Here is a 57,325-nt window from a genome sequence, read left to right as displayed (position 1 = left end):
CGCCTACCGCCGCGCCGACATCGACCTCCCCGAGGGCAGCGGCTTCCTGGTGCCGCCCGTCGACGGCCGCACCATCAAGGCGTCCACCTTCGCCTCCCAGAAGTGGGGCTGGATCGCCGACGAGAACCCGGACGTGGTGGTGCTGCGCACCTCGGTGGGCCGGTACGGCGAGACGGCGGTCCTGGAGCGCGAGGACACCGGCCTGGTCGACGTCTCACGGCACGACCTGCGCGAGGCCACCGGCCTCGACGCCACGCCCCTCGACACCCGCGTCACCCGCTGGACCGACGGTCTGCCCCAGTACCCGGTCGGCCACCACGCGCGCGTGGCCCGTGTCCGCGACCACGTCGGCAAGCTGCCCGGCCTCGCCGTCTGCGGCGCGGTCTACGACGGCGTCGGCATCCCGGCCACCATCGCGAGCGCGTACGCGGCGGTCGAGCGGCTGACCGGCGACCCGGTGCCGAGCGCGCCGGGCGGAGCGGGAGAATAGCCCCATGAGTGACGACGCCCCCACCACCGAGCCCGGCCGCATCCCGAACAAGGGCAAGCTGGCCAAGGACCTCAACGAGGCCATCCGCTACACGCTGTGGTCCGTCTTCAAGCTGAAGGACGTGCTCCCCGACGGCACCGCGCGCGCCGGATACGCCGACGAGGTCCAGGAGCTGTTCGACCAGCTCGCCGCGAAGGACGTCACGGTCCGCGGCACCTACGACGTGTCGGGCCTGCGCGCCGATGCCGACCTCATGATCTGGTGGCACGCCGAGACCGCCGACCAGCTCCAGGAAGCGTACAACCTCTTCCGCCGCACGAAGCTCGGCCGCGCCCTGGAGCCGGTCTGGTCGAACATGGCGCTGCACCGCCCCGCCGAGTTCAACCGCGCGCACATCCCGGCCTTCCTGGCCGACGAGTCGCCGCGCGACTACATCAGCGTGTACCCGTTCGTGCGCTCCTACGACTGGTACCTGCTCCCCGACGAGGACCGCCGCCGTATGCTCGCCGACCACGGCAAGATGGCCCGCGGCTACCCGGACGTGCGTGCCAACACGGTCGCCTCGTTCTCGCTCGGCGACTACGAGTGGATCCTCGCCTTCGAGGCCGACGAGCTGCACCGCATCGTCGACCTCATGCGCCACCTCCGCGCCTCCGAGGCCCGTATGCACGTCCGCGAGGAGGTCCCGTTCTACACGGGCCGCCGCAAGGACGTCGCCGAACTGGTGGCGGGCCTGGCCTAGTCGGGGCCCGTCAGCCCTGGGCGGCCTTTCCCTTGGCGGACTCCTTCACCGGGGTCCGGTGGGATCGGTCGCCCGGCGACACCGCCTTCGGCTCCGCATGCGGCGCGCACGCGGCGTGCCGCTCCGGCAGCCGTCCCTCCAGTAGATACGCGTCCAGATATCCGTTGACGCACTTGTTGGCGCCGCCCGCGATGCCGTGCGTCCCGGCGTCCCGCTCGGTCACCAACACCGAGTCGGACAGCCGCCGTTGGAGTTCGAGCGCCCCGTCGTACGGAGTCGCCGCGTCCCGCTCGGCGGCCAGGATCAGCACCGGCGGCAGCTCACCCGGCCCGGTCCGCACATCGAGGGGCCGCTGCCGGGGCGCGGTCCAGTACGCGCAGGGCAGGTTCATCCACACGTTGTCCCAGGTCTCGAAGGGCGCCACGCGCGCGAGCCGGGTGTTGTCCCGGTCCCAGACGCTCCACTCCGTCGGCCAGGGCGCGTCGTTGCACTCGACGGCCGTGTAGACCGCGTTGCCGTTCTCCGCCTCCACGGCCGCCCCCGGCGTCGGCCCGGCCTGCTGGATCAGGGGCTTGGGGTCGCCCTTCAGATAGGCCGACAGCGCCGCCGCGCTGTGCGGCCAGTAGTCGTCGTAGTACCCGGCCGACAGGAACGCGCCCTGCAACTGCGCCGGCCCCACCTTGCCGCCCGCGGGCTTCTCGGCGAGCCGCGCCTGCGCCTTCTCGTAGCTGCGCAGCACCTTCTCGGCGGTGTCGCCGAGGCCGTACACGTCGTCGTGCCTGGCGGTCCACTCCCGGAAGTCCGCCCAGCGGCTCTCGAACGCGGCCGACTGGTCGAGGTTGTCGCGGTACCAGATCTGCTCGGGGTCCGGGTTCACCGCCGAGTCGAACACCATCCGCCGTACGTGCGAGGGGAACAGCGTCGCGTACAGCGCCCCGAAGTACGTCCCGTAGGACGCGCCCATGAACGTCAGCCTGTCCTCGCCGAGGGCCGCGCGCAGGACGTCCAGGTCGCGGGCGTTGTTGAGGGAGTTGTAGAAACGCAGCTTGCCGCCGGAGCGCTTGGCGCAGCCGCGCGCGTAGGCCTTGGCCTCCGCGACGCGCTCCTTCTTGTACGACTCCGAGGGGTACGTCGGCGACTGCGAGGGCGCCTTGAAGAAGTGCTTGGGGTCCTCGCAGGACAGCGGTGACGACTTGTCGACCCCGCGCGGGGCGTAGCCGACGAGGTCGTAGGCCGAGGCGATGCGCTTCCACTCGGGGAGCATGCCGATCAGCGGGAAGTAGAGGCCGGAGGCGCCGGGGCCGCCCGGGTTGTAGACCAGGGAGCCCTGACGGGGCACTCGGCGCTTGCTGTTGTGCGGGTCCTTGTGGGTGGCCCGGGCGCGGCTGACGGTCAGTTCGATCTGCTTGCCGTCGGGGTGCGCGTAGTCGAGCGGGACCGAGACCGTGCCGCACTCCATGGTGCCGGGCATGTCCTGCGCGTCCGGGCACTTCCCGAAGTCGATGCCCTTGGCCCGGGCGTGCGCGGCGGCGAGCGTGGTGCCGGTCGACTCGGCGGCGCCCGGGGCACCGGTGGCCGGGGCGGCGGTGAGGGTGGTCAGGAGCAAGGACCCGGCGGCCGAGTACAGGGCGGCGGCTCGCATGGTGGCGTATCCCTTCGGAGCACGGCAGCAACAGAAGGGATGTTTCGTTCGGTCGTTGGCGAAGGCAAGCACCATCGGGCCGGTGTCGGCCCCAATGACCCCTGTGCGCCCCCTGGCGCGCTCTCACGCCGCGGTCAGCGGCGCCACTCCTCGAACTGCCCGCGGTACTGCTCGCGGTGCGCGAAGGCCGCCCGCAGATCCGGCTCGCCGACCGCGCGGATACCCCGTACGGCGACGGAGGTGAGATACGTACGGTCGTCGGCGCCGCCGCCCGCGTGCCGGGCCAGGGCGCCGAGCAACTGCTGTCCGGCCGGGGAGGCCCAGCGCGAGTACGGGTGCACCTCGACCCGGGCGATCGCCAGACAGCTCAGCGTGACGGCGAGCGGCAGCGCGAACCAGAGCGCGACCAGCCCGCGCGGCATCTCGGCCCCCGGCGTCAACAGCGCGGTCGCGCCCAGCGCGAGCACCACGAGCGCGGCGGCCCGCACCTGCCGGACCCCCGCGGCGACCGTCGTACTGCTTCCGTCCGGTACGGCGAGACCCGCGTCGACGAGGCGGTCGGCGACGTCGCGCACCGCGTCCGTGGCCGCCGCGGTGGCTCGCACCGGGGCGATCCGGGACTGCCCCTCGGGCCCGATGGCGCCGATCACCGACCGCTCGATGTCGTCCCGGCCGCGCGGGTCGACGACGGTCGCCCAGCCGGTGTGGGCGAGCAGCAGCCGGTGCTGCCGTGCCATGGAGACGAGCGTCAGATCGGCGACCCGCGCGGGACCACCGGACAGGAACGCCGCCTCGTAGAGCGTCAGATCATGCCCTTTGCCCATGTCGTCCGCGTCGACGGCCGCCGCTCTGACGGCGGCCAGGCACAGCCGCGTGCACGCCGTGCCGGCGACGGCCCAGGCCAGGAGCAGGAGAAGGACCCAGAACATGCCAAATTTCTATGCCAAAGGCCCAGTAGAACGCCATGCCTTGTTCACAATCCGGACGGAGCGTTGCCTGCATGTGACGTTCCGGTTGTCCGGAAACCCACCACGGCCGAAACCGTTCTACGGCTGGGCCGACGGCGGCGGGCTGGAGGCGGCCGGCGGGAGCGTGTAGGTCGGGGAGACCGACGGAGTCAGTGGGACCACCGAGCCGACGCCGGCGGAGCCGGTCACCGGGGGCGCGCTCGAAGCGGCCATCTCCCGGGCCAGGGCGGAGAAGTCGACGTACCCGGTGGCCTCCAGGACCTTGATGTGGTCCAGGACGGTCGTGTTCGCGTCGTCGGCGAGGGCGCGGACCAGGGAGTTCTGGGTGGTCGCGCGGACCTGCGCGACCACCGTGAACACCTTGCCGTGCGCGACGCGCAGGAGGTTGGCGAACTTGCTGTCGAAGTCCACGCCCTGCGCCGCGTTCAGGGTGGCCAGCCACTGCTGTTGCTGCGCGTTGGGCTGGTCGGGCAGCGGCAGCCCGAGCTTGGCCGCCACGTCCCGCACCCGCTCGTCCAGGAACGTGTGCCCGTCGATGAGGTGCTGCCCCGCCGTCCGTACGGCCGCGGTGGTGCCCTTCTCCTCGGCCTGCTGCCCGGCCGGCAGCTCCCAGAGCCCGGCCAGCCGGACCCTGGTGACGAAGTCCCGGTCCAGCGCGGACAACGGCCCGTACTGCGTGGCCACCGTCTGGTCGTTGAGCACGCTCGCGCCGGCGGTCCCGGACCGGTCGGCGTACGACCAGACCGGGAAGATCAGCGCGGCCAGCGTCGCGGTCAGACCCATGATGATGACGCCGGTGCCACTGAAGATGCCTCGGCCCTTTACGGGGGGTCGCGGTCGCATGGGTGCCTCCTGTTACGGCACCGCACGGGAGTGTGCTTCTCGTGAACCTCTCGTGCGGGAACGCAATATTACTGTGGAGTCACTGCCGGCCTCCAAGGCCCCTCCCGGCCTATCGCGCCCCTCAGCGGCGCAGCAGCACCCGCCGGGTGGCCCGGGCGAGCCGGACCGTGGGCCGGGCCGACCGCGGGACCGGTCCCGAGCGCTCCAGCCACCACTCCCGCAGTTCCCGCCTGACCTCGGCGTCCTCGGGTCCGCCCGCGAGCAGCACCTGCCCGGCGAAGTCCAGCGCGTCACGCCGGTAGCCGCCGGTCATTGGGTGCGTGTGCGCGTACGCGAGGAAGGCCGGGCGGTACCCGTCCCCGAGGATCTCCGGCAGTTCGGGAGCCACCTTCGCCACCACGTCGGCCCGCTTCACGCCGAGCGCCCGCGCCTGCACCCCGAGCCGTACGCGGTCGAACCCGTCGGGGATCGGAGTGCCGGCCACCAGGGCGGAGAGCAGGGCGGTCTGGGCGAGCGCGAGGCGCTGACGGGCGGAACCGGGAGCGGGAGCGGCGGCCGGGGGCATGGCGGGTGTCCGTGTCCCGCCGCTCACGGCGCGCGCCCGCCCCTTCTCCAGCGCCCCGCGAATCGCGGTCAACTCCCGCTCCAGCTCGGCCGGTTCGGGGAAGTTGTCGTCGCGCTCCAGCAGCACCCCCGGCGGGGAGACGCGGGAGGTCAGGTCCGTCAGGATGTCGAGGACCGGGGCGGGGACCGGGTGGGCGTGGGTGTCGTGCCAGACGCCGTCGCGTTCGACACCGCCCGCGACATGGACGTAGGCGATGGCCTCGACGGGCATTTCGGCAAGGGCCCTGGCCGGGTCCTCGCCGCGGTTGACGTGGTTGGTGTGCAGGTTCGCCACGTCGATCAGGAGCCGTACGCCGGTGCGGTCGGCCAGTTCGTACAGGAACTGCCCCTCGGTCAGCTCCTCGCCCGGCCAGGAGAGCAGCGCGGCGATGTTCTCGACGGCGAGTGGTACGGGCAGCGCGTCCTGGGCGATGCGGATGTTCTCGCACAGCACGTCCAGGGCGTCCCGGGTGCGCGGCACGGGCAGCAGATGGCCGGCTTCGAGGAGCGGGGAGGCGGTCAGGGGGCCGCCGGCGCGGACGAACGCGATGTGCTCGGTGACCAGGGGCGAGCCGAGCGCCTCGGCCCGTTCGGCGAGCGCCGTCAGCCTGCCCTCGTCGGGCCGGTCCGCGCCGCCGAGGCCGAGCGAGACACCGTGCGGGATCACGGTCACCCCGCGCTCGCGCAGCCGTAGCAGCGATGCGGGGAGGTGGCCGGGGCAGACGTTCTCGGCCACGGCCTCGACCCAGTCGATGCCCGGAATGCGCTCCACGGCGTCCGCGATCTCCGGCCGCCATCCGATGCCCGTCCCCAGTCGCTCCATCGTCCGTCCCCGTCCTCCACGCGATCAATGAACTCCACAAGGCCGCTGTTCGGCGTGACGGAGGTATCGCCAGCGGGCGGTGCCCCGAACCTCCGCCGCGTCACCTTCAGAGCAACATTTGAGGTTCGGGGCCACGGCCGGGGCGGCTAACCGAGCACGCCGTTCGAGTCGACCGGATCCGGGCGGCCGGTGTTCACCGTGCCCGGCGCTCCGGCGGACGGCCGTGAGGTGGCCCCGATGTCCGGGCTGCCCTCGGCGGGCGGCGCCGAGGGCACGAACTGGCCGGGCAGGGGCGCCGCGGGACCGGTCGGGCTGGCCGTCGAGGCGTTCGCGATCTCGTTGGCGATGGCGTCGAAGTCGACCCGCCCGGTCTTCTCCAGCATCGTGATGTGGTCGAGCACGGTCTGGTTGGTGTCCGAGGCGAGCTGTCTTACCAGGCTGTTGCGCGTGGTGTTCCGTACGGCGCCGATGGCCGGGAAGATCTTGCCGTGCGCGGCCCGCAGCAGGTTGGCGAACTTGTACTCGTACTCCGCGCCGGTCGCCGCGCTCATCTCCCGCAGCCAGCCCTGCTGTTGCTCGTTCGGCACGTTGGGCAGGGCCACACCGAGCTGGGCCGCGACGATTCGCACCCGCTTGTCCAGGTCGGCGTGACCGACGACGAGATGGTCACCGGCCTCCTTGATCGCCTGGCTGGGCGCCCGCTCGATCGCCTGCTGCCCGGCCGGCAGCTCCCACAGCCCGGCCAGCCGCACCCGCACGATCAGATCCCGGTCGGCCGCCGTCAGCGGCCCCCACTGGGTGTTGACGGTGCCCGCCGCCACGTTCGCCTGACCGGTGCCCGAGCGGTCGCCGTACGACCACACGGGAAAGGCCAGTGCCCCGGTGGTGGCGACGATGGCCGCGATGAGCACAGCCGTACCGTTGATACGACGCAAGGGAGCCTCCCGGGGAAACCAACTGGTCGTTGGAGAAGTCGACGCGTGGCCGGCGCCAGGAGGTACGCGCGGGACGGCCGCCTTGTTCAAGAGGAGGGCAGCTTTACCCAAAGGGCAGGCAAAGGAGGCGAGTTCGTCAGGTCCTCGTCGGCCACTGCTCCGGCGCCCGGCCGAGCAGCCGCAGCGTCTCGTCGAGCGGGTCGGCCTCCGGGGGTACGTCGAGCGGCGGGGCGAACGCGAACCCCGGTCCGCGGCCGGCCGGGTCGGTCGGTACCAGCCGGGCCACCACCAGGGCGACGTTCAGGACGTCGTCCGGCAGATCCAGCCGCACGCCGAGGGTGGCGGCGACGTCCCAGGCGTGGACGACGTAGTCGATGAAGTGGAAGCCGATCGCCGTCCGGCCGGGGAAGCTCGCGCCCAGCTCCGGCAGAGCGAACTCCCGCTCGGTGGCGCCGGGTTCGGCGAACGCGGCGAGGGCGGCCGTGGCCGCCGCGCGATGCGTCCGGGCCGGCTCGCTCAGCTCCTCCGGCTCCCGCCAGTACGCCCTGTCCTGACCCGCGCCCCGCGCGGCGGCCGCGAATCCGTGGTGCTGCGCGGTCATGTGCGCCACGAGCCGGCGCAACGTCCACCCCGCGCAGGGGGTGTCCCGCTCCCAGTCCTCGTCGCGCGCCCACTCCAGCACACGCGACGCCTCGTACACGGCGATCCGGTCGAGCTCGACGATGTCCGTTCCGGTGACAGTCATGGGCGTGAGCCTAGAAACTGTGCGAACGGTCGTGCTACTTGTTTTCGGCCGAAGTGAGGGAGGGAGTTGGGGTGGTGAAGTGCCTTGTGTGTCAGGTGACTTGAGGGACTCGCGAAGGGTCCGTGGCCGCGCCTCGCAGCCGTGCCGCTATGCCGATCCGGGCCCGGCGGTAGGCGGTCTCCTCGTCGTGCAGTACGGAGACCGCGTTGGCCGTCTCCATCAACGCGACCAGTTCGAAGGCGAGTTGAGGTATGTCGGTGTCGGTGCGCAGCTCGCCCGCGTCCCGGGCCTCGGCGATCGTCCGTTCCACGAGGGCCGTCCAGTCCCGCTGCGCGCCGACCACCGCGTCGTGCACCGGCCCGGACCGGGCGTCGAACTCGGCGATGACCTCGTAGAAGAAACAACCGCCCGGGAAGACCCGCCCCCGCGAGTACTCCAGCCACAGATCGCACAGCCCCCACAACCGGCCTACTCCGGCAGGGAGTTCGGCGGCGGGCCTGATCACCCGCTCGGTGTAGATACGGGCCGCCTCGCGCACGGTGGCCAGTTGCAGCTCCTGCTTGGACCCGAAGAGCGCGAACACCCCGCTCTTGCTGAGCCGCAACTCGGTGGCCAGCCGGCCGACGGACAGTGCCTCCAGGCCCTCGACGGAGGCGATGTCGACGGTACGGCGCAGGATCACCCGCCGGGTGCGGTTGCCCCGCTCGACCCGGCCGTCGAGTCGTGTCATGACGGCATCCTAAGCAACGTGAGGGGGACGGGCCTTCGGCCGGCTATCCCGTACGCCGTGAACTCCGCTCGCCCGGCGAGGACTTCGACCTGCGGCGGTTCTGCCGTAAGCGTTCGGGGAGTGGTCTGCGGTAGTCGGGGAGGAGGCGTTGGGCGAGGAACGCGGACTTCAGGAAGAGGCGGACGGCGTGCTCCCGTCGTCGGGTGAGGCTGCCGATCCGGTGGAGTCGGCAGACCTGTTCGCCGGCGAGATATCGGGTCAGGTCTCTGCCGAACTCCCGTAAGGGGAAGGGGAACCAGCGCTCGGCGAAGTGCTCCATCATCGCGGTCGCCACCCGATGGCCCGACTCCGTCGCCTCGTACGGCCGCGAGTCGAATTTCAGCGCGAACTCGGTCATCGCGTCCCAGTCCTCGGGGAACGCCTCACCGGCCAGCGGACCGGACTCGCGTTCCAGAAGGCGGAAGAGGGTCTGCGCCCAGCGATGCCAGGCGACCTTCATGTTCGCGCTCGTACCGGGCAGGCCCAGCGAGGTCTGGAGGCGGTCGGCGGACGTGGCCAGCAGGACCAGGGGATAGACGAAGTCGTCGACGTCGTCGAAGTTGCCGGGCAGGTGCGGGGTCGTGCGGGCGATCGCCAGGTGCATGCGGTTGAGTCGCTCGGCGGCGCCACGGCCCGCCGGGCTGGACAGCCCGTCCACCATCCACGCCATCAGGAACGCGTTGCCGTCCTCGAAACGCCGCCGCGGCCTCGTCTCCAGCTTCCCGGTGTGGGCGAGGGTGGCGGATCCGTGGCCCGGCCGCATCATGCGCATGGTGCCGGGATAGACCATCATCGCCAGCGCGAACTCGGGGACGCGGTGGCCGACGTAGAGCGAGATCATGCGCTCCCAGTCGGTGTCCGGGTCCATCCGGGCCAGTTCGCGGTCGACCCACTTGTAGCCACGGCCACGGCGCACGGTCGGTCCCCCCATTCGGACTTTCAGTGGAGGGACGCTCGGGCGCGGGCCGGTCGATGCCTCGATCTCTCGTGATCTGCGTCACCTCGACCGAGAGTCACCGATGTCCACCCGAGGGTGGAGCCGCCGAATCAACCCGTGGGTGGTGGTGATCCACTCCGGTCCGGGAGCAGTCTTGTGCCATGGGCTCACTACATTCCGCACTCGTCGCTCTCACTGGCGCCTGTGTCCTGGTCTTCGTCGTGGCCTGGATCGCGGGCGCCGTCTACTTCGGCGTGAAGAGCGAGACCGGGACGCGCGGCTGGGCGCACGGCCTGCGCCGCACCCTGCCGCAGCGGGCTCTGCTGATCGCGGGCTGCTGCGCGGTCTCCATCCTCATCAACCACGGTCCGGACGGCTTCTGGCGTCATCTCCGGTACTGGCAGCCCGAGTTGGCGCTCCTGGGCGCCCTGATCGCCGTCGCCTCCACCGCTCTGCTGCTGTGGTCCCGCTGGGTCCTGGGAGTGATGTGGGCCAGCGTCCCGATGGTCCACGACCACCACGAGCTGCGCACCGAGGGCCCCTACCGAATAGTGCGGCACCCCATCTACACCGGACTCCTCGGCCTGATCCTCGGCGGGATGCTGGCCTGCGGCTTCGGCGTCTGGATCGTGATCCTGGCCGTCGCCGTCCCCTGGCTGCTGCGCCGGGTGCGCATAGAGGACGGCATGATGGCCGACCGGTTCAGTGCGTCCTACGAGGCCTACCGCGCCCGCGTTCCGGCGCTGATCCCGTGGACGCGGCCCGCTCGGGCCGGGGTGCCGCGCTCTCATGCCGGGTGACGCGCGACCTCAGCCGACCGGTCGCTCGCCCTCGCCCGTCAGATCGCCGACCCGGTCGTGCCCCTCGACCGCGACGGTCAGCCCGGGTGCGATCTCCGTGAAGCCCGCGTCCCGGACCAACGGCCTTTCGGTGCTGGTGAGTTCGGCCCACTGCGCGGGGGCGGCGGTGCGGACGGAGAGCGGGAAGCCCGCCTGACGCCAGGCGGTCCGGTCGGTGTCCGACAGCTCCCACCAGGCCAGTTGGGCGCCGTGGCCGGTCTGGGCCATCGTCTTGCCGGCGGACATGTCGAGGTCGGGGTTCAACCAGAGCACCGGCGCCGTCGGGTCCGCGTCGGCCGGCGGTTCGGGGTCGTCGAGGTCGGTGCCGGAGACCTGCAGCCGGGCCAGGTCCTTGGGCCAGCCGTCGAGCGGGACGGGCGGGAAGACGCGCACCTGTGCCGACTTCCCGGTGACCGTGATGCCCGGCAGTGCCTCGGCCCGACGCCACTCGGCCCCGCGCGCCCGCCGGACCACCTTCCGGATCCGCGCGTCCTGCCAGTCCCGCATGACCTGCGCCCACTCCCCGTCACCGACGGCCCGGTCGTCGCTCAGAATGGTCAGCACGGCACGGGCGGCCGTCTCCAGCGCGTCCGTCCGCGCCGGGGGAGCGTCGCGTTCGATCCGGACGACCAGGGGCAGCACGAACTGCGGAGCCTCGTCGCGCGCGGTGCGCTCGTTGCGGAAGGGGTCGGGATCGTCGCCGGGAACGGTGGGGTCACTGGTCACGTCCTCCAGTCTGCCAGGCGGAAGATCGGCTCTCCCCGGGGCGGGAGGACAGGGCGAGCCTTGTACGGAAAGGGATGGGGACCGGAAGGATGGGACGCATGCGACGTGAGCTGAGACTGGAGGGCGCGGGCCGCCGCTACGGCCTGCGCGGCCCCTGGGTCCTGCGCGGTGTGGACCTGGCGCCGGCGGCCGGCACCCTCACCCGGATCGAGGGCGCCAACGGCACCGGAAAATCCACCCTCCTCCGTCTCCTCGCCCGCATCGACGCGCCCACCGAAGGCCGCGTCACCGGCCGCCCCCGCACCGCCTACGTCCCCGAACGCTTCCCGCAGGCGCTCCCCTTCACCGCAGAGGGCTACCTCACCCACCTCGGCACGGTGCACGGCCTCTCCCGTACGGCGGCGGCCCGTGCGGCCGGCGAGTGGCTCGACCGCTTCGGCGCCGCGGCCTACGCCGGCACCCCGATGACCCGCCTCTCGAAGGGCAGCAGCCAGAAGGTCGCCGTGGCCCAGGCCCTGCTCGCCGAGCCGGAACTGCTCGTCCTCGACGAGGCGTGGACCGGCCTGGACACGGACGCCCGGGCCGAGTTGGAGCGGGCCGTGGCCGAACGGACGGCGGCCGGCGGAGCCGTCGTCTTCGTCGACCACGACCCACGCCGCCTCGCCGGGGCGCCCGACGCGACCTACACCGTCATGGACGGAACCCTCAACCGCCGTACGGACACGACCGCCGCACCGTCAGGACCGCAGGTCTCGGTGGAGGTCCAGGGCCCACCCGGAAGCCAACTCCCCCCTGTGGCACACCAGTTCCTCACCTCGTCTATGCAACTCGCCCCCGGCACCCATCGGTTGACCGTCCCCGCCACCCACTCGGACGTTCTGCTCCGCGCCCTGCTGACGGCCCGCCCGCCCTGGCACGTGGTGAGCCTGAACCCGCGGACGGACCTCCCCCTCGACGACGAAGGCCCCCGGTGACCGTGATGACGGCCCTCCTGCGCTACCAGGCCGCCCTCCTGCTGCGCTCGCAGCGCTGGCTCCCGCCGCTCATCCTGTACGTCGCATTCCTGGGCATCGGTGTCCAGGGCGGGCAGCCGGTGCTCGACTCCCTCGGCTACACGGCCGCGGCGCTGCTCCCCGTCGCCGCCTGGCTGGTGCGGATCTGTACGACCAACGAGCCGCCCGCGGCCCGCAGTTGTGTCGCGGCGGCGGTCGGTCCCGGGCGGGCGCACCTCGCCTGTCTGCTGGTCGCGCTGAGCACCGCGGCGGTCCTCGGCGCGGTGGCTACCGCAGTCGCCACGCTGATCAGCGACCCGGCGAGCGCCGACCACCGCACCCGGGTGCCGCTCCTCGCCGCCGCTGCGGCCGGACTGCTCGCGACCCTGGTCTGCGCCCTGCTCGGCACGGCGGTCGGCGCGCTCACCAACTGGCCGCTGCTGCGCTCGCCGGGCCGCGCCGTACCCGCGATGCTGCTGGCGGCGCTGCTGTCCGTGGTGCTGAGCGGCTCCCCGGCACAGGCGGCGGTCAGCGGCCTGGTCACCGGTTCGCGGTCGGGCACGGTCCAGATCCCGTTGCTGCCCCTCGCCGCCGCGGCCCTGGTCACGGCGGCCACGACCGCCGTGGCCTGCGCCCTCACCTCCCGCCGCTCACCCTGAACAGGCGGTCCGCTGTGCTTCCTGCCACTCGCAGACGGGGCACAGCGTGATCCCCTTGTGGGTCTCCGGGTACTCGGTGGGTTCCCGGCACAGCACACACTCCGCGTACGCCGGCGCCGGTTCTTCGTCACTCATGCGGCCAGCGTACGAGGAGGGCGTGAACCTCAGTGGTGCCGGTCCGTGGCGCCGATCAGCTCGGAGACCTTCACGAACCGGTACCCCTTCTTGCGCAGCTCGGGCACGATCATGCGGACGGCCCGTTCGGTCGCCGGGGCGGCGCTGCGCGTGCAGTGCATGACGACGACCGAGCCGGGCTTCACACCGGCCAGCACCTGCTGGGCCACGGCGTCCGAGTCGGTCGCGAACGCGTCGCCGCTCACCACGTCCCACTGCACCGCCGTGACACCGACCGCGCTCAGCGTCTTCAGCGCCTGCCGGTCGTAACACCCGCCGGGGAAACGGAAATACGGCATCGCGTTCGGCACGCCCGCCTTCTTGAACGCGGTGTACGCCCGCTCCACATCCGCCTTCATCCGGTCCGGGGAGACGGTCGGCAGGCCGTAGCAGTCGCCGGTGAAGGCGTAGTGGCTGTAGGAGTGGTTGGCGATCTCGAACTGCGGGTCCCGGCCGATGGCACGGGCCTCGGCCGGATACTCGTCGGCCCACCGCCCCGTCATGAACACGGTCGCCGGCACCTTCAGCGTGCGCAAGGTGGCGATCAGCTGCGGATTGTCGAAGTGCTCACCTGCCGCCGCACGCGGCCCCTGATCGGCCGTCATGTCGGCGTCGAAGGTCAGCGCGACGGTCTTGCCGTCCACCCGCGGACCGTTCTTGAAGACGGGCGTCAGACCGGCGGGGCCGGGTGCGAGGGTCGGGGGCCGCGAGGGGGCGGCGGTGGGCGCGCTGGGCGCCGGACGGGTGGCGTGGGGCGCCGTGGGGGCCCCGCAGGCGGAGAGCGCGGCGCCGAGCGCACAGGCGGCGGCGACTCGTCGTACACGAATGATCACCGTAAGAACATAGGTGAATAAAAGTGATTAATCGGGCATCGACACGGAGGTCGGCACCGGGTCAGCGCGCAGTGGGTCGTCAGCCCGCGCTCAGTAGCCGTTCCCGGAAGGCATCCACGTCGAAGTCCGCCTTCGGGTACTGCGGGTCCAGGGCCGTCAGATGGTCCAGGAGCAGGCGGGTGATGGCCCAGTTGCGGTACCACTTGCGGTCGGCCGGGATCAGGTACCAGGGGGCCTCCGGGGTGGTGCAGCGGGCGAGGGCGGTCTCGTAGGCCTGTTGGTAGGCGGGCCACAGGGCGCGTTCCTCGATGTCGCCGGGGTTGAACTTCCAGTGTTTGTCCGGGTTGTCGAGGCGTTCGAGCAGGCGGCGGCGCTGCTGGTCGTAGGAGATGTGGAGGAAGCATTTGACGACGGTGACGCCGTCGTCGGTCAGGGACTGCTCGAAGCGGTTGATGCGGCCGTAGCGGTCGTTGATCTCGCGGTGCGGGGCGAGTTCGCGGACGCGGGCGATGAGGACGTCCTCGTAGTGGGAGCGGTCGAAGATGCCGATCTCGCCGGGTGTGGGGAGGGCTCGCTTGATGCGCCAGAGGAAGTCGTGTCTGCGTTCCTCGGGCGTGGGGGCCTTGAAGGCTCGGATGCGGCAGCCGGAGGGGTTGAACAGGCCGATGACGTGCTTGACCGTGCCGCCCTTGCCGCTGGTGTCCATGCCCTGGAGGACCAGCAGCAGGCGGCGCCGGTCGCCGGCGGTGCTCGCCGCCCACAGGCGTTCTTGCAGGTCGGCGAGGTGCTCACCCATGCGGGCGGTGTCCTTGAGGCCGGCGGCCTTGTCCGCGGGGCCACCGGGGGTGGCCGCCGCGTCGTAGGAGGAGAGATCGACCGGCTGGTCGGCGGGGACGCGCAGCAGTTCGCCGAGGGCGGGCGCCTTCTTCTTGCCGTTCTTGTGTTTCGCGCCCTTCTTGGCCATGGGGCACCCCTTCCGGTCGGCTCCCTCGATCCTGCGGCGCGGGGGCGGGGCCCGCCAGTCAGCGTTGGCGAGGCGAGGGTGCGGACGCCGCCGGCGGTGTCACCTGCTCGCCGTCGCGCGGGAGCGTGCCGCTCTCGGCGAGGGCCCTACTCGCGGCCGCGATCCGCTGCGAGGTGTCGGGCGCGGGCGCGGACGAGCCGCCTCCGTCCTCCCCGCATCCGGCGACGGTTCCCAGGAGGGCTGCCACGGCGACGATCGCCAACTTCGGGCGCATGGCGGCATGTTACTGCTCGACTGCGGGCGGGGGAGGGGGCTGCGGTGGTTGCGCCTGCGCCCGTTCAAGGAAGCGCAGCAGTTCCACCGGGAAGGGGAGGACGAGGGTGGAGTTCTTCTCGGCCGCGACCGCCACCACCGTTTGCAGCAGGCGGAGTTGGAGTGCGGCGGGCTGTTCGGACATCTGCTCGGCGGCCTCGGCGAGTTTCTTGGAGGCCTGCAACTCGGCGTCCGCGTTGATGATCCGGGCCCGCCGCTCGCGGTCGGCCTCGGCCTGGCGGGCCATCGAGCGTTTCATCGTCTCGGGCAGGGACACGTCCTTGATCTCGACGCGGTCGATCTGCACGCCCCATCCGATGGACGGGCTGTCGATCATCAACTCCAGTCCCTGGTTGAGCTTTTCGCGGTTGGAGAGCAGGTCGTCGAGATCGCTCTTGCCGATGATCGACCGCAGCGAGGTCTGCGCCATCTGCGAGACGGCGAAGCGGTAGTCCTCGACCGTGACGATCGCGTCGGCCGCGTCGACGACCTTGAAGTAGACGACCGCGTCGACGCGCACGGTCACGTTGTCGCGGGTGATGCCCTCCTGCGCGGGCACGGGCATCGTCACGATCTGCATGTTGACCTTGCGCAGCCGGTCCACGAACGGGACCACCATGGTGAAGCCGGGCGCCCGCACATCACCGACCACCCGCCCGAGGCGGAAGACCACCCCGCGCTCGTACTGCTTGACGACCCTGGCCGCCGCCGCGACGTACACCACGCACGCGGAACCGACCGCCACGCCCGCCACCAGCAGTTCCTGGAGCATTCCGACCTCCTAGCGGAGAGGCCTTCTGTCTGCTCCTGCAAGGGTATGCCCGGTGCCTGCTCCGGGGCCACGATCACCCCGGAGCAGGCACCGGCGCCGCTACTTCACCGCCGTGACCTTCACCGGCTCGGTACCGGCCGCGCTGTGCCGCTCGGCCCAGTTCTCCAGGGCCGTACGGCAGGCGTGGTCCAGGTGGTGCAGGCCGGAGAGGTGCAGTTCGACCGGCCGGTCCTGGGGGAGTGCCTCCAGGCTGTCGAGGATCTTCGGCAGCCGCAGGAAGGTCGCGTTGCCCGACAGATACGCCTGGACGGGACCGGCGCCCTTGTCGACGACCTCCAGCTTGATGTGCGAGGCCTCCCAGGCCGTTTTACCGATGGCCAGAGCGAGGCCGATGAGCACGCCCTCGAACATGCTGACCGCGACTATGGACAGCGCCGTGACGACCAGGATCAGCGCCTCGCCCCGGTGCTCGCGCCACAGCGAAACGATCTCCCGCACCGGGATCAGCTTGGCGCCGGCGTGCACCAGGATGCCCGCCAGGGCCGGGATCGGGATGTACGCGAGGACGTCCGGCAGCAGCGCCGCGAACAGCAGCAGCCATACGCCGTGCAGCACCCGGGACGCCTTCGTCCGCGCGCCCGCCTGCACGTTCGCCGCGCTGCGCACGATCACCGCGGTCATCGGCAGCGCGCCGAGCAGCCCGCAGACCGTGTTGCCCAGGCCCTGGGCGACCAGTTCCCTGTTGTACTCGGTGCGCGGCCCGGAATGCAGCCGGTCCACCGCAGCCGCGCTGAACAGCGACTCCGCGGACGCGATCAGCGTGAACGCGACCACCGTGCCCAGCAGACCGACCTGCGCCAGCTCACCGAACTCGCTCAGCGGCGGCGGCTGGAGCGAGCCGAGCAGCCCCTGCACCTCGACGGTCGCCACCGGCAGCCCGAAGGCGAGCGCGGCGAGCGTCGCGAGTCCTACGGCGGCCAGCGGACCCGGCACCGTGCGCACCTTGGCCGGCAGCCGCTTCCACAGCACCAGGACGGCGATGGTGGCGGCGCCGAGCGCCAGCGAGGCCAGCGCTTCCGTGTTCCCGGCGGCGTCGAAGAGCGCGCCGGGCAGCTCGGCTATCTTCTCCAGCCCCGAGGCGGGGGCCTTCGCCCCCGCCACCGAGTACAACTGTCCGGCGATCAGCACCAGTCCGATGCCGGCGAGCATGCCCTCGACGACCGAGACCGAGATGGCCCGGAAGTAGCGCCCCAACTTCAGGACACCCATGAGGACTTGGAGCACACCGGTCGCGAGCACGATGACCCCGAGGGCGGGCAGTCCGTACTCCCGCACCGCCTCGAAGACCAGCACGGTCAGACCGGCGGCGGGCCCGGACACCTGGAGGCTGCTGCCCCGCATGAATCCGGTGACGAGCCCGCCCACGATGCCGGTGACCAGGCCGAGTTCGGCCGGCACACCGGAGGCGACGGCCACGCCCACGCAGAGCGGGAGCGCGACCAGGAACACGACGAGGGAGGCGGCGAAGTCCTCCCGGAGATGAGGGAACTTGGTCGACATCGCCGCGCTCACAGGGCCTTGAAGGCGTCGACGGCCGGGTCGTGCACCTGGACGGCACCGGTGTGGACCTCGTAGAACCAGGCGTGCAGCGTGAGTTGACGGCTCCTCAGCTTCTCCTCGATGTAGGGGTACGACCGCAGCCTCAGCAACTGCGTCAGGACGTGGCTCTGTACGCCCTCGGACACGGCCGGGTCCTCGACCGCGCCCTGCGGCTTCGGGGTCGCGTGGGTGAGCCAGTCGCGCACGGCCGGTACGGCGGTCAGGTCGTCACCGCGCACCAGGGCGCCGACCGCGCCGCAGTGCGAGTGACCGCAGACCACGATGTCGGAGACGCCGAGGACCTCCACGGCGTACTCGATGGTGCATGCCTCGCTCGTGGGGTGCTCGGAGGCGTACGGCGGGACGATGTTGCCCGCGGTGCGCAGCTCGAAGAGCTGGCCGGGGCGGGCGCCCGTGATCAGGGCCGGGACGACCCTGGAGTCGGAGCAGGTGATGAACAGCACCTGCGGGGACTGGCCTTCGGCCAGTCCGGCGAACTCCTCAGGGCGTTGTCCGAACGTACGGGCGTTGTCGATGAGGGGCTGCATGGCGTGTGGACTCCTCCTGGCGCGCCCTCGGGGCGCGTCGGGCTTGCATGACAGTTGTGCGTGGGGGAACTGACTGCCTGCTCCGCTCTCAGCAGCGGAAGACCTGAAGTGCCGCCGGAGAGTGAGCTGTCGAGGATCTCGATGTGCGATGGTGCGCCGCGCCGGGCGCCACCGGTGTGCGGACGGCCGCCGGGTCCTGCGCCAGCAACGGGCGCTCGGGCGCCTCGGGCCCGCAGTCGGCCGTGCGGTATCGGTCGCGGAGCAGCAGCGGAGTGGTGGGGTTCCCGGTCGCGCCGCAGTCGCGGAAGGTGACGGTCTCGGCGCGCAGGGCCTTGCCGGCGAGCTTGGGGCCGGGCTGTGCTTTGGCCTCCGCATGACGGGCTGTGTGCGCGGATGCGAAGGAAGCGCTGGGAGTGAAGAACTGCAGGGCGAGCAGGACGGCGGTGAGGAGGGTGATCACGGTCCGAACCGTCTTACCTCGGAACACTCCGCCCCCTCCCCGTAGTTCACGTCTCTTGTCCAGACCAAGGGTTGGTCAATGGCTGGTCAAGTAGAACGGTAACCCAGCGAAGTTGTTTGCAGGGTTAACGGAGCGTTTCCGATCCAAGAGAGCGTGAAAAGCGCGCCTGGGCTGGCGTGAACTAGGCGTTTACGACGAGGCCCTTGGCGTCCCGGGCGAGTGCGGTGAGGCGGGAGATCGCGCGGAAGTACTTCTTGCGGTAGCCGCCGTTCAGCATCTCCTCGCTGAACAGCCGGTCGAAGGGCAACCCCGAGGCCAGGACGGGCACTTCACGGTCGTAGAGCCGGTCCGCGAGGACCACCAGCCGCAGGGCGGTCGACTGGTCCGGTATCGGCTGGACGTCGGTGAGGCAGACGGCCTTCAGGTCGTCGGTCAGGGCGCCGTAGCGGCTGGGGTGGACCTTGGCGAGGTGGGCGAGGAGGTGCGGGAAGTCGTCGAGGGAGGCGCCCGCCGTGGCGTAGGCCGCCTTCGTGACCTGCTCGTCGGTGAACGGCTTCGGGGCTTCGGGCAGTCCTCGGTGGCGGTAGTCGTCGCCGTCGATGCGCAGCGAGCGGAAGTGCGCGGACAGGCCCTGGATCTCGCGCAGGAAGTCGACGGACGCGAAGCGGCCCTCGCCGAGCTTGCCCGGCAGGGTGTTGGAGGTGGCGGCGAGCGCCACGCCCGCGTCGACCAGCCGGCCGAGCAGGGTCGACACCAGGACGGTGTCGCCCGGGTCGTCCAGCTCGAACTCGTCTATGCACAGCAGGCGGTGGCCCGACAGCGTCCGCACCGTCTGCTGGAAACCGAGCGCGCCGACCAGGTTCGTCAGCTCGACGAAGGTGCCGAAGGCCTTGAGCGCGGGCTCGGCCGGGGTCGCGTGCCAGAGGGAGGCGAGGAGGTGGGTCTTGCCGACGCCGTAGCCGCCGTCGAGGTAGACGCCACGGGGGCCCGCCGGGGTCTTGGGTGCCTTGCCCCTGCCGAAGCCGAGGAAGCCGCGCTTTGCGGTGCCGGCGGCGTGTGCCCCGCCGAGTCCGGCGGCGAAGGTCTCCAGGACGCGGACCGCCTCGGTCTGGCTTGGCTGGTTCGGGTCCGGGATGTACGTGGCGAAGCGCACCGAGTCGAAGCGCGGCGGCGGCACCATCTCGGCGACCAGCCGGTCCGCGGGGACGAACGGCTCACGGGCGCACAGGGACAGCGGGGCCGCGTCTGCTATCGGGCTGATCCCGGAGGCGGCTGAGGAGGACGACACGGTTCACCACTCTAAAGGCCGTGCCACACTGCACGACATGCGACGCCTGTTCCCTGTGACCGACGAAACAGCAGCCCAGGCCTCGAACGGGGCCCCTGATACGCGTGTGACGGACCGGGAGTGGGGGTTCCCGGAGCTCGCGGAGGCCTACGCCTACCCGGTCGGCGACGGGCCCTGGCTGCGCGCCAACATGGTGTCCACGCTCGACGGGGCAGGTCACCACGAGGGCCGCTCGCAGCCCATCTCGGGCCCTACCGACATGCGGATCTTCGGCATCCTGCGGGCGCTGGCGGATGTCGTGGTCGTCGGTGCGGAAACGGTACGCCAGGAGGGCTACCGGCCCGCACGTGCGCGTGCGGAGTTCGCGGCGGCGCGGGCGGCGGCGGGGCAGGGGCCGGCCCCGGTGATCGCGGTCGTCACCGCGAGCCTCGACCTGGACTTCTCGCTTCCGCTCTTCGCCTCGCCCCTGGTGCCGACGCTGATCATGACGGGCGCCGCGGCGGCGCCGGAGCGGGTCGCCGCGGCGGAGAAGGCGGGCGCCCGGGTCGTGGTCGCCGGTGACGGCATGGGCGTGGACCCCGCGCGGGCGGTGGCCGCGCTCGCGGAGCTGGGGCACACCCGGCTGCTGACCGAGGGCGGGCCGCGGCTGCTCGGGCAGTTCGTGGCCTCCGACGTGCTCGACGAGCTGTGTCTGACCCTCTCGCCGATGCTCACGGCGGGGGAGGCTCAGCGGATCGCCGGAGGGCCGTCGGTCACGGTTCCTCAGCGCTTCGAACTGGTGTCCCTGCTGGAAGAGGCCGGGTTCTTGTTCGGTCGCTACCGTCGGACCTGAGTGCGGGCGGAATGATCCGTTCCGTTTCGCTTTCGACGGGCACACTAAATCCGGCAGTACCCGTGCGATCACGGGGCAGGATGGTTTCCGCAGGGCCTCGACGGCCCACGGAGGAGAGAGGGCCCGCGGGTCCTCGGAGGAGAAGGGGCGCCTGGTGTTCACAAGCGTACTGATGATCGAGAAGGCCCTTACGTCCGCCGACGTGGAGTTCGTCACCACCTTGCACGGTGACGAGACCGTCTCCTTCCACGTGCTGCTCCAGCCCCGCGGCGACCAGGCGGACCGCCTGCTGCGGGCCATCGACGACGTCGCCCTCGGCGAACTCGACGAGGCGGCGCACGAGCGGGAGACCCCCGAGGGCAAGGACGCGGCCGCACTCGGCGCGCAGGCGCTGTCGGTGTCCCTGGAAGCCCTGCACGCCGCCGGCAGCGCGGCGGAGGGGCGGCTCATCGAGGACCACCCGCTGGACGCCCTGAAGACCCTGGTGGACGAGATCGGCGCGGACGAGGTGATCGTGCTCACCGACCCCCACTACGTGGAGGAGTTCTTCCACCGGGACTGGGCCTCACGCGCCCGGCACAAGGTCGGCGTACCGGTGCTGAAGCTGTTCTCGCACAGCAAGGAGTAGCGCGCGGGTCGCAGCGGCGGGCGGGTGTCCGTGATTGTCGGTGGCACCGAATAGGCTGGCCGTCGAACGTCCGCCGCAGCAGTACGAGACCAGCACGCACAGGGAGACACACATGGCACCCGGCCTTCCCACCGCCATGGACCGACCGCACTTCATCGGCATCGGCGGGGCCGGGATGTCGGGGATCGCCAAGATCCTCGCGCAGCGCGGGGCGAAGGTCGCGGGCAGCGACGCCAAGGACTCCGCGACCGCCGACGCCCTGCGCGCCCTGGGTGCCACCGTGCACATCGGACACGCGGCCGGGCACCTCGCCGACGACGCCACCTGTGTGGTCGTGTCGTCGGCGATCCGCCAGGACAACCCCGAGCTGGCCCGCGCGGCCGAGCTGGACATCCCGGTCGTCCACCGCTCGGACGCCCTCGCCCGCCTGATGGACGGCCTCCGCCCGATCGCCGTGGCGGGCACGCACGGCAAGACGACCACCACGTCGATGCTCGCGGTGTCGCTGTCCGAGCTGGGCCAGACGCCCTCGTACGCGATCGGCGGCGACCTGGACGCCCCGGGTTCGAACGCGCTGCACGGCGACGGTGAGATCTTCGTCGCCGAGGCGGACGAATCGGACCGCAGCTTCCACAAGTACGCCCCCGAGGTCGCGATCGTCCTCAACGTGGAGCTGGACCACCACGCCAACTACGCGTCCATGGAAGAGATCTACGAGTCCTTCCAGACCTTCGCGGACCGCATCGTGCCCGGCGGCACCCTGGTGATCTCGGCCGACCACGCGGGCGCGCGCGAGCTGACCCGGCGGGTCGCCGACTCCGTGAAGACGGTGACGTACGGCGAGGCGGAGGACGCCGACGTACGAATCCTCTCCGTCCTCGCACAGGGCCTCAAGAGCGAGGTGACCGTCCTCCTCGGCGGCCGGGAACTCACCTTCACCGTCTCGGTCCCCGGCCGCCACTACGCGAGCAACGCGGTCGCGGCCCTCGCCGCGGGCGTCGCCCTCGGCATCCCCGCCGGGGAACTCGCGCCCGCGCTGGCCGCGTACACCGGCGTGAAGCGGCGCCTCCAGCTCAAGGGCGAGGCGGCCGGCGTCCAGGTCATCGACTCCTACGCCCACCACCCCACCGAGATGACCGCGGACCTGGAGGCGATGCGCGCGGCAGCCTCCTCCTCGCGGCTGCTGGTCGTCTTCCAGCCGCACCTCTTCTCCCGCACCCAGGAGCTCGGCAAGGAGATGGGCCAGTCCCTGGCCCTCGCCGACGCCTCGCTGGTCCTGGACATCTACCCGGCCCGCGAGGACCCGATCCCCGGCGTCACCAGCGACCTGATCATCGAGGCCGCACGCGCGGCGGGCGCCGACGTGACACCGGTCCACGACAAGGCGGACGTCCCCGAGGCCGTCGCGGGAATGGCGAAGCCCGGTGATCTGGTTCTCACCATGGGAGCGGGCGATGTGACAGACCTCGGCCCGCGGATCCTGGACCGTCTCGCGAAGTAAGGGGCTGAGCTTCATGTCGTACGACGTCGAAAAGCCGGACGAGGAATGGCGCGCGGAGCTGAACCCGGCCGAGTACGCGGTGCTGCGGCAGGCCGGCACGGAGCCCGCCTTCGTCGGTGAGTACACCGACACCAAGACCAAGGGCGTCTACTCCTGTCGCGCCTGTGGCGCCGAACTCTTCACCTCGAACGAGAAGTTCGAGTCCCACTGCGGCTGGCCGTCCTTCTACGACCCGAAGGACACCGACGCGGTCGAACTGCTCCAGGACCGCTCGCACGGGATGGTGCGCACCGAGGTGCGGTGCGCCCGGTGCGGATCGCACCTCGGCCACGTCTTCGAGGGCGAGGGCTATGCCACGCCCACGGACCAGCGGTACTGCATCAACTCCATCTCGCTGCGGCTGGCACCGGACGAGGACTGACCTTTCGTACCTTGGCCACGGGGCGACGCTCCGTGGCCGGGCAACCCCTCGTCGCCGCGTTCCCGGAACCAGGCGACGAGCTGAACTCGCCGGCCGAGCCCACGAGTTGACCCTATGATCCGGTCGTCCCGAAGGTGATCCGGTAGTAGCAGGCACCCTTGCACGGCATCGTCGCCCCGTCGTCGAAGGCGTACGAATAGGCGTAGGGGGCCGCCCGCTTGAAGACCTGGGTGTAGTCCACGGGCCACTTCGCGGGGACACAGTTCTCGCGGCCCGCCCAGGCGCCGCGACAGCAGTACGTGTCGCCGCCGAACGCCGCGCAAGGGGGCTTGCAGCCGACGACCTGGCCGCCCGAGACAGCCCGCATCGCGGTGGGGCAGTCGACGTCCGAGGTGCAGACGCCCTTGTAGCAGCCGGTGGAGGAGACCGGGTCGACGGTCGTGGTGTGGGAGATGTTGATGTACATCGGCAGGTTCGAACCGTCGACCATGCTCACGTCGTAGAAGTCCATCCCCGCGTACGCGTCGAAGGTGAACTCGCCCAGTGTGGTGGGCGGGTTGGGGCCGTCGCACACGCTGGTGCAGTCGCCGGTCGCGCAGTGCCCGGCGGCCGTCGAGGTGCAGCCGGTCCGGCCCCAGATTCGGCCGCCCCAGTTGTTCGCCACGGTCACCGACAGGCTCTGGCCCGGGGCGAGTTCGCGGCCCTTCGGGTAGATCGAGGTGTTGGTGACGATCGCCCAGACCGTCCTCGGGGTGCGGTTGACGACCGTGATCAGGCGTTTGCCGGCAGGGGCCGTCGAGGGCTGGTGTGTCGCTTCGTCCGCCTTGGGGGTGGGCTTGCGCGTGCTCTTCTTCGATACGGCGGCCTTGGGAGTGGGGGAGGCCGATGCGCTGTGGCTGGACGGGAGCGAGGGGGAGGGCAAGGCGCTTCGGGATGCGGACGGGCGCGCGGCAGTGTCCTGGTGGGCCGTCGCGCGTGTGCTGTTCGTCCCGGCGGGCGTCCACGCGCCGTAGGTGATCAGCACGGTGGCGGCCGTCGCGAGGGCGGCCGCCGCGACGTACCACCAGCGGCGGTCGGGTCGCTGCGCGCTCGCCCGGTGTCTTCTGCGTCCTCGTGCCATCGTTCTCGCGCCTTCCTGGTGCCCGCCGGATGTGTCCCTGCCTATTGGTGACCTTCTCGGCGGCGGCCCGACAACATAAATTTCTGTTGTCCTTGCTCGCGTCGGCGGTCTCCGTATCAGGAGAGCCATCACGGCCGGACTGCCGGACCACACGCGGAGGAACGAACCCAGATGCCCGACAAGCCCAGAAGCGGACCCGACGCGGGCGTGGTGACGGCCGCGTGCGCGGGCGACCGGCCGGCCCTGGATCACCTGGTGACCCAGTGCCTGCCGCTGGTCTACAACATCGTCGGCCGGGCCCTGAACGGTCACGCCGACGTCGATGACGTCGTACAGGAGACGCTGTTGCGTATGGTGCGGGGGCTGCCGAAGCTGCGGGATCCCGCCGCGTTCCGGTCCTGGCTGGTGGCCATCACGATCAGGCAGGTCCGGGACCGTGAGCAGGCGCGGGCCACGGACCGTGGCCGTAGGGCGCATCTGGAGGACGCGGAGGCGATCACCGACCCCGCGCTCGACTTCGCCGGACTGACCATCCTACGGCTGGGGCTGACCGAGCAGCGCCGCGAGGTCGTCGAGGCCACCCGCTGGCTCGACCCGGACGATCAGGAACTGCTGTCCCTGTGGTGGCTGGAGGAGACCGGCGAACTGGAACGCGCCGAACTAGCCAATGCGCTCGGGCTGTCCGACCGGCACGCCTCCGTCCGGGTGCAGCGCATGAAGAAGCAGATGGAGGTCTCGCGGATCGTCGTGCGGGCGCTGGTGGCCGTGCCGCGCTGCGCGGAACTGGACGAGACGGCCGCCACCTGGGACGGGACGCCAAGTGCCCTGTGGCGCAAGCGGTTTGCCCGTCACATCCGCGGGTGTGCGGTGTGCGAGGGGCTGGACGAGGGGCTGCTTCCGATGGACCGGCTGCTCAGCGGGCTGCCGCTGGTGGCCGTGCCCGCCGGGCTCGATCCGTCTCGGGTGCTGGACGCCGTGAACGCTGTCGGTCCGGGCTCGGGCGGGGCGCGGCGGCGGCACGGGCGCCGGTCCGGCCGTATCGGTGGCAAGCAGGTCGTGGGTGGTTCGGCTGCGGTCGCCGTCGCCGTGGTGGCCGCGCTGGTGGCACCCCGGCTGACGGGCGGCTCCTCCCCTACGACGGCGGTGGCATCGCCGTCTCCCGCTCCGGTGGTCAGTGCTTCGCCGAGCCCCACGCCCTCGCCCTCGATCTCCCCGAGCGCGTCCCGGAAGCCGAAGACCAAGCCGAGTCCCTCGCCCTCGAAGCAGATCGCCGCCCCCGCGCACATAGCCTCCGGCGCCAAGAAGGGGGTCGGCGTGTGGTCGTTCGGCGGAGTGAGCCAGGCGCTCGCGTCCAGCGGGGCGAGCTGGTACTACACCTGGTCCACCCAGCACCCGGGCATCACGACACCCTCGTCGGGCTCCTTCGTGCCCATGATCTGGGGCGCGAAGTCCGTCACCGACGCCTCGCTCGCCCAGGCCCGGTCCTACGGCCCGTATCTGCTGGGCTTCAACGAACCGGACATGGCACAGCAGTCGAACATGACGGTCGACCAGGCGTTGGGGCTGTGGCCCAAGCTGATGTCGGCGGGCAAGATCCTGGGCAGCCCCGCGGTCGCCTACGGCGGAGACACGGCGGGTGGCTGGCTGGACCGTTTCATGTCCGGGGCGGCGGCGAAGGGGTACCGGGTCGACTTCATCACGCTGCACTGGTACGGCGGCGACTTCCGCACCCCGCAGGCCGTGGACCAGCTCAAGTCGTACCTGGCCGCCGTGTACGCGCGCTACCACAAGCCGATCTGGCTCACCGAGTACGCGCTGATCGACTTCTCCCAGGGGACCCGTTTCCCGTCCGCGCAACAGCAGGCGGACTTCGTCACCGCGTCCACCAAGGCCCTCGACGGCCTGCCCTACCTACAGCGCTACGCGTGGTTCGGGCTGGGCGCGGATCCGTCGAAGCCGAGCAGCGGGCTCTTCACGGACGGTACGACGACGACCGCGGCGGGCCGGGCCTTCCAGTCCGCGGACTGATCCGACCCGGCGTCCCCCCAGTGCTCCGCAGGCTCAGGGGCTCACTCCCCAGGTGATGCGGTAGCCGCACTCTCCCGAGCAGGTGAGCACGCTGGTCGCGTCGTCGTTCACATAGGAGTAGGCGAAGGGTTCGGCCTTCTTGAACACGGCCGCCGAATCGACGGGCCAGGACGAGGGGACGCACTGGGGGCGCGCCGCGTAGGCGCCCGTGCAGCAGGTCTTGTCCGTCTTGAACACCAGGCAGGCGCTCAGGCAGGCCACGACACGGCCGCCCCGGACGCGCTGCAACTTGGCGGGGCAGGTCGCGTTGGCGTCCCGGGTGCAGCCGGCGGCGGAGCAGCCGTTCGCGTCGATCTTGTCGTGGGACGAACCGCCGTAACTGTTGATCCACATCGGCAGGTTGTTGCCCTCGACCAGGCTGACGTCGTAGAAGTCCATGCCGTTCCACGCGTTCAGGTTGAACTCGCCCAGGGTGGAAGGGAATTCACCCCAGGTCGAACCGCACTGGAAATGGCCGCAGTCCCCGGTCAGGCAGTGGCCGTCACCGGCGGCGTCGAAGGAGCAGCCGGTACGGGCCCATACCCGGACGTCCCAGTGATCGGGGACGGCGAAGCTCACGGAGGCCCCGGGGCGCAGCACCCAACCCGTGGCCTCCACAGGGTGTTTGGGGTCCGCCGCGATCGCGGGCCAGATCGTCTGGTCGAGCCGGTTGACCAGGGTGACGGTCCGCTTGCCGGGGCTCGCGGCCGGGGGGCGCGCGGACGGTGGACGACTTCCGTGCGTCGGGTGAGGGTGAGGGTGTCTTCCGTGGCGTCGACGACGTGGTCGACGAGGGGCTGTGGAGGGATGTGGGCCCGGGGCGGGACCGGGTGCCAACTGCCGTATCCGTGCTGCGCGTTGACGACGGACCCGCGACGGTACGGCCGTCCGACGGGCTCCCCGGCTGCGCGCGGGCCAGCAGGACGCCGGTCACCACCGCGAGGCAGGTGAGGACGGCCGCGACGACCAGGGGCGCGCGGCGTGCGCGCCCTCGACGGCCGCTGGACAACCGGTGACGAGGCATGACTGCACACTCCTGTCCGTTCCCACGTTCCGTCGCGCGGTGGTCCGGCCGACGGAGTCTTCCGTAGAGGAGACCGGCCGGCTTCGGGCCGGACAACGGAAACAGGGGCGGCAATACCGGTGCCGGGCGGGCGGGCGTGCCGAGCCGGCTGCCGGTGAGCAGTGCTGGTCATAAGTCGATCAGAAGTTGGCAACCCGGCCGCGATTGATCCCCCGTACATTCGCGACAGCGGGGCCGAAGATCATCTGATCGGCCCGGAAGTCCGGATACCCGCGACCATGTTCTGAAATTGCTCTGGAGACACTTCGATGAAGATCGCCAAACGTCTCGTCCTCACCACCGCGGCCCTCACCGCCGTGACCGCCGCCACGCTCGCCAGCGCGACCGTCGGCCAGGCCGCCACCCCGCAGCAGCCCCTCCGCCTCGGCGTCACCGTCCCCGACGCCCTGAAGGTTCCCGACGGCAACAAGCTCACCGGCGTCTTCTCCGCCGCCGGTGTGCAGACCTACACCTGCACCAACGGCGCCTGGACGCTGCTGGAGCCGGCCGCCACGCTCTGGGCCAGAAACGACCGTTCCAAGCGTCCCGTCGCCCTCCACTCCCGGGGCCCGGTCTGGGTGTCCACGGTGGACGGCAGCGCCGTCAACGGCTCGGCGGTCGCCAACTCGCCCAAGACCGGCACCATCCCCGAGCTGCTGCTGAAGTCCACCGCCACGCGCGGCACCGGGGTCTTCGCCGACGTCTCCTACGTCCAGCGCCTCAACACGCACGGCGGTGTCGCCCCGGCCGCCGCCTGCACCGGCACCGACCAGGTGAGCGTCCAGTACTCCGCCACGTACGCGTTCTACAAGCCCGCCGAGTGACGCCGTAGCGATGCGCGGGCAGTGGCCCTCGGTCGATCCGGGGGTCACTGCCGTGTGGGGTGCGTGACGGCTGAGCCCGCTCAACTCCCTTGTGGCGGCTCCTGTTCGGCCCTGATGCGGCCGTGCACCTCCCAGTCCCACACCGTCTCGCGCACCTCGTCGAGGGCGCGGGCCAGATGTCTGCGGTAGGTGCTGAACGCCAGGTTCAGCTTCCGCGCCACGGCGTCCTGGGTGGACGTCGAGTGGTACGTCATCGTCAGCACGTCGTGCAACTGCCGGGTCCGGGGATGGTCGTCGAGCCGCTGGACGGCCTTGCCGATCAGCTCGCGCAGCGCGGTCACCGGGTCGCCCTCGCTGAGTTCCTCCACCAGCCGGCTGCGCAGCAGCGGGTTGTCGGCGAGCCCGCCGGGGTCGAGCCAGCCGCGCAGCGCCTCGCGGACGGCGGCGTCCGACTCCTCCCGACTCAGCGTGGTGAGACGGGACTTCGGCTTCCCGGCCGCCACCGCAGGTGCCCCGCTGAGCAGCCGCGCGTCGATCCCCTCGGCCCACTCGTCCACCCGCGCGGCCCGCCAGTCATGGCAGAACAGGCCGTATCCGCGATCCGCGTGGACTGTCTGGCCGGGCGGCTGGAACATGCCCATGTACGTCATCAGGGGTGCCCAGAACTTCGGTTCGGCGCTGACGAAACAGGACCAGGCGCAGTGCTTGGCGCGCAGCAGCTCGAAGACGATCCGCATGCGCACCAGGTCCCACGACCGCGAGGGGCGGTGATGGTTCTCCTCGTGCACCATGAACCGCGCCACACCGAGGTGTTCGCCCTGGCGCGGGGGAGTCATCGCGGAGACCAGCTCCCATGCCTCGGCCGTCACGGGGTCGGCCGCCCGGGTCTCGTCGTCGAGCGCGTCGACCCTCAACCAGGCCATGAATCCCAGCAGTTGACCCGTGTCGCTGCGGCGGTGGACGTGGAACGCCTCGGGCTGACGTCTCAACCAGTGGGCGACGCCACGGGAGTTGTGCTCGCCCTCGACCCTGCGGGTCAGCTCGATCAGGGCCGGGGCGTCTTCGGGTCGCAGGGGTTCCTCGTGGACGGCGGCTTCGTCCCGGCCGCCCTGGAACTCCCTCAGCCACTGGGCCCGGGAGACGATGTGGTTGAACTCGCGGGCGGCCCGCAGGGCTTCCTTCTCCGGCGCCTCGCGGACCCGCTCCACCAGGTGCCGGCGCACCGCGCGGTGCATGGCCCGGTACCGCTGCGGATCGCGCCAGCGGAAGTCGCTGTCGAGGGCGTCACGGACGACGTCGTACGGGCACACCCCGAAGGGGCCGGACCTCATGAACGACAACTGCCGTAGCCAGGCGAACAGTTCGGTGGCGTCCTCGTCCGGCAGCACCACGCGGAGCAGTTCCTCCGTGGTGTCGGCCACATGGCCGCACACTTCCAGCGCCCGCCGGTGCGCGGGCGACGGCGGTTTGCCGATCAGGTGGGTCAGCAGCCGGTCGACGACCGGGCGCAGGGGCGCCCAGAACACCTCGTCCGCCGATGTGTTGCCGTGCGTCGCGGCTTCCGCGGCCAGTCGCAGGGCGAGGGGGTGACCCGCGGCGAACCGGAGCAGCGCGGGGTGCAGGGAGGGGGCCACGCCCCGCGAGGTGAGCAGGGCCGCGGCATCCGCGGGGCCCAACTCCCGCAGCGGGACGACCTGTAGCGCCTCGCTCCACGCGAGGTCCGCCTTCCAGAGGGGGTCGGGGGCGAGTCGGCCGGCGACGACGACCAGGGCGCGGGCCGGTAACCGCGGCAGGAAGCGGTCGCGGATCCACTCCTCCATGTCCTGGTAGCGCTCGAAGTCGTCGACCAGCAGGACAGCGTTGTCCTTGACGAAGACCTCGGCGGTCGCCTCCTCGAAGGCCGACGGCGAGAGTCCGACGGTACGGGCGTCGACGCCGACGACCGGCCGGCCCGCGATGCGCGCCTCCGCGGCGAGGCGTTGCAGCAGGGTGCTCTTCCCGATGCCTCCCGGTCCGTGCAGCACGATGACCGTCGGAGTACCGGGTTCGCCGGCCAACGCCCGTCGGAAGAGGGCCAGTTCCCGCTCCCTGCCGACGAAGTACCGCAACCGGGCGGACGCCAGTCTGTCGGCCAGCACGGCGGAGTCTTCCTTCGCCATACGGTTCCTTTCCCCGGACCCGACCCCTTCGGACCGCTGCGAAACCTACCGGCTCGGGCCGGGAGATGCGGGCCGGGTCGACTCAACCGGGCCCGCGATGACAGGAGTTGCGGATGCAGCGGGGCGGCGCACAGGGTTGCTGCGGCTGAGCGACGCCGAGCGGTGTCTCACCCGCGAGGGCGCGTGCCTGCCCGCAGAGAGCCCTCCCGGCGGCTGCGCGGGACGCGCCGAAGCGGCCTTGCACGATCCGCGGGAGCCGGGAGCCGGGAGCCGGGAGCCGGGAGCCGGGAGCCGGGAGCCGGGAGCCGGGAGCCGGGAGCCGCCGTGGGGCGTTTCCGGTGCGGGACAGGGCGGTGGCGGCCGGCGCAGGGTTCCCCGGGGCCCGCTTCCTGCTTTCCGGCGCGTCCGGGCCCCGCCCGCCTCCCGCTCCCAGCGCATCCCAAAAGGTAGGCGGCTCCTCCAACGCCCTCCCCGCCCCCGAATCACCTCGACACGCCCGTCCGTGGAAACGTACGCGGACCCGCTTCTTTGTCCTATTCGTGTTCGTTGAGGAACGCGGAGGGACTCGTACCCCTCCTTCTGTATGAAGGAACGAGCACAGGCAAGGGAAGCCGGGGACTGGTGTCATGGGTTTGACCAGCGAGACTACCGTTTATGTGGTGGCGGCCGTGGCCGTCGTCTGTGTGGCGTTGTTGGTCTGGGTGTGGCCTAGGCTCGCCAGGTCCGGCGTGCGGCCGGTGCTCGGACGGCTGGCGGCCGTCGGGGTGACACAGGTGGCGATCATCGCGGCGTTCGCGTGCTGGCTGAACTCGTCGTACCAGTTCTTCGGATCCTGGGGCGAGCTGTTCGGGAACGTCGACACCGCCCCCGTCGGCGTGACCCAGGCGGCCGACGACAACGGCGGCGCGACGGGCGTCGCCGTGAAGGGGGCCCTCGTGCAGCCCGCCTCCAACGAGCAGTTGAACCGGGTCAGCGGACTGCCCAGCGGGAACCCAGCGGTGAACGGCCGGGTGGAGTCCGTGAAGATCATCGGCCACACCACCGGTGTCGTAGACCCCGCGTTCGTCTATCTGCCGCCGCAGTACTTCCAGAAGGCCTACGCGAGGATGCGCTTCCCCGTGGTCGTCGCGCTCAGCGGCTACCCGGGCAGCATCTTCAACCTCGCCCAGTACCTGCGGGTGTCGCAGACCGCCGGGCAACTGCAGAAGAGCGGCCAGATGCAGCCGACCATCATGGTGATGATCCGGCCCACCATCGCCCCGCCGCGCGACACCGAGTGCGTGAACGTCCCCGGCGGACCGCAGACCGAGACCTTCCTCGCCAAGGACCTCCCGCACGCACTGCGGTCCACCTACCGGGTCGGCCGCGACGCCAGCGCCTGGGGTGTCATGGGCTACTCCTCCGGCGGTAGCTGCGCCCTCCAGCTCACGATGCGCAACCCGAAGGTGTACTCGACGGCCGCCGCCCTCTCGCCCGACTACAGGGTCAAGGACGACCCCACCACCGGCAACCTCTTCGGCAGCGGCCTCGGCCGGGTGAACCGGGTCAACGGACACGACCTGATGTGGCGGCTGAAGCACCTGCCCATTCCCCAGGTCTCCGTCCTGGTCGCCGAGAGCAAGCACGGCGAGCGGGGCTACCCGCAGACCGTCGCCTTCATCAAGGCGGTCAAGGCACCCATGCGGGTCGCGTCGATCCAGCCCGAGTCGGGCAGCCACAACTTCCCCACCTGGACCCGGGAGATGCCCGGCGCCCTGAAGTGGATGAACCAGCAACTGACCTTCCCCCAGGACGTCGCACCACCCAAGCACCGCGCCAAGAAGGGCCACGGCACCGTACGCGCGGAGGGCACCGAGCCCACACCGACCACCAACACCCGCAGGTGACGGCGCCTCAGGCGAACTCGGTCGAGGGGACCGTGGCGTAGCGGCCCATCACCTCGATCGTCGACTCGGCGTCGAGTTCCCGGCCACCGGCGATCATGTCGCGCAGCTCGCGGAAGTACTGTACGTACAGGTCGGGCGTGAAGGTGTTGATCATCACCGCGGGCTCGTCGCCGGGGTTGGCGAAGGTGTGCGGGGCACCCGGCGGGATCATCGCGAGGGTGCCCGCCGGAGCGATGTGGACGGTCTCCCCGATGGTGAAGTGGACGGTGCCGGAGACGACGTAGAAGCCCTCGTCGTGCTGGGCGTGCCGGTGCTGCGGCGGGCCCTGGGTGTGCGGGGCGAGGGTGATCTCGCCGATGCCCAGGCGGTGGCCGGTGGTGCTGCCGTCCTCCAGGATGCGCATGGTGGCCGGGCCCAGATGGATCGTCTCGCCGTCGTCCGGACCGACCACGGAAACCTTGTTCATCGCCGACTCCCTTGTCCTCGCGGCGCGTTGTGCGCCCTCGGGGCGACAGTAGGCGGGGCGACTCTCCTCATGCAAGTGCACTCTCATGACGAGAGTCGGGCGTGATAAAGTGAGGAAGGTGAAAGGTCAGCCGCATCGAGCGAGAACGGGGATGTGACACACCCATGGCGACAGCACAGACGGGCACGGGCCGCAGCAACCAGAAGCAGCGCACCCGTACGGCGATCGTGGACGCGGCCCGCGAGCTGATCGGCGCGGGAAGTGAGGTGACCATGCCCGAGATCGCCCGCGCCGCCCTGGTCTCCGAGGCCACCGCCTACCGGTACTTCCCCGACCTGCCGTCACTGATCGGCGAGGCCCTCGCCGGTGTCTGGCCCGACCCCGTCGACGCGCTCGCCCCGGTCGCCGACTCCCGCGACCCGGTCGAACGGATCGCGTTCGTCTGCGAGTTCCTGCTGCGCGGCATACTGGCCCGCCAGGGCGGGGTGCGCGCGATGATGGCCGCGACCATCGTCCGCCCGGACACGGAGAGCATGAGACCCGGGATCCGTTTCGGACTCATCGACCACGCCCTCGCGCCCCTGTCCGCCACCCTCGGTGTGACCGACCCGGAGGCGTTCGTCCAGCTCAAGCGGAGCCTCGCGGTGGTCGTCGGCGCGGACGCCCTGTTCACCCTCACCGACCAGGTGGGGCTCACCCCCGACGAGGCCGTCGCCAGCGCCGTACGCACCGCGAGGACCCTGACGGAGGCGGCGGTGCGCACGGCCGCGGAGGGGTAGCCCGGGCCCGCTCCCTCTCAACTTCCGTGCTGTTGCACGCCAGTTGGGTCCGTCGCCAGCCAGTGGTCGTCCGTCGTCCAGCCGAGGAGGCGGCGGGCCCGGCCCCCGTCCGCCGAGCCGTCGGCGGCGAAGGTGCCGCCGTCGGCGGCGAAGGTGCCGCCGTCTGCGACCAGGCGCAGCCCCGCGAGGGCGGGCGCCAGGCGGGCGGCGACATGGCCGGGGTGACGGGCAGTCTCCTCGTCCAAGGTGGCGAGCATCCGCCGTTGTTCGGCGGGCGGGCAGAGCGACAGATGGAACACCAACTGCCGCCAGGCGTACGCCGCGTCCTTGATGGTGGAGTACGGCCACGGGTTGCCGTGCACCCGGCCCGTCAGCCGGCACACGGTGCCGAAGCAGCGGCGCGCCAGGTCGGCCCATCCCGGCGCGGGGGCGATGCCCACCCGGTGGACCAGCGTGGCCAGGTTGTGCGTGGTCAGGATCTGCGACTGCTCGATCACCTTGCCGTTGCCCGCCACCCACGACCCGGACGAGGACCCGGTCGATCCCGCCGGGGCCGAGGACGCCGACGCGGCCCGCTCCGCGCACAGCCTGGCGAACCCGGGGGAGGTCCGGGCCCCGGACGACCGGCCCGCCGCCTCGCTCGCCTCGGTGATCGCCAGGTCGCGGATCGCCGCGTAGTCGATGCCGTAGTACCGCTCGTACAGCGAACCGCCCAGCAGTTCGCCCGCGATCCCGGCCGCCACCAGGAACTTGGGGCCGAAGGTGTCCATGAAGATGTCGGCGGCCAGCTCCTCCACCAGCGGGGCGCCCAGGCCGGACCGGCGGGCGAGCACGCCGAGTTCACGCACCAGCGGGTTGGGCAGGATCGTGCCCGGGAACCCCTGCACCGCCAGCTCGCCCAACTGTCGTAGCAGCAGGGCGGCTTCGGCCGTGCCGTCGCCGCGCCGCGCTTCGACCGCCCGCACCCAGGGCAGTTCCTCGATCCGGATCTGCCGCTCCAGGTTGAGCAGCAGCAGCGAACGGCGGTTGCGGAACGCGGTGTAGTTCGCTGCCATCAGCGTCCGCAGCGCCTGGTCGTCGTAGGCGCGTGCGGTGGTGACGGCGACCAACTGCGGTACCAGTTCGGCCAGTACCTCGGCCGACGGGACGACCCCACGTTCCACGAGGGTGGCGGCCGGGGCGCTCAGCGTGCGTTCGACCACCCGGCGTACCGACTGCGGGAGTTCGGCCCCGGCGGGCAGGCCGGTCTCCCGCTCCTCCGGTACGGAGACGGGGGCGAGTACGGGGGTGAGGTCGGCGATGCCGAACTCCTGGGGCAGCACGGCGAGTCGGCCCAACGCCACCTGGGTCAGGGCGTGATGGGAGGGCAGGCCGGCCTGGGCCCGCTGCGCGCGGCGGAGTTCGGTGTGCGGCGCGGAGCCGGGCAGGCCGCGCCGCCGCACCATCGAGGTGACGGCGTGCCGCAGCAGCCCGAGCCGCCGCGGGTCCAACTGCCGCCCGGCGACGCTCTCCTCCAGGGCGCCGCGCAGAATGCCGAGGTTCTGCTTGGGATCACGGTGCTTCCCGCAGCGGGTGTGCTCCGCGGCCAGCAGCCGATAGCGTGCGAGCAGGGCGGTGCCACGCTCCAACCACCCCTCGTCAGGGGCGAGTTCGAGGACCCGGCGGTCCGCCCCGTCCGCCGTCTCCAGCCAGTGCGCGAGCAGCTCGTCACCGAACGGCTGCCATACGGCGAGTGCCTCGCGCTGGGTCTCGACGGCGGCGTTGGGACGCTTCCGGACCAGTGTGTCCACGGCGTCGGAGACGCTACGACGGTGCACCGCGTCGGCGATGTCCGGGCCGCGCCTACCGGTCGACGGACGTGGCAGGAACCGGAGTTGATCCGCGAACGGCTCCAACTCCGCGACCAGGTCCAGAGCACCGGCCGTCTCCCCGTGCCGCACCAGCCACGCCATGGTGAGCAGCGCGCCCTCCTCCGGCACGGTCACCTCGTACCGCCCGCTGTCCAACTGCCCCCACAGCCAGGCGAGTCCGGTGTCGGTCAGGCAGTGGGCGAACAGCGCCCGCCGGTCCGCGGGCACGCCGAACCGCTCCGCGAGCCCGATCTCGTACGCCTGGAGCGGGCCGCCCGCGCCCGGGGTCCCGGTCGCGAAGCCGCCGCGCATCACCTCGGGGGTGACCCAGGCCGGAAGCCCGGCCACCGGGGTGCGCGAGCCGACCGTCAGCCGTCCGCCCGCCATCCCCGCGAGCACGGCACGCCAGCGCTGTGCGCGGCCCTCCGCGCGACGGCGGGTGCCGGCGTCCTCGTGGGTCAGCGCGGTCGTGAAGGCCTTGGCCAACTGGCCCAGGGCATAGCCCGGGGCCGCGGTGAGGTGCTGCTGCTCAGCGTCGTCATCCATAAGCCGACGTGGCGGGTACCGCCCCCGCGCCCTCCGGGTCCAGAGCCCGGTGCTCTGCTACTGAGCTACACGCCGATGAGCAGCGACGTTAGACCCGCGACGGACGGCCGGACAAGTGGGTTTCGGTCAGAGCACCTTCCGGTGGACCAGCGCCGACAGCATGAGCGCCCCCGGCAGCAACGGCAGCCACACGGTCAGGACGCGGTAGCCGATGACACTCGCCGTGGCCAGATCCATGGGGGCGCCGAACGCGACCATCGTGAACACCGTCGCCGCGTCCACGGGACCGATCCCGCCGGGTGCGGGAACGGCGCCGACCGCCGTGCTGGCCGCGAGGAACGCCAGGACCACCTGGGCCCAGGACAGCGGCAGGCCGAGCGAGGCGCCGACCGAGAAGATCACCGTCGCCTGGAGCACCGGGGCGGCCGCCGCTCCGCCCCACAGGGCCAGGATCCGGCTGGGCATGGTGTGCAGTTGGCGTACGTCGGTCAGGGCGGTGCGGACACAGCGCAGCGCCGGGCGGCGCAGTCGGGGTACGGCCGACAGCAGGACGACGGCCGTGGTGAGAGCGGTCGCCAGGCCGCCGAAGGCGAGGAGCAACGACCAGCCTCTGGGGGCGAGTTGGCCGAATCGGAGGATCTCGGGGAAGGAGACGAGGAAGACGAGCAGCACGAGCGTTTTCGCGATCGGCCTGACCAGCGAGTACAGGGCGAGGGAGGCGGTGGCGCGGGCGAGGGGGATACCGCGGCCCTGGAGGAAACGCAGGGTGACGGCGTGGGCGCCGATGCTGGCCGGCAGGGCGTGGTTGGCGGCGCCGGCGGCGAACTGCGAGGCGATCAGCAGGCCGGTCGGCAGCCGTTCGGGCACGGCCCCCTGGCGGACGAGGGCGGCGGTGCCCCAGCCGAGGCAGGTGAAGAAGAGCGCGGCCAGCAGCCACCAGGGGTCGGCGGCGGCGAGCCGGGCCGTGCCGTCGTACATGGCACGCCAGTCGACCGCCGCCCACACCGCGATCAGCAGCAGGGGCAACAGGGTCAGCACCTTGGTGGCGAGGCGGGCCGCGGTGGGGAGGCGAAAGGGGACGGGGGCGGGAGCGGGGCCGGGGGTGGAGACGGGGAGCGGCCCGGGGATGTCTTCGAGCGGAAGCAGGGGCACGAGACGAAACGTTCCCGCCTGGTATGACGTCGCGGTGTCCGTAAGCGGAAGGAGTGCGGGCGGGCGGGCGACGCGGACGGCGCGGAAGGGATGGGGACACGCGGAGAAAATGGGGCCGGGGTGAACTCATTGATGCGGCCGGGATGAACTCATTGCCTGAATCAACAATCCATCGATTTGTTGACTTCCGGCTTATCGAGCCATTTGAATTCCATTATGACCCACGCCGAGCGACCGTCCGCCGCCGCCACCGCCCTTCCCGTCGATCTCGACGAGGCGGCCCACCGCTGTCTGGTCGCCGGGTTCGACGGTGCGACGGCCGTGCCGCACACGCTGAAGCGGCTCGTCGACCGGGGCCTCGGCGGGGTCATCCTGTTCACCCGCAACGTCCGGGACGCCGAGCAGGTGCGTCGGCTCACCGACGAACTCCGCGCCATCCGCCCGGACCTGATCGTCGCCATCGACAACGAGGGTGGCGGCATAGGCCACTTGGTGAACGCCGGTGCCCCGGAGATCCCCGGCCCCTACGCCCTCGGTGTCGTCGACGACCCGGCCCTGACCGCCCGTTGCGCGGACGCACTCGCCGGCCACCTCGCCACCCTCGGCATCACCGCCTCGTACGCCCCCGTCGCCGACCTCCAGCACCAGCCGCGCAACCCCATCGTGCGCACCCGCTCCTTCGGCGCCGACCCCGCCCTGGCCGCCCGCCATCTGCGCGCCTGGATCGCCGCCACCGACGCACGCGGCGTCGCCTCCTGCGCCAAGCACTTCCCTGGCCACGGCGGCACGGTCACCGACAGCCACGACGGCGTCGCGATCGACCCGCGGCCGTACGACCAACTCCTCGTCGATCTCGAACCGTTCCGCGCGGCCATCGCCGCGGGCGTACCGATGCTGATGAGCGCCCACGTCGTTTTTCCGGCCCTGGACGCCAACCGGCCCGCCACCCTGAGCCGTCGTATCCTCGGCGATCTGCTCCGCCTCGAACTGGGCTTCGACGGCGTGCTCGTGAGCGACGCGCTGGAGATGAAGGCGATCGCCGACGCGTACGGCGAAGCGGCCGGGGCCCGGATCGCGCTCGCCGCGGGGGCGGACCAAGTCATCGTCGCCGTACCGGACTTGGAGACCACCCTGGCCTGCCGGGACGCCGTGCTCGACGCGCTGCACGCGCGCGTGCTGCCCGAGGAGCGGGTGTGGGAGGCGGCCGGGCGGGTGCGGCGGCTCGCCGAACGGTACGCGGCCCCGCGCCGGACGGTCACCGCCTGGGACGCGGACGCCGGACCGGAGGCGGCCCGCCGTGCCGTACGCTCCCGGGTCCTGCCGGCGCCGGTGCGCGGCGCCCATGTCGTCGACCTGTTCCCGACCCCGCACCCCGCCCTGAACTGGGGCGGCGAGGATCTCCTCACCGAACTCAACACGATCGACCCCACGGCCACCGGTACGACCCTCACCGAGGAACCGGCGGACCCCGCCGCCCTCGTCGACGCGATCGTGCGCGCCGGTTCCCCGTTGGTGATCGCCACCTCCGACGCCGGTCTGCACCCCTGGCAGGCCCGGCTGCGCGACACCCTGACGGCCCGGCGCCCCGACGCCGTACTGGTCGACACCGGGCTGCCGGAGGGCGGCGCCCTCTGCTCCTACGGGCGGGGGCGGGTCAATCTGCGGGCGGTCGCGGAGGTGCTGGCGGGCGCGTGAGCGTCATGAGCGGCGGCCACGGTGGAACCATGGTCGGCGATGACCAGTGATGTGAACCAGGATCCCGCGGGTGGTTCGGTGGGTGATCTCGTCGTCGGTCTCGACGCCGGCGGCACCCGCACCCGGGCCGTTCTCGCCGCCGCCGAGGACGGGCGTTCCCTCGGTGAGGGTGCCGCCGGTCCCGGGAACGCACTGACCGTCCCGGTGCCGCGACTCACCGGCCATCTGGTCGAGGCGCTCACCCTGGCCGTGCCCGAGTGGGCGCGCGCCCGTGTGGTCGCGGTGGCCGGCGGTTTCGCGGGCGCCACGGCGGCCTCCGCCGAGGAACCGGGCCACGTCAACGCCCGCGCCGCCCTCACGGCCGCGCTCGGGCAACTCGGCATCCGGGCCGACCGGATCCGCGTCTGCAGCGACATCGAGGCGGCCTTCGCCGCCGCCCCCGGCACCCCCGCCGACGGCCTCGCCGTGGTCGCCGGCACCGGCGCGGTCGCCCTGCGCATCACCGACCGCCGCTCCACCGCAACCGTGGACGGCGACGGCTGGCTCCTCGGCGACGACGGCAGCGGCTTCTGGATCGGCCGGAGCGCGGTGCGGGCCGCGTTGCGCATGGCGGACGGCCGGGGAGCGACGACGGCGCTGGCCGTCTCGGTGGGGCGGGCGCTGGGCGTGCCCGAAGCAGTGCTCCCCGGCGACGGCGACTGGTCCGGCGCCCATCGCGAGGCCTACCGCATGCACGTCCTCCCGGCCGTCATGGCCGAACTCCCCATCCACCTCGCCCGCTTCGCCCCGCTGGTGGTCGAGGCGGCCGAGGGGAAGGACGTCGTGGCGGGGCGCATCCTCGACGAGGCGGCGGACCAACTGACCGACACTGTCAGGGCGTTGGGGCCAGCCCCCGGCGAACGGATCGTCGCCACGGGCGGCTTGCTGGGCCCCGAAGGCCCACTGACGGCCCCCCTCACGGCCCGCCTCCACACCCTCGGTCTGACCCTCGACTGGGTACCGGACGGCTGCGGCGGCGCGGTCGCCCTCGCCCGGCTCGCCCACCGGGACGGCAACTAGCCGTCGATTACAGGCGGGTTGAGGTCACCGCCCCCTGCGTGACTTCACCGCGTGCTCCCCGGCGATGTGGTCCGTGAGAGCCAGTGAGGCGCTCGCGCGCTGGTAGGAGAGCTGGGCGATGCGGACGTAGAGGCAGTCGATGAGGACCAGTACGGAGTGGCGGGCGCCGATGATGCCGGTGGGGAAACTCGTCGCCGAGGACGAGGAGATGAGCCGGATGTCGGCGGCGCGGGCGAGCGGTGAGCGGGGGTCGGAGGTGAGGGCGATGGTGGTGGCGCCGCGCTCCTTGGCGAGTGCGAACGGCTCGGTGGTCTCACGGGTCACACCGGAGTGGGAGATACCGATGGCGACGTCCGCCGGGGTGAGCAGGGCGGCGGAGGTCGCGGCCGCGTGCACCTCGGTCCAGCCGCGCACCGCGCAGCCGATGCGGAACAGCCGGGTCTCGGTCTCCTGGGCGATCGCCCCGCTGCCGCCGATGCCGTAGACGTCGATGCGCCGGGCGCGGGCGGCGGCCGTGGCCGCGCGCTCCACCGCGTCGAGGTCGATACGGTCGATGGTGTGCTGCACCGCGCGCAGATCCGCACTGCCCACGACCTGCACGACCCGTTCGAGATCGTCGTCCGGGGAGATGTCCGGGCCGATCTCGGCCGTGCCCCAGTCGGAGACCTCGCCGCGACCGCGCTCCTGGGCCAGCTCGATCAGCAGATGCTGATACGAGTCGAGGCCCACCGCCCGGCAGAACCGCGTCACCGTCGCCTGCGAGGTGCCGGTGCGGCGGCCCAGCTCGGCGGCCGAGCAGTGGGTGACGGCGGCCGGATCCTCCAGGATCAGCTCGCCGACCTTCCGCAGCGAGCCGGCCAGCCGGGGCAGCTCGGCGCGGATCAGGGAGGTGACGTCTGTCGGGGGCATGTGCAGAAGGTATCAGCCACCCCGGAGGCCCTCGATTGAATACCAGGACCGTGTGTGATTCATTGATTCAATATTCTAGGAATAAACAGGTGGTTTGATCCACCGGTGGGGAGACTTCCGTGTCCGCCGAGTCCGTGAGCGCCGAGACCTTCGCACGCGAGAGCCTGGCCGTCCTCCAACGCGTCACCGAGTCCAGCCGGGACAGCGTGTCCCGCGCCGCCGGACTCATCGCGGACTGCGTCCGCACGGACGGCGTCATCCAGGCCTTCGGCACCGGCCACTCCCAGGCCATGGTCCTCGAACTCGCGGGCCGCGCCGGGGGATTGGTTCCCACCAACCGCCTCAGCATCGGCGACCTCGTCCTCTACGGAGGCGACGATCCGAGCGTCCTCGACGATCCGCTGCTGGAGCGGCGGGCCGGTATCGCCGACCGCCTCTACGACCTCGCCGGGCCGCGCCCTCAGGACCTCTTCGTCATCGTCTCCAACTCCGGTGTCAACAAGGTGATCGTGGAAATGGCCCTACGAGTGAAGGAGCGCGGCCACCGTCTGCTGGCCATCACCTCGCTCGCCCACACCAGCGCCGTCCCCGCGGCCCACCCGAGCGGCAAGAAGCTCGCCGACCTCGCCGACGTCGTCCTCGACAACGCGGCCCCGCGCGGCGACGCCCTCCTCGAACTCCCGGGCGGCGGCGCCGTCGGAGCCCTGTCCACCCTCACCGGCGCGATGCTCGTACAGCTGTCGGTGGCCGAGGCCGCGGGCCGGCTGCTCGCCTCGGGGGAACGGCCTCCCGTATACGTCTCGGCCAATGTGCCGGGCGGCTTCGAGGGCAACCTGGAGCTGGAGAAGCGCTACGGGGGTCGCATCCGCCGTACCGCGAGCTGACCCGTCGTACGCGCGGAGACGGGCGGCCGGAGCCCCCGGAACCGGGCCGCGGCCGCTCGTCGCCCCTGGCGCCGTACTCGACGAGAGTCAGACGGAAAGTGATGGAATCACCGAGTGATGCTAGACGCGGTGAATGCATCATTCAATGGGGGGCGACGACGGCCGGTAGGTCCTGAGTGCTCAGTCGCGCCGTGCCACCAGCCGATACGCGTTCGACACCCCCAGCCGAGCCGACAGCCGCTTCACCACGAACCGGTCCAGGAGCGTGCCCAGGATCAGTGCCGGGATGCCGGCGATCAGGACTGCCGCGCGGAGTGTGCGGGCGGCGCCGGTCGGGGGCTTCGGGAGCCAGGGGAGGTTGTCGCGGGGCGCGGCGGTGTCCAGGGCCAGCCAGGTGCCGGCGAGGAGGTCGACCGGGTCGTGCGGCTCGGCGTGCTGTTCCGCCACGACCGTGAAGCCCAGGTCGGTGAGGCGGCGGCGCAGGTTCTCGACCGGGATGAAGTGCAGGTGCTGGGGCTGGAGCCAGGGCAGCCACCAGCGGCCGAGGAGGGCGGCGTACCGGCTGTCGGGGTCCGGGACCTCGATCAGGAGGTGGCCGCCGGGGCGCACCGCCTGGTGTGCCGCCGCCAGTTCGCGCTCGGGCTCCGTGCTGTGCTCCAGGTAGTGGAACATGCTGACGACGTCGTAGTGGCCCGCGAGCCCGGGGGCCAGTTCGGGGAAGCTGCCGCGGTAGCCGCGCTCCACCCGCCCCGCCTGCTCGGCGAGTTCGGCGCCGTCCGTGAAGTCGAGGCCGTCGAACGTGGTGTCGGGGTACACCGTGCGGGCCGACTCGCAGAAGTGGCCGTGACCCGTGCCGACGTCCAGCCAGTTCTTGGGAGTCGGGGAGTGCGGGAGCAGTGACTGTGCCCGCTGCTCGTACATCGTGGTGCGGGCGGCGAACGTGTTGCCCAACTGCTTCTCGCCCAGGCCGTCGTAGAAGTCCCGGTAGTAGAACTCCAGCCCCGCCGGGCTCAGTCGGGGATTCTGGAACGTGTGCCGGCAGTCCTCGCAGCGGTCCAGGACGAAGGTGCCCGGCTTGTGCTGGATCAGGTCCTTGGTGCGCAACCGGGTCCGCAGCCGCGACGATTCACACCAGGGGCAGGTCTCGCGCCTGGGCTCGAAGAAGCGGTCCAGGCCGTCGGCGAGGTCGGCCCGGTAGGCCGGGCGCAGGGCCGCCACCTGGTCGTTGCGGCTCTCTGCCTTGGGGTCGTCCGCGTTGCTCACTGGGTCTCCTTGAGGGGCGCGCCGGTGGCCAGCAGCTCCAGGTGGGTCGCCGCCGCGCGGCTGCCTCCGGCCGCGCGGAACGCCGTACGGATGCGGCCGGCCGCGGCGCGGTGGTCGGGTTCGTGGAGTACGGCGTCGATCGCCGCGCCCAGCTTCGGTGCGGTGACCCGGCCGAAGCGGACCCGGATGCCCGCGCCCGCACCGGTGACCTGCCCGGCGATCACCGGCTGATCGTCGCGGATGGGCGCCACGACGAGGGGGACGCCGTGCCACAGCGCCTCGCAGACCGTGTTGTGCCCGGCGTGCGAGACGACCGCGTCCGCCCTTTCGAGGAGCGGGAGTTGGGGGATCGAGGGGAGGATCAGCAGGTCCTTGTCCTGCTCGTCGGGTGCTGCGTCCAGCGCGTTGCCCGGATCCGCGACCACCGCCTGGACGCGGTCCGTCCGGGCCCGCAGCGCCGTCACGCACTCGGTGAGGAAACGGGCGCCCACATCGGTGTTGGCGGTGCCGAGGCTGACCAGGACCAGGGAACGGGCCGGGTCCAGCCACTCCCAGGGGAAGTCCGGCGCGACCGGTCGGGGCGCGATCGACGGGCCGACCCAGCGGATCTGCTCGCCCTGCCGTGCCTCGGGGCCGACGAGTTCGGGGGTGCTGAAGGCGAGCACGAGGTGCGGGGAGAAGCGGGGGTCGCCGGTGCCGGACGGGTCGCCGATGCCGGCGCGCAGTCCGTGCAGCAACTCGTCCAGCCATAGGGCGACTTTGGGCATCCCCGCGAGGACGTCCGTGAACTCGGCGGAGGTGGTGGCCGAGGTCGCCCACGGTATGCCGAGGCGTTCCGCCACCAGGCCGCCGGCCAGGGCCTGTTGGTCGGCGACGACCGCGTCGGGCCGGAACTCCCCGACGGCGGCGGCGACTCCGGGCGCCATCTGCTCGGCGAGCGGCGCGAGGAACGCCTCCCACAGGAACCTCAGCGCCTCGGGGCCACGGATGTCGGGCGGCCGGATGCCCTCGCCCGTACCCGGGACCGGCCCGGCACACGGGAACACCCGGGCGGACTCTCCGGCGAGTCGTCGTACGAGACCGGGGTCTGCGCACGCCCAGGCCAACTCGTGCCCGCGTGCGGCCAGTTCGGCGGCCACGGCCGCCGCCGGGTTGATGTGGCCGACCAGCGGCGGTACGACGAACAGGAACCGGCTCACCGGGCCGCCACCTCGGCGGCCCCCGTCGCGCTCGCCCGCTGTATCAGGGAGAGGATGTGGGTGCCGACCGTGCCCGCCGCCTCGACCAGCACGGAGTGCTCGTGGCCGGGCACGACGACGGTCCGGCAGTCCGGGAGCACCGACTCCAGCCACGGGGCGAGCAGCGCGAGGTCCGAGTCGCCACCGTAGATGCCGAGCACCGGGCAGTGGACGGCACGGATCTGATCGTCCGTCAGGACATTGCTGAGCGGGATGTCCCGGGAGAGGGAGGTCTCCCGGGCCAGCCGGGCGGCGCCCTTGGCGAGGCGGGCGGTGTTGTGGCCGCGGTTCGCGCTGATCCAGGCGAGCGCGTCGTCCTCGTTGTGCGCCAGCTCGTGCAGCACGCGCTCCAGGATGCCGCCGAGTTTCGGCGCCCAGGCCGCGGTCGCCGGTTCCGACTCGATGAGGGAGACGCTGGCGGCGCGCTCCGGATGCCGGGCCGCGTAGCCGAACGCGACCGTCCCGCCGTAGGAGTTGCCGACCAGATGGACCGGGCCGGTCACCTCCAGCCGGTCGAGGAGCGCCTCCAGGTCGTCGATGTTGTCGTCGAGGGTGTAGCCGGTGTCGGGGCGCCCGCTGCGGCCGTGGCCGCGCAGGTCGTACATGACCACCTCGATGCCGGCGAGCGCGAACGGCGGGGCGATCGTGAAGTAGTAGCTGGCCAGGCTGTCGGTGAGCAGCCCGTGCACCAGCACCGCCGTCGCGATGGGAGGGCGGTGCTCGGGCGGGCTCATTCGCTGTACGTGCAACCGGAGTTGACCGGTGTCGACCATCGCCATGGCTCAGCCCGCCTCGGCTGCCTTGAGGCTCTGCACGACGTACTCCACCAGCCGGCCGACGGTGAGTTCGATGATCTCGTCGAACTCCATCCCGGCCAGGAACTCGGCGAAGTTGACCTTCGTGCCGTAGTGCTCCTGAAGCAGACCGGCCAGGGTCACCAGGTCGATGCTCTCCAGCTCCAGATCGCGGTTGAAGGTCGTCGTCATGGTGATCTCGACGTCGTCGACGCCGTACTCGTCCTCCAGGAGCGCGGTCAGCATGCCGGTGAGGTCGGTGAGGACGGTGTCCTCGGTGGTGGGGGTGGTCATCGGTCGTACTCCTCCTCGTGCGCGGGTCCCGTCGTCCAGGCCACGACGTAGGTCCGGTCCGGCAGGGCGGGGGGATTGCCGGCCGGTTCGCAGTGCACCGTGTAGGCGCGTTCCAGGCGTCCGGACACCAACAGCCTTGATCCGGAGATGACTTGGAAGACGGTGAAGTCGCGCGGGCGTCCCTGGAATCCGGTGCCCTCCGCCTTGGCGACGGCTTCCTTCGCCGCCCAGAAGCGGGCGAACCAGAGTGCCTCCGACTCGCCGGTGTCGGTCAACCGGGCGCGCAGCAGCGTGAGTTCTTCCTCGCCGAGCGCGGTGGTGAGCGTGCTGGGAGGGCGGTCCACGACCTCCTCGATGTCGATCCCGGGGCCGGGACCGGGGGAGTGCGGCCGTACGATCGCGACCGCCGCCTCGGCGCGGTGCGCCAGCGAGACATCCAGCGGGGGCAGGGTGCGGCCGTGCAGACCGGTGACGTACGGGCGGCCCGACTCGTCGTTGTGGACCCGGATCTCCGCCGGGAAGACGGGCCCCTCGCCGTGGCCCCAAAGCCACTGCCGTACCGCGTCCTTCACCGCGATCCGGCCCAGCAGCCACTGTCGGCGGCCGCGCGGCGGATGCTCGGCGTACTGCGAACGCTCCACGCTGCTCAGCGAGTTGCGCATGATCAGATCGCGGGAGGCGAGGTCGGGCCAGCGCTCGTTCAGCAGGGTCCGGCCGCCCGGGCGGGCCTCGGAGAGGGTGTTGCGCTCGGGGAAGCGCTCGACCGGCCTGGTCTGCGGGTCGTTGTCGAAACGCCGGTCCTGCCAGCCGGTCAGCTCCGCCCACACCTCGCCGTCGACCGTGAGCTGTACGTCGGCTTCGAGCGCGGTGTCCGTGAGCGAGGTGATCCGCACCAGGCACTCCACCTCGGTGCCGGGGCGCGGATGGGGGCCGTGGAAACGCATCTCGCGCATCCCGACCGGGAAGACGACGGTGCGTTCGGTGCGGGTCGCCATGATCCAGTAGCCGAGGATCTGGCCCACGTTGTCGAGCAGGGCGCCCGGAGCCGGGGGTGTGGTGATCACTCCGCGTACGTGGCGGTCGCCGATCGCGGTGAGTTCGGTGACGCCCTGGAACGCGGGGCCGTGGAACATCCAGCGCTCGTCGTAGAGATGGGACGCGGTGTGGTCGGGGGCGCGTTCGGTGGCGGGGTCCGGGCGTGGCTGGGGCCGGGGCGCGGGGGCGTGCGCGGGGGCCAGCTCGACCACCGCGCGCGCGTGCGGGCCGAAGGAGACGGCGAGTCGGCCGGGGGCCTCGGTGGTCACCCGCACCGGTACGTCGACCGACGGAGTCGCCGTCAGCCAGCGGTCGAACCGCGCGTCGTGCACGGCGACCGCCCGCATGCCGGGCGCGGTCCGCTCCGCCGCCTCGATGATGTGCTGGACGATCGTGGTGGCGGGGACCACCGGCCAACGGTCCGCGACATCCGGCCAGTTGGCGCGTTGCGGGAAGAAGCAGTGGTCCATGAGGTACGGCATCGAGTCCGGTGAGACATGGACCGTGGTCTGCCATTCCCGTGGGGGAGCGGGTGGTTGGCGGCTCGGAACGGGGAGGGGTGCCGCGGTACGACTGCTGCTGCCCGCGGTGATGAGTCGGGCGGCCGTGTCGGCGGTGTCCCGCAGCAGGGCGTCCAACTCGGCGGCGGCCGGGAAGCGTTCGGTCAGCGCGTCCAAGGGCGAGGCCGTGGTGCGCGGAGAGGGTGTGCGCAGCTCCGCTCGCAGCTTCACCAGGCTCGGGCCGTCGAGCGACACGAGCGCCCCGTCCAGGTCGAGCCGTACGGGAGGCCGGTCCCGCCGTGCGGCGGGCGTGGCCCTCCCGGACTCCAGGCCGGCCGGGTCGATCGCCCCGCCCGCCGACCACAACGCCACGGCCACGCGCCGGAGTTGGGCGAGACCGGAGCGGTGCGGCGAGTTGGCGGCCACCACCAGGTGGTCGCGTCCGCTCAGCGTCGCGTCGATGAGGGAACCGAGCTGGCCGGTGCCGACCTGGACGAACGCGCGATGACCGGCCGCGTACATGGCCTCGACGAGCTGCCGGAAGCGCACGGGCTCCAGCAGGTGCCGGATGAACAGCTCGCGTACCGCCGTCTCGTCCGAGGGGTACGGCGCGGCGGTCGTTCCGGACCAGAGGGGGACCGTCGGCGGGTGGAGGCGGAAGCGGTTCGTGGCCTCCTCGATCGGCGCGAGGTAGGGCTTCAACATCGGTGTGTGGAAGCCCGATTGGAACGGCAGTACCTGGCTGAGGACTCCTTGCGCGCGGAAGGACCGCACGAACTCGTCCACGGCCTTGTCCGGCCCGCACACCATCGACTGGCCCGGCGCGTTGTCGTGCGAGAGCACGATCCCGGCGCCCGCCCACTCGTCGGCGAGCGCCGACAGCACGCGCTCGGCCGGAGCCCCGATCGCGCCGAAGGCCAGCCCCGGCACCGTCACCGAGTCGGGGTCGAAGGACTCCATGAAGTCGCTGACCTCGTCCGCCGAGTACACCCCGGCGGCCGTCATCGCCGTCCACTCGCCCACACTGTGCCCGGCGACCGCGTCCGGGACGACGCCCATCCGGCGCAGCGCCGCGTCCAACAGCCGTCCTACGCCCACCACATCGAAGCCGTGGCGACCGACGTCCCCCACCTGTGCGGGAGTCGACGATCTGGTCTCGTGCAGTCCGAAGTGCGCGGCGACATCCTCGACCCGGGGCGTGAAGTCGCCCTCCAGTCCGGGGAAGACGAACGCGAGCTTGCCCTCGCCGGGCCCGATCAGCGGGCTCGGCGTGAACCACACATCGCTACGGCCCTGCCACGCCCGCCCCTTGGCGACCGCCCGGCGGGCGAGCGCGAGCCGCTTGGCGTCCGGGGCGACGATCCCGAGCCGGGAGCGGCCCGACGCGGGGTGCGCATCGGTCGTGGCCAGGAGGGTGGAGTCGTCGGCCTCCAGCAGTACGGCGAGGGCCTCGGGGCTGTCGGCGGCGAGGGTCAGCACGCGCTCCGGTTCGTCGACGAGCACCGTCGCCGCACGTGGTGCCCGTGCCCCCGGCGCCTCCTCCAGCACGACATGCGCGTTGATGCCACCGAACCCGAACGCGTTGACCGCCGCCCGCCGCACCGGCTGCCCGGAAGTCGTCTCCCAGGGCGCCGCCTTCTCCAACGGGCGGAACCGCGTGGCCGCGAGCGCCGGATGCGGGTCGTCGCAGTGCAGCGTCGGCAGCAGCATGCCGTGGTGGACGGCGAGGGCGGCCTTGATCAGACCGGCGACCCCGGCGGCCGGCATGGTGTGGCCGATCATCGACTTCACGGAGCCGATGACCGCGCTGCCGTGGGAGGTGCCCGTGTTCCCGAACACCTCCGCCAGCGTGGTGAGTTCGGCCGCGTCACCGGCGGGTGTCGCCGTGCCGTGCGCCTCCAGCAGACCGATCGAGTCGGGCCGCGCCGGGTCGAGCCCCGCCGCGTCCCAGGCCTGCCGTACGGCATGGGTCTGGCCGGTCGAGTCGGGGTTGACGAGACTCGCGGCCCGGCCGTCGCTGGACACACCGGTGCCCCGGACGACGGCGTAGATCCGGTCCCCGTCGCGCTCGGCGTCGGCGAGCCGCTTGAGGACGACGACTCCCGTGCCCTCGCCGATCAGGATGCCGTCGGCATCGCGGTGGAAGGGGCGGATGCGCTGGCTGGGGGAGAGCGCGCGCAGTTGGGAGAAGACGCTCCACAGCGTGATGTCGTGGCAGTGGTGGACACCGCCCGCCAGCATCAAGTCGCAGCGCCCGGCGGCCAGTTCGGTCACCGCCTGGTCGACAGCGATCAGCGAGGACGCGCAGGCCGCGTCCACCGTGTACGCCGGGCCGCGCAGGTCGAGGCGGTTGGCGACCCGGGATGCCGCGAGGTTGGGCACCAGGCCGATGACCGACTCGGGACTGTCCGGGCCGAGCCGCTCGGTGAACGCGGTGCGGATCCGGTCGAGTTGGCCGGGGTCCAGGTCGGGCAGCAATTCGCCCAGTGTGCGTACGAGTTGGCCCGCCGTACGGACCCGCTGGTCCAGGCGGACCAGGCCGGGGGTGAGGTAGCCGCCCCGGCCGAGCACGACACCGACCCGCCGCCGGTCGGGCAGCCGGGACTCGCCGCCCGCGTCGGCGAGGGCGGCGGCGGCCACATGGAGGGCGATGAGCTGGTCGGGTTCGGTGCCGGGCACCGAGTTCGGCATGATGCCGAACCGGGTGACCTCGACCTCGGCCAGCGCGTCGACGAACCCGCCACGCCGGCAGTACACCTGGTCGGCGACGGCCGGACCACTCGCGGAGTCCGGGCGGTAGTAGTCCGCGTCCCACCGCCCGTCCGGCACCTCGCTGATGGCATCCGTGCCGGCCAGCAGATTCCGCCAGTACGCGTCGAGGTCGGCGGCGCCGGGCAGCAGCACCGACATGCCCACGATGGCGACCGGCACTTGACGGTCCGTCATGCCGGACATGTCACCAGCCCGAAGCGGTGTAGACGACGGCTCCGGCCGACTCCTCGCCCCAGGCGAGTTCGCGCAGCAGCGCCGCGGTGCCCTCCTCCGGGTCGATCAGGCTGATGCCGCGCCGGGCGTACTCGCGTCCCAACTCCGGGGTGACCATGCCGTGATGGCCGCCGGTGGGCGCCCACGGACCCCAGTGCACGGTGAGCGCGCGGTGCCCGGTGCGCGCCGACCAGGCGGTGCCCAGGCTCTGCAGGGCGTCGTTGGCGGCCGCGTAATCGACCTGGCCCCGATTGCCGAGCACGGCCGATATGGAGCCGAACAGCACCGCGAACGCAGGCCCGTTGGGCAGTTCCTCCAGGGCCGACAGCAGGGTTTCGGCGCCGTGCGTCTTCGTGCCGTAGACCCGCTGGAAGGACTCGGTGGTCTTCTCGGCGATCAGCCGGTCCTCGATGACCCCGGCCGCGTAGACGACTCCGTCGAGCCTGCCGTGTTCGGCGTGGATCTCCTTGACCGCCTGGAGCGCGGCGTCCGGTTCGCGGAAGTCGACGGAGTGGTAGCGGGCCTCGCTGCCGAGGGCCGCGAGTTCGTCGAGAGTCGCGGTGATCTCCCGCTGGGCGAGCAGGAGTTCGGCGGTGCGGTTGATCTCGGCGGGGGTGAGGCCGCCGCCCCTGGCGGCGAGGGCCGCGCGCAGTTCGGCGGGGGTGCGGGCGCCCGCGGTCGCCGGGTCCTCGGGGCCTGCCGGTGCGGCCGTCCTGCCCAGGAGTTCGATACGGCACCGGGAGGCCGCGGCGAGCGCGGCGGCGAACTTCGCGGTGATTCCCCGCGCCCCGCCCACCAGCAGCACCACCGACTCGCGGTCGAGCCCGATCGCGGCGGCCTCGGCGACCCCGTCGCCGGCCGGTCCCGCACCGTTGGTCGCGAGCGCGCCGAGCGGTGTCTCCACCAGCTCAAGTCCGTGCCGTCCGGCGGGAGTTCGCAGGACGACCGGCTCGGTGCCGGCCGCCAGCAGTTCGGCGATCAGCGCGTCGGCGACGGCGGCCGGTGCGGTGTCGGTCAGCTCGACGACCCGGGCGACGGTGTCCGGATACTCCCGGGCCACCGTGCGGAACAGCCCGTACAGGCCCGCCGATCCGCCGTCCGCCCCCTGGACCGCGACGAGGTGGCGCGGACCGCGCCGCAGCGCGGCCTGGAACACGGGGAACGCGTCGGGCAGCACCGGCGCCGACGCCGTGAGTGGCGCGAGATACAGGGCGCCGTCCACCTGGCCGTCGGCTTCGGTGAGTTGATGGCCGGGAGCGACGATCACCGCGTCGGCGCCGTAGGAAGTGAGCCGGGACGCGACGGTCTCCGCCGCATCTTCGCCGCCGTAGAGGACGAATCGCCGGCCGCTCAGCACGGACGCCGGGTCAGCCGGGTTGTCGCCGTCCTGGTGCGCCAGCGGCACCGGCCGCAGTTGGAGCCGCTTCGGCGCGGCGCCGGTGACCTCGTCCTGCGGGACGCTCTCAGCCACGGGTGCGGCGGTCGGCCCGGTCAGTCGTGCCGACAGCCAGCCCGTGACGGACGCCGCCGTGCGGGCCTTCGCCAGGTCCTCCAGCTCGGCGTCGTCGAGCGAGGTGATGTCCGCGCCGCCGCCGATGCCGAGGCGCCCGGCCAGTTCACCGGCGATCTCGGCGCGCTTGATGGAGTCGATGCTGAGGTCCGCCTCCAGGTCGAGATCGGGCTCGATCATGTCGACGGGGTAGCCGGTGCGCTCGCTGATGATCTCCAGCACGACCCGCAGCACATCGTCCTCGGTGACGGCCTCGGGCGCCGACTCCGGCTGGGGGGCGGGCTGTTGGGCGACCGGGGCCGCAACGGCGGCCGGAAGGGCGGGTGTCTGCGGCAGCGCCTCGACCACGGCGGGCGCCGGTGCGGGCACCCAGGTGCCCTGGGGCACCTGGGCCCCGCCGAAGTACGTGAGCAGCACGTCCCGTTGGGCGGCCACCATCTCCCGGCTGGTGCGCAGGAACTCGGAGATGAGCGCGTCCCTGTTCGCCTCGACCGGGGCGCCGTCCTGAGGGTTCGTGGTCACAGTCGTCTCCACAACGCGTCGGGCCGGTGCGAGAGCACCGGGCAGGAGTGCTCCGGCGGCGGTGCGGACGAGCTGTCCGTCGACCGTCCAGCCGGGTCGCGAGGGCACGGGGGTCCGGGCCGCGTCGACGGCGTCGCGCCCGTTGAACAGCCATCCGGTCCGCACCGGCAGCCCGGCGACGGCCAGTTGGGCCAGTGCGTCGAGCCAGCCGCGCAGCCCGCTGTCCTGCCGTGGCTCGCAGGCGACCGTGCGGTGCGGACGGCCGTCGAGGATCTGGCCGACCAGCCGGGTGAGCACGGAGCCGGGGCCGGCCTCGACGAAGACGCGGGCACCCGCCTCGTACATCGCCTCGATCTGCGCGACGAAACCGACCGGTGCCCCGATCTGCGCGGCGAGTTCGGCCCGGACCGCGTCGGCGCCCTCGCCGTACGGGGCCGCCGTACGGTTGGACCAGACCGGGAACTCCGGGGCGAGCACGGGCTGTTGGGCGAGGACCTCCGCGAACCGCTGCCCCGCCCCCGCCACCAGCGGGCTGTGGAAGGCGCACGCGACGGGGATGCGCTTTGCGCCCAGGCCGGCGTCGCGCAGCAGCCGTACGGCCGCTGTGACGGCCTCGGTCGGGCCCGAAATCACCGTCTGGCGCGGCGAGTTGTGGTTGGCGACGACCACCGAGTCGGGTGCGCCCGCCGTCTTCAGAGCCTGTACGACGTCCTCGGCGCCGGCCGCCACGGCGGCCATGGTGCCCGGGTCGTCCGCGCCGGTGGCCGCCAGGATCGCCGCCGCGCGTTCGGCGCTGAGCTTCAGCAGCGCCTCCGGGGTGATGGCACCGGCCGCGCACAGGGCGACCAGCTCGCCGTAGCTGTGCCCGGCCGCCATGTCGGGCCGGACGCCCGCCTCGGTGAGCAGCGCGTGGGCGGCGAGCCCGGCGATGCCCAGCGCGGGCTGCGCGACCCGGGTGTCGGTCAGCCCGGCCTGCTGGCGCTCGCGCGCGGTGTCGTCGAAGGCGGAGGGCGGGTAGAGCGCGTCGGCGTGGTCGCGGCCGAGGTGCAGATAGTGCTGCAACTCGGGGAACGCGATGAACACGTCGGCGAGCATGCCCGGGCGCTGACTGCCCTGGCCGGGGAAGAGGAACGCGACCTTGCCCGGGTCGGCCGCTTCAGCGAGATGGATGCCGGCGGCGGGATCGTGCTCACCGTCCAGCGCCCGCCGCAGTTGCCCGACCAGCCCCTCCACGTCCCGGGCCACCACGGCCACTTGCACCGGCTCGTGCCGGGCGTCGGAGCGGCGGGACGCGCTGAGGGCGAGGTCGCGGAGCTTCCAGCAGCCCGCCTCGGCGAGCTTGAGGATCTCCTCGATGCCCCGCCGCGCCGCCGCCCGGTCGGTTCCCCGGAACATGAACAGCTCGGCCGGCCAGGCGTCCAGACCGTGCGCGGGCGGTACGGCCTCGCCGTAGGCCCCGATCACCGCGTGGAAGTTGGTGCCGCCGAAGCCGAACGCGCTGAGCCCGGCGACGCGTTCCTCGGCGGGGGCCGCCCAGGGGCGGGGCCGCGCGTGGAAGACGAACGGGCTGCTGTCCTCCTGCCACGCCGAGTTGGGCTGCTTCATGTGCAGGGTGGGCGGCTTGACCCCGGTGTAGAGGGAGAGCACGGTCTTGATCAGCCCGGCGAGTCCGGCGGCGCATTTCGTGTGCCCGATCTGCGACTTGACCGAGCCCAGTGCACAACTGCCGTTCTCCGCACCGGAATCGGCGAACACCTCGCTGAGGATGGAGAGTTCGGTCCGGTCGCCGACGACGGTCCCGGTGCCGTGCGCCTCGACCAGGCCGACCTCGGCGGGGGAGACACCCGCGTTGCGGTACGCCCGCTGCAGTGCAGCCCGTTGTCCCTCGGGCCGGGGTGCCGTCAGGCCCAGGGAGCGGCCGTCGCTGGAACTGCCGACTCCCTTGATGACGCCGTAGATCCGGTCGCCGTCCCGCTCGGCGTCCGCGAGCCGCTTGAGGACCACGCAGGCGACGCCCTCGCCGAGCGCGATGCCGTCCGCCGAGCTGTCGAAGGCGCGGGAGCGGCCGGTGGGGGACAGGGCGTGCACGGAGGCGAAGAGGACGTAGTCGTTGATGCCGTTGTGGAGGTCGGCGCCCCCGCACAGCACGACATCGCTGGTGCCGCCCACGAGTTCCTTGCAGGCGACGTCGACGGCGGCCAGCGAGGACGCGCAGGCCGCGTCGACCGTGTAGTTGGCCCCGCCGAGGTCCAGCCGGTTGGCGATGCGGCCCGAGATGACGTTGGAGAGCATGCCGGGGAAGGAGTCCTCGGTGAGGGTGGGGAGTTGCTCCTCGACGCCCTGCGGGATCTTCCCGTAGTAGGTGGGCAGTACGGCACGCAGCGTGGTCGCGTTGGAGAGGTCGCTGCCCGCCTCCGCACCGAACACCACGGAGGTGCGCGAGCGGTCGAACTGCCGCCCCCGGTCGCCGTATCCGGCGTCCTCCAGTGACCGCCGGGCGGCTTCGAGGGCCAGCAGTTGGACCGGCTCGATACTGCCGAGGGAGGTCGGCGGGATGCCGTAGCGCAGCGGATCGAAGGGGATGCGCGGCAGGAAGCCGCCCCACTTCGACGGGGTGGCACCGTCCTTGCCGGTCGAGTAGTGCACGGCCGGGTCCCAGCGGTCGGGCGGGACCTCGTCGACGGCGTCGCGGGCGCCGAGGATGTTCGCCCAGAACGTGGGGAGGTCGGGTGCCTGCGGGAACATGCACGCCATGCCGATGACAGCGATGTCGAGTGGAGCCGGCGCCTCGGGCTCGACGCCCTCCTCGACTCCCAGGCGCGCGCGGGCGGTTCGCGCGCTCTCGGTCAGGAAGTCGGCGGCCTCCTCGGTCACCGCGCGGTGCAGGGCGTCGATCGTGGTGGTCGCGGTCCGCAGCACGGCGACCTCGCCGGCCATGAACATCCCCTCGGCGAGCTGCCGTTGCTCGTCCACGGCGGCCAGCGCTCCGGCGGTGTCCCGCTCGACCCCCTTGCTGGCGATCCGCAGCCGGCCGACGTTGAGCCGCTCCAACTTCTCCCAGATCTCCCGGTCCGGCACACCCTGTTCACGCAACTGGGCCTCGAAATCGAGGTAGTTGTCGCTGAACGGGCTGGGTACGCAACGGGTGGCGTGACCCGGTGCGGTCTCCAGGAGCGCGGTCCGGGTGGCCGCTGTCACCTGCTCCTGGAACAGCGGCTGGATCGCCCCGCAGCCGACCGCCTCCTCGGTGAAGAGGTAGGCGGTGCCCATCAGCACACCGACGGCGGCGCCCCGGGCGGTGAGCGGCGCGGCGAGCGCGGCCACCATCGCCGCCGACCGCTCGTCGTGGACGCCGCCCGCGAAGAACACCTCGACGTGCTCCGCGGTGTCCGGCTCGGCCTTCGCCAAGAAGTCGTCCAGTACGGCGAGTTGGGCCTCCCACAGCGGGAAGCTGCTGCGTGGCCCGACATGGCCGCCGCACTCGGAGCCCTCGAACACGAACCTGCGCACGCCCGCGTCCAGGAACTGCCGCAGCAGCCCCGGCGAGGGCACATGCAGGAAGGCGGAGATCCCGGCCCGCTCCAGCGCCTCGGCCTGGGAGGGCCGACCGCCCGCGATGATCGCGTGCGTGGGACCCGCCTCCCGTACGGCTTCGAGCTGGGCGTTCCGCAGCTCCTCGGGCGCGAAGCCGAGCACTCCGACGCCCCAGGGCCGCTCGCCCACGACGGCGCGGGTCTCGGCCAGCACCGCCCGCGACTGCTCGCCGCTGGAGAGGGCCAGCGCGACGAACGGCAGGGCACCGCCCGCGGCCACCGCGGCGGCGAACTCCGCCTGGTCGCTGACCCTGGTCATCGGGCCCTGGGCGACGGGGAGTCGGGTGCCGAGCGCCTCGCTCATCGGGGAACCGGTGCGCAGCGCCCGGGTGGGTCCTTCGTCGCGTATGGACTCCCGTACGGCGGCGGTCAGTTCACGTACGGTGCGGCCCGCGTCGCCCCAGCGCTCGGCGAACCGCGCGGCGAGGAAACCGTCCTGGCCGACCGGCAGGAGCTGGGTGCGCGGGTCGCGGGCGCCGAGCAGTTCGGACACCCGCTCGGCGGGCACCTGCGGGGCGTCCGGGCCGCGCCGGAGCAGCACCCGGTGACCGGCCACCACCGTGGTCTCGGAACCGTCCATCGAGCGCAGCGCGGCGGCCGCCGTCTCCGGCAGGCCCGACTCGGCGAGCAGCGCCAGCTGGCTGTCCAGGACGACCCCGGCCGCGCCACCGGCCACGGCAGCGGCCGCCGTACGGGGCCCGATGCCGCCGCAGGCCCAGACCGGGACGTCCACACCGGGCTCGGCGAGCAGGCGCTGGAGCAGCACGAAGGTGCTCAACTCGCCCACCCGGCCGCCGCTTTCGGCACCCCGGGCGATCAGCCCGTGTGCACCGGCGCGGACCGCCGCGAGCGCCTCGTCGGGACCGGTCACCTCGACCAGCACCCGGTGCCCGGCGGCGACGTCCGCGATCGGCCAGGGGGCGTCCACGGCGAGAACGACGGTGTGCGGGCTCGCGCCGCCGCCCGTCGTGAGGTCCCCGGGGACGATCCGGCAGTGGGCTCCGATCCGCACCCCGAAAGGGCCGGGGGCCCAGCGCCGGATTCGCGCCAGGGCCTCTCTCGCTCTTCGGTCGCCCATTCCCAGGTCGAGTACGCCGAGGCCGCCGGCGCGGCTGACTGCCGCCGCGAGCCTGGCGTCCGGCTCATGGAACGGGGTGATTCCAATGATCAGTTCTTCGGCGCGCGCGACAGGCGTCATGATTCTCCGAATAAACGGTGAAACTGCACGGTGGGGGGTTTCGGCCGGGGCGCCGAATGTAATCGCAAAGACGCGAGATGGCTGGTTGAAAACTAGCCCCCCTGTTACTCATGGGTCAACTACGACAAGGTAAGCAACTCATGGAGGGAAGTGATCAAGCCACTCGGAACCGGCCCCCAAACAACCGAAAACCCTGCCAATTTCCTTCAGAGGGCACGCCATTCGGACCGCAGTGGCGCAAGCGGTCCAAAAGCCCCTGGTATTCATCCGGGGCTCATGGTCCCGAAACATCGCCGACGGCGGGACGGAATTATGTAAACGTTGGGTGTCGGTGCCCCCTCGCATAAGCCGCGCTAGGTTGGCCCCCATGAGCACACCGCGGGACCTGATGATCGTTGCCATGGATGTCGTACCCGAGCGCCCCGTCGAGACGGGTGATCTCTCGCTCGCGCTCGCCGGAGCGGAGGTGATCGACCTCCTCGCTGCCGATGCCGTCACGCTGGACGGCGACCTGATCGTGCCGAACCTCCAAGTACCCCTGGAGGACGGCCTGTTGGACGAGTCCGCGACCTCGCTCGTGCGGGAGACGCCGTACGAGTCGGTCGAGGACTGGCTGTGGCGGCGCGGGCGTGGACTGTCGTTGGCCTATCTGACCGCGCTGGAGGCGGAAGGACTGGTCGCCCGGCAGCGCGCCCGCTGGATCCCGGTCCGCACCGGCCGCACCGCGCTGGTCGACTCCCCGGCCCGCACCCGTGCCACCGACCGCTGGACCGAGGGCGAGCCCGTCCTCGCCCAGCTCGCGGCGGCTGTCGGCATCCGTGCCGTGCCGGACGAGGACTCCGCGAAGATCACCGACGAGGCCCTGAACGCGGTCCTCGCCGTCGTCCAC

General features: G+C 71.9%; 48 protein-coding genes and 1 tRNA gene (2 of these 49 running past the window's edge). 17 read left to right on the top strand and 32 right to left on the bottom strand.

Annotated features, from left to right (window positions below; translation table 11 throughout):
- Together hemG and hemQ are read left to right on the top strand one after the other, a co-directional pair.
- Positions 1-490, top strand: partial view of a protoporphyrinogen oxidase gene (gene hemG / locus AB0M63_RS08485; protein ID WP_366018859.1) — the end only. 941 nt of this gene lie to the left of the window's left edge; the window shows 490 of its 1,431 coding nt (coding positions 942-1,431); the start codon falls outside the window, past its left edge; it ends in the stop codon at positions 488-490.
- Between the two features lie 4 nt (positions 491-494).
- Positions 495-1,232 carry a hydrogen peroxide-dependent heme synthase gene (gene hemQ, locus AB0M63_RS08480; RefSeq protein WP_355901902.1) on the top strand — a complete coding sequence of 246 codons (738 nt, stop codon included), beginning with the start codon at positions 495-497 and terminating at the stop codon, positions 1,230-1,232.
- Positions 1,233-1,242: 10 nt separating this feature from the next.
- Here hemQ and AB0M63_RS08475 read toward each other — a convergent pair whose 3' ends face one another.
- The 8 genes from AB0M63_RS08475 to AB0M63_RS08440 form a co-directional block, all read right to left on the bottom strand.
- Positions 1,243-2,874 carry an alpha/beta hydrolase gene (locus AB0M63_RS08475; protein WP_355901900.1) on the bottom strand — a complete coding sequence of 544 codons (1,632 nt, stop codon included), beginning with the start codon at positions 2,872-2,874 and terminating at the stop codon, positions 1,243-1,245.
- A gap of 134 nt (positions 2,875-3,008) precedes the next feature.
- Complete coding sequence (locus AB0M63_RS08470) at positions 3,009-3,803, bottom strand: TIGR04222 domain-containing membrane protein (RefSeq protein WP_355901898.1); 795 nt, start codon at positions 3,801-3,803, stop codon at positions 3,009-3,011.
- Positions 3,804-3,920: 117 nt separating this feature from the next.
- Positions 3,921-4,685, bottom strand: coding sequence for a DUF4142 domain-containing protein (locus tag AB0M63_RS08465; protein WP_366018858.1), 765 nt, complete (start codon positions 4,683-4,685; stop codon positions 3,921-3,923).
- A 121-nt stretch (positions 4,686-4,806) separates the two neighbouring features.
- Positions 4,807-6,111, bottom strand: a complete 1,305-nt coding sequence (locus AB0M63_RS08460) for a DUF692 domain-containing protein (RefSeq protein WP_366018857.1) — start codon at positions 6,109-6,111, stop codon at positions 4,807-4,809.
- A gap of 146 nt (positions 6,112-6,257) precedes the next feature.
- Complete coding sequence (locus AB0M63_RS08455) at positions 6,258-7,046, bottom strand: DUF4142 domain-containing protein (protein ID WP_355901891.1); 789 nt, start codon at positions 7,044-7,046, stop codon at positions 6,258-6,260.
- A 136-nt stretch (positions 7,047-7,182) separates the two neighbouring features.
- A complete protein-coding gene (locus AB0M63_RS08450; protein WP_366018856.1) occupies positions 7,183-7,791 on the bottom strand; it encodes a TIGR03086 family metal-binding protein in 609 nt (202 codons plus the stop codon).
- 91 nt (positions 7,792-7,882) lie between these two features.
- Complete coding sequence (locus tag AB0M63_RS08445; RefSeq protein ID WP_366018855.1) at positions 7,883-8,521, bottom strand: TetR family transcriptional regulator; 639 nt, start codon at positions 8,519-8,521, stop codon at positions 7,883-7,885.
- A gap of 43 nt (positions 8,522-8,564) precedes the next feature.
- Entirely contained in the window at positions 8,565-9,476 is a 912-nt protein-coding gene (locus AB0M63_RS08440; RefSeq protein WP_366018854.1) for a DUF2236 domain-containing protein, read from the bottom strand.
- A 182-nt stretch (positions 9,477-9,658) separates the two neighbouring features.
- On the opposite strand from AB0M63_RS08440, the gene AB0M63_RS08435 reads away from it, so the two are divergent.
- Positions 9,659-10,297 carry an isoprenylcysteine carboxylmethyltransferase family protein gene (locus tag AB0M63_RS08435; RefSeq protein ID WP_366018853.1) on the top strand — a complete coding sequence of 213 codons (639 nt, stop codon included), beginning with the start codon at positions 9,659-9,661 and terminating at the stop codon, positions 10,295-10,297.
- Positions 10,298-10,306: 9 nt separating this feature from the next.
- Here the strand turns inward: AB0M63_RS08435 and AB0M63_RS08430 are convergent, their stop codons facing one another.
- A complete protein-coding gene (locus AB0M63_RS08430) occupies positions 10,307-11,062 on the bottom strand; it encodes a peptidyl-tRNA hydrolase (RefSeq protein WP_366018852.1) in 756 nt (251 codons plus the stop codon).
- 98 nt (positions 11,063-11,160) lie between these two features.
- Between AB0M63_RS08430 and AB0M63_RS08425 the strand changes: the two genes are divergently transcribed.
- Together AB0M63_RS08425 and AB0M63_RS08420 are read left to right on the top strand one after the other, a co-directional pair.
- Positions 11,161-12,036, top strand: coding sequence for an ATP-binding cassette domain-containing protein (locus AB0M63_RS08425; protein ID WP_366018851.1), 876 nt, complete (start codon positions 11,161-11,163; stop codon positions 12,034-12,036).
- Between the two features lie 5 nt (positions 12,037-12,041).
- Positions 12,042-12,713 (top strand): ABC transporter, encoded by a 672-nt coding sequence (locus AB0M63_RS08420; protein WP_366018993.1) that lies wholly within the window; start codon positions 12,042-12,044, stop codon positions 12,711-12,713.
- Here AB0M63_RS08420 and AB0M63_RS08415 read toward each other — a convergent pair.
- From AB0M63_RS08415 to zapE, 9 genes are all read right to left on the bottom strand, one after another.
- A complete protein-coding gene (locus tag AB0M63_RS08415; RefSeq protein ID WP_355901877.1) occupies positions 12,705-12,848 on the bottom strand; it encodes a hypothetical protein in 144 nt (47 codons plus the stop codon). The genes AB0M63_RS08420 and AB0M63_RS08415 overlap by 9 nt on opposite strands.
- Positions 12,849-12,877: 29 nt before the next feature.
- Positions 12,878-13,720, bottom strand: coding sequence for a polysaccharide deacetylase family protein (locus AB0M63_RS08410; protein ID WP_366018850.1), 843 nt, complete (start codon positions 13,718-13,720; stop codon positions 12,878-12,880).
- Between the two features lie 79 nt (positions 13,721-13,799).
- Entirely contained in the window at positions 13,800-14,684 is an 885-nt protein-coding gene (locus AB0M63_RS08405; RefSeq protein WP_366018849.1) for a PPK2 family polyphosphate kinase, read from the bottom strand.
- Positions 14,685-14,742: 58 nt separating this feature from the next.
- Positions 14,743-14,958: a hypothetical protein gene (locus AB0M63_RS08400; protein ID WP_366018848.1), complete on the bottom strand. Its 216-nt coding sequence runs from the start codon at positions 14,956-14,958 to the stop codon at positions 14,743-14,745.
- Positions 14,959-14,967: 9 nt separating this feature from the next.
- Positions 14,968-15,768, bottom strand: a complete 801-nt coding sequence (locus AB0M63_RS08395) for a slipin family protein (protein ID WP_366018847.1) — start codon at positions 15,766-15,768, stop codon at positions 14,968-14,970.
- Between the two features lie 99 nt (positions 15,769-15,867).
- Positions 15,868-17,328: a SulP family inorganic anion transporter gene (locus AB0M63_RS08390; protein ID WP_366018846.1), complete on the bottom strand. Its 1,461-nt coding sequence runs from the start codon at positions 17,326-17,328 to the stop codon at positions 15,868-15,870.
- Positions 17,329-17,336: 8 nt separating this feature from the next.
- The gene (locus AB0M63_RS08385; RefSeq protein ID WP_355915099.1) at positions 17,337-17,915 is read right to left on the bottom strand and encodes a carbonic anhydrase; all 579 of its coding nucleotides are present in this window, start codon (positions 17,913-17,915) and stop codon (positions 17,337-17,339) included.
- Between the two features lie 88 nt (positions 17,916-18,003).
- On the bottom strand, positions 18,004-18,402 hold the full coding sequence (locus AB0M63_RS08380; RefSeq protein WP_355915096.1) for a hypothetical protein: 399 nt from the start codon (positions 18,400-18,402) through the stop codon (positions 18,004-18,006).
- A gap of 154 nt (positions 18,403-18,556) precedes the next feature.
- Positions 18,557-19,663, bottom strand: a complete 1,107-nt coding sequence (zapE, locus tag AB0M63_RS08375; protein WP_355915093.1) for a cell division protein ZapE — start codon at positions 19,661-19,663, stop codon at positions 18,557-18,559.
- A 37-nt stretch (positions 19,664-19,700) separates the two neighbouring features.
- Here zapE and AB0M63_RS08370 point away from each other — a divergent pair, with 37 nt between their 5' ends.
- From AB0M63_RS08370 to msrB, 4 genes are all read left to right on the top strand, one after another.
- Complete coding sequence (locus AB0M63_RS08370; RefSeq protein WP_366018845.1) at positions 19,701-20,495, top strand: pyrimidine reductase family protein; 795 nt, start codon at positions 19,701-19,703, stop codon at positions 20,493-20,495.
- Between the two features lie 154 nt (positions 20,496-20,649).
- Positions 20,650-21,123: an indole-3-glycerol phosphate synthase gene (locus AB0M63_RS08365; protein ID WP_355915087.1), complete on the top strand. Its 474-nt coding sequence runs from the start codon at positions 20,650-20,652 to the stop codon at positions 21,121-21,123.
- A gap of 112 nt (positions 21,124-21,235) precedes the next feature.
- Positions 21,236-22,624: a UDP-N-acetylmuramate--L-alanine ligase gene (murC, locus tag AB0M63_RS08360; protein WP_366018844.1), complete on the top strand. Its 1,389-nt coding sequence runs from the start codon at positions 21,236-21,238 to the stop codon at positions 22,622-22,624.
- 13 nt (positions 22,625-22,637) lie between these two features.
- A complete protein-coding gene (gene msrB, locus AB0M63_RS08355; RefSeq protein WP_355915082.1) occupies positions 22,638-23,045 on the top strand; it encodes a peptide-methionine (R)-S-oxide reductase MsrB in 408 nt (135 codons plus the stop codon).
- 112 nt (positions 23,046-23,157) lie between these two features.
- On the opposite strand, the gene AB0M63_RS08350 is transcribed toward msrB, so the two are convergent.
- Positions 23,158-24,165 carry a thaumatin family protein gene (locus AB0M63_RS08350; protein ID WP_366018843.1) on the bottom strand — a complete coding sequence of 336 codons (1,008 nt, stop codon included), beginning with the start codon at positions 24,163-24,165 and terminating at the stop codon, positions 23,158-23,160.
- A gap of 171 nt (positions 24,166-24,336) precedes the next feature.
- On the opposite strand from AB0M63_RS08350, the gene AB0M63_RS08345 reads away from it, so the two are divergent.
- A complete protein-coding gene (locus AB0M63_RS08345; RefSeq protein ID WP_366018842.1) occupies positions 24,337-26,193 on the top strand; it encodes a sigma-70 family RNA polymerase sigma factor in 1,857 nt (618 codons plus the stop codon).
- A gap of 33 nt (positions 26,194-26,226) precedes the next feature.
- On the opposite strand, the gene AB0M63_RS08340 is transcribed toward AB0M63_RS08345, so the two are convergent.
- Positions 26,227-27,069: a thaumatin family protein gene (locus AB0M63_RS08340; RefSeq protein ID WP_366018841.1), complete on the bottom strand. Its 843-nt coding sequence runs from the start codon at positions 27,067-27,069 to the stop codon at positions 26,227-26,229.
- A gap of 495 nt (positions 27,070-27,564) precedes the next feature.
- Between AB0M63_RS08340 and AB0M63_RS08335 the strand changes: the two genes are divergently transcribed.
- Positions 27,565-28,119: a DUF3455 domain-containing protein gene (locus AB0M63_RS08335; protein ID WP_366018840.1), complete on the top strand. Its 555-nt coding sequence runs from the start codon at positions 27,565-27,567 to the stop codon at positions 28,117-28,119.
- Between the two features lie 80 nt (positions 28,120-28,199).
- On the opposite strand, the gene AB0M63_RS08330 is transcribed toward AB0M63_RS08335, so the two are convergent.
- Positions 28,200-30,278, bottom strand: coding sequence for an ATP-binding protein (locus tag AB0M63_RS08330; protein ID WP_366018839.1), 2,079 nt, complete (start codon positions 30,276-30,278; stop codon positions 28,200-28,202).
- Between the two features lie 626 nt (positions 30,279-30,904).
- Between AB0M63_RS08330 and AB0M63_RS08325 the strand changes: the two genes are divergently transcribed.
- Complete coding sequence (locus tag AB0M63_RS08325) at positions 30,905-32,164, top strand: alpha/beta hydrolase-fold protein (protein ID WP_366018838.1); 1,260 nt, start codon at positions 30,905-30,907, stop codon at positions 32,162-32,164.
- A 7-nt stretch (positions 32,165-32,171) separates the two neighbouring features.
- Here the strand turns inward: AB0M63_RS08325 and AB0M63_RS08320 are convergent, their stop codons facing one another.
- The gene (locus AB0M63_RS08320; protein WP_366018837.1) at positions 32,172-32,630 is read right to left on the bottom strand and encodes a cupin domain-containing protein; all 459 of its coding nucleotides are present in this window, start codon (positions 32,628-32,630) and stop codon (positions 32,172-32,174) included.
- 164 nt (positions 32,631-32,794) lie between these two features.
- On the opposite strand from AB0M63_RS08320, the gene AB0M63_RS08315 reads away from it, so the two are divergent.
- Positions 32,795-33,409: a TetR/AcrR family transcriptional regulator gene (locus AB0M63_RS08315; RefSeq protein WP_366018836.1), complete on the top strand. Its 615-nt coding sequence runs from the start codon at positions 32,795-32,797 to the stop codon at positions 33,407-33,409.
- A 17-nt stretch (positions 33,410-33,426) separates the two neighbouring features.
- Here the strand turns inward: AB0M63_RS08315 and AB0M63_RS08310 are convergent, their stop codons facing one another.
- From AB0M63_RS08310 to AB0M63_RS08300, 3 genes are all read right to left on the bottom strand, one after another.
- Complete coding sequence (locus AB0M63_RS08310) at positions 33,427-35,805, bottom strand: hypothetical protein (RefSeq protein ID WP_366018835.1); 2,379 nt, start codon at positions 35,803-35,805, stop codon at positions 33,427-33,429.
- Between the two features lie 3 nt (positions 35,806-35,808).
- A tRNA-Gln gene (locus tag AB0M63_RS08305) sits at positions 35,809-35,880 on the bottom strand.
- Positions 35,881-35,931: 51 nt separating this feature from the next.
- Positions 35,932-36,957, bottom strand: coding sequence for a lysylphosphatidylglycerol synthase transmembrane domain-containing protein (locus tag AB0M63_RS08300; RefSeq protein ID WP_355915052.1), 1,026 nt, complete (start codon positions 36,955-36,957; stop codon positions 35,932-35,934).
- Positions 36,958-37,173: 216 nt separating this feature from the next.
- Here AB0M63_RS08300 and AB0M63_RS08295 point away from each other — a divergent pair, with 216 nt between their 5' ends.
- Both AB0M63_RS08295 and AB0M63_RS08290 read left to right on the top strand, forming a co-directional pair.
- Positions 37,174-38,652 carry a glycoside hydrolase family 3 N-terminal domain-containing protein gene (locus AB0M63_RS08295; protein WP_366018834.1) on the top strand — a complete coding sequence of 493 codons (1,479 nt, stop codon included), beginning with the start codon at positions 37,174-37,176 and terminating at the stop codon, positions 38,650-38,652.
- A gap of 39 nt (positions 38,653-38,691) precedes the next feature.
- Positions 38,692-39,711 (top strand): BadF/BadG/BcrA/BcrD ATPase family protein, encoded by a 1,020-nt coding sequence (locus tag AB0M63_RS08290; protein WP_366018832.1) that lies wholly within the window; start codon positions 38,692-38,694, stop codon positions 39,709-39,711.
- A 24-nt stretch (positions 39,712-39,735) separates the two neighbouring features.
- Here AB0M63_RS08290 and AB0M63_RS08285 read toward each other — a convergent pair whose 3' ends face one another.
- Positions 39,736-40,620 carry a MurR/RpiR family transcriptional regulator gene (locus AB0M63_RS08285; protein ID WP_355915043.1) on the bottom strand — a complete coding sequence of 295 codons (885 nt, stop codon included), beginning with the start codon at positions 40,618-40,620 and terminating at the stop codon, positions 39,736-39,738.
- Between the two features lie 119 nt (positions 40,621-40,739).
- Between AB0M63_RS08285 and AB0M63_RS08280 the strand changes: the two genes are divergently transcribed.
- A complete protein-coding gene (locus tag AB0M63_RS08280) occupies positions 40,740-41,504 on the top strand; it encodes an SIS domain-containing protein (RefSeq protein WP_366018831.1) in 765 nt (254 codons plus the stop codon).
- A gap of 180 nt (positions 41,505-41,684) precedes the next feature.
- Here the strand turns inward: AB0M63_RS08280 and AB0M63_RS08275 are convergent, their stop codons facing one another.
- The 6 genes from AB0M63_RS08275 to AB0M63_RS08250 are packed head-to-tail and all read right to left on the bottom strand — an operon-like array spanning position 41,685 to position 56,436.
- Positions 41,685-42,767 carry a class I SAM-dependent methyltransferase gene (locus tag AB0M63_RS08275; protein ID WP_366018830.1) on the bottom strand — a complete coding sequence of 361 codons (1,083 nt, stop codon included), beginning with the start codon at positions 42,765-42,767 and terminating at the stop codon, positions 41,685-41,687.
- Positions 42,764-43,966 (bottom strand): glycosyltransferase, encoded by a 1,203-nt coding sequence (locus AB0M63_RS08270; protein ID WP_355915034.1) that lies wholly within the window; start codon positions 43,964-43,966, stop codon positions 42,764-42,766. The genes AB0M63_RS08275 and AB0M63_RS08270 overlap by 4 nt, the downstream gene beginning before the upstream one ends.
- On the bottom strand, positions 43,963-44,784 hold the full coding sequence (locus tag AB0M63_RS08265; RefSeq protein WP_355915032.1) for an alpha/beta hydrolase: 822 nt from the start codon (positions 44,782-44,784) through the stop codon (positions 43,963-43,965). The genes AB0M63_RS08270 and AB0M63_RS08265 overlap by 4 nt, the downstream gene beginning before the upstream one ends.
- Before the next feature lie 3 nt (positions 44,785-44,787).
- Positions 44,788-45,093 carry an acyl carrier protein gene (locus AB0M63_RS08260; protein ID WP_355915029.1) on the bottom strand — a complete coding sequence of 102 codons (306 nt, stop codon included), beginning with the start codon at positions 45,091-45,093 and terminating at the stop codon, positions 44,788-44,790.
- Complete coding sequence (locus tag AB0M63_RS08255; RefSeq protein ID WP_366018829.1) at positions 45,090-49,574, bottom strand: beta-ketoacyl synthase N-terminal-like domain-containing protein; 4,485 nt, start codon at positions 49,572-49,574, stop codon at positions 45,090-45,092. Before AB0M63_RS08255 ends, AB0M63_RS08260 begins: the two co-directional genes overlap by 4 nt.
- Positions 49,575-49,584: 10 nt before the next feature.
- The gene (locus AB0M63_RS08250; protein WP_366018828.1) at positions 49,585-56,436 is read right to left on the bottom strand and encodes an SDR family oxidoreductase; all 6,852 of its coding nucleotides are present in this window, start codon (positions 56,434-56,436) and stop codon (positions 49,585-49,587) included.
- Positions 56,437-56,803: 367 nt separating this feature from the next.
- Here AB0M63_RS08250 and AB0M63_RS08245 point away from each other — a divergent pair, with 367 nt between their 5' ends.
- A protein-coding gene (locus tag AB0M63_RS08245; protein ID WP_366018827.1) for a GPP34 family phosphoprotein crosses the window boundary here: on the top strand, positions 56,804-57,325 show its 5' portion. Its footprint extends 84 nt past the window's final position; only the first 522 of its 606 coding nucleotides appear in the window; its start codon is at positions 56,804-56,806; its stop codon lies beyond the right edge, outside the window.

The sequence above is a fragment of the Streptomyces sp. NPDC051576 genome (assembly GCF_040681835.1).
Lineage (GTDB): Bacteria > Actinomycetota > Actinomycetes > Streptomycetales > Streptomycetaceae > Streptomyces.
The sequence above is the reverse complement of the archived record's forward strand: the minus strand, read 5'-3'. Positions and strand labels throughout refer to the sequence as shown.

Coding starts and splice junctions, on each gene's coding strand:
- AB0M63_RS08250 (WP_366018828.1), bottom strand. CDS start 56,436: ATGACGCCTGTCGCGCGCGCCGAAGAACTGATCATTGGAATCACCCCG.
- AB0M63_RS08330 (WP_366018839.1), bottom strand. CDS start 30,278: ATGGCGAAGGAAGACTCCGCCGTGCTGGCCGACAGACTGGCGTCCGCC.
- hemQ (WP_355901902.1), top strand. CDS start 495: ATGAGTGACGACGCCCCCACCACCGAGCCCGGCCGCATCCCGAACAAG.
- AB0M63_RS08320 (WP_366018837.1), bottom strand. CDS start 32,630: ATGAACAAGGTTTCCGTGGTCGGTCCGGACGACGGCGAGACGATCCAT.
- AB0M63_RS08435 (WP_366018853.1), top strand. CDS start 9,659: ATGGGCTCACTACATTCCGCACTCGTCGCTCTCACTGGCGCCTGTGTC.
- AB0M63_RS08315 (WP_366018836.1), top strand. CDS start 32,795: ATGGCGACAGCACAGACGGGCACGGGCCGCAGCAACCAGAAGCAGCGC.
- AB0M63_RS08335 (WP_366018840.1), top strand. CDS start 27,565: ATGAAGATCGCCAAACGTCTCGTCCTCACCACCGCGGCCCTCACCGCC.
- AB0M63_RS08370 (WP_366018845.1), top strand. CDS start 19,701: ATGCGACGCCTGTTCCCTGTGACCGACGAAACAGCAGCCCAGGCCTCG.
- AB0M63_RS08260 (WP_355915029.1), bottom strand. CDS start 45,093: ATGACCACCCCCACCACCGAGGACACCGTCCTCACCGACCTCACCGGC.
- AB0M63_RS08445 (WP_366018855.1), bottom strand. CDS start 8,521: ATGACACGACTCGACGGCCGGGTCGAGCGGGGCAACCGCACCCGGCGG.
- AB0M63_RS08390 (WP_366018846.1), bottom strand. CDS start 17,328: ATGTCGACCAAGTTCCCTCATCTCCGGGAGGACTTCGCCGCCTCCCTC.
- AB0M63_RS08310 (WP_366018835.1), bottom strand. CDS start 35,805: ATGGATGACGACGCTGAGCAGCAGCACCTCACCGCGGCCCCGGGCTAT.
- murC (WP_366018844.1), top strand. CDS start 21,236: ATGGCACCCGGCCTTCCCACCGCCATGGACCGACCGCACTTCATCGGC.
- AB0M63_RS08325 (WP_366018838.1), top strand. CDS start 30,905: ATGGGTTTGACCAGCGAGACTACCGTTTATGTGGTGGCGGCCGTGGCC.
- AB0M63_RS08470 (WP_355901898.1), bottom strand. CDS start 3,803: ATGTTCTGGGTCCTTCTCCTGCTCCTGGCCTGGGCCGTCGCCGGCACG.
- AB0M63_RS08405 (WP_366018849.1), bottom strand. CDS start 14,684: ATGGCCAAGAAGGGCGCGAAACACAAGAACGGCAAGAAGAAGGCGCCC.
- AB0M63_RS08295 (WP_366018834.1), top strand. CDS start 37,174: ATGACCCACGCCGAGCGACCGTCCGCCGCCGCCACCGCCCTTCCCGTC.
- AB0M63_RS08395 (WP_366018847.1), bottom strand. CDS start 15,768: ATGCTCCAGGAACTGCTGGTGGCGGGCGTGGCGGTCGGTTCCGCGTGC.
- AB0M63_RS08415 (WP_355901877.1), bottom strand. CDS start 12,848: ATGAGTGACGAAGAACCGGCGCCGGCGTACGCGGAGTGTGTGCTGTGC.
- AB0M63_RS08425 (WP_366018851.1), top strand. CDS start 11,161: ATGCGACGTGAGCTGAGACTGGAGGGCGCGGGCCGCCGCTACGGCCTG.
- msrB (WP_355915082.1), top strand. CDS start 22,638: ATGTCGTACGACGTCGAAAAGCCGGACGAGGAATGGCGCGCGGAGCTG.
- AB0M63_RS08465 (WP_366018858.1), bottom strand. CDS start 4,685: ATGCGACCGCGACCCCCCGTAAAGGGCCGAGGCATCTTCAGTGGCACC.
- AB0M63_RS08265 (WP_355915032.1), bottom strand. CDS start 44,784: ATGGCGATGGTCGACACCGGTCAACTCCGGTTGCACGTACAGCGAATG.
- AB0M63_RS08385 (WP_355915099.1), bottom strand. CDS start 17,915: ATGCAGCCCCTCATCGACAACGCCCGTACGTTCGGACAACGCCCTGAG.
- AB0M63_RS08255 (WP_366018829.1), bottom strand. CDS start 49,574: ATGACGGACCGTCAAGTGCCGGTCGCCATCGTGGGCATGTCGGTGCTG.
- AB0M63_RS08450 (WP_366018856.1), bottom strand. CDS start 7,791: ATGACTGTCACCGGAACGGACATCGTCGAGCTCGACCGGATCGCCGTG.
- AB0M63_RS08400 (WP_366018848.1), bottom strand. CDS start 14,958: ATGCGCCCGAAGTTGGCGATCGTCGCCGTGGCAGCCCTCCTGGGAACC.
- AB0M63_RS08420 (WP_366018993.1), top strand. CDS start 12,042: ATGACGGCCCTCCTGCGCTACCAGGCCGCCCTCCTGCTGCGCTCGCAG.
- AB0M63_RS08285 (WP_355915043.1), bottom strand. CDS start 40,620: ATGCCCCCGACAGACGTCACCTCCCTGATCCGCGCCGAGCTGCCCCGG.
- AB0M63_RS08460 (WP_366018857.1), bottom strand. CDS start 6,111: ATGGAGCGACTGGGGACGGGCATCGGATGGCGGCCGGAGATCGCGGAC.
- AB0M63_RS08290 (WP_366018832.1), top strand. CDS start 38,692: ATGACCAGTGATGTGAACCAGGATCCCGCGGGTGGTTCGGTGGGTGAT.
- AB0M63_RS08475 (WP_355901900.1), bottom strand. CDS start 2,874: ATGCGAGCCGCCGCCCTGTACTCGGCCGCCGGGTCCTTGCTCCTGACC.
- AB0M63_RS08350 (WP_366018843.1), bottom strand. CDS start 24,165: ATGGCACGAGGACGCAGAAGACACCGGGCGAGCGCGCAGCGACCCGAC.
- AB0M63_RS08345 (WP_366018842.1), top strand. CDS start 24,337: ATGCCCGACAAGCCCAGAAGCGGACCCGACGCGGGCGTGGTGACGGCC.